The 56,739-nt window shown below is 61.3% G+C and carries 52 protein-coding genes and 1 tRNA gene (1 of these 53 only partly in view); 22 read left to right on the top strand and 31 right to left on the bottom strand.

Features of this window, described 5'->3' with window-relative positions:
• The 3 genes from lon to clpP all read right to left on the bottom strand — a co-directional run.
• Positions 1–966 carry the beginning of an endopeptidase La gene (lon, locus tag ATY78_RS27240; RefSeq protein ID WP_088685410.1) on the bottom strand. The gene continues 1,452 nt to the left of window position 1, outside the view, so the window shows 966 of its 2,418 coding nt (coding positions 1–966); it begins with the start codon at positions 964–966; its stop codon lies beyond the left edge, outside the window.
• A 405-nt stretch (positions 967–1,371) separates the two neighbouring features.
• Complete coding sequence (gene clpX / locus ATY78_RS27235; protein WP_004680013.1) at positions 1,372–2,649, bottom strand: ATP-dependent Clp protease ATP-binding subunit ClpX; 1,278 nt, start codon at positions 2,647–2,649, stop codon at positions 1,372–1,374.
• Positions 2,650–2,953: 304 nt separating this feature from the next.
• Positions 2,954–3,583, bottom strand: coding sequence for an ATP-dependent Clp endopeptidase proteolytic subunit ClpP (clpP, locus tag ATY78_RS27230; protein WP_003573944.1), 630 nt, complete (start codon positions 3,581–3,583; stop codon positions 2,954–2,956).
• 400 nt (positions 3,584–3,983) lie between these two features.
• On the opposite strand from clpP, the gene ATY78_RS27225 reads away from it, so the two are divergent.
• Together ATY78_RS27225 and ATY78_RS27220 are read left to right on the top strand one after the other, a co-directional pair.
• Positions 3,984–5,237, top strand: coding sequence for a GGDEF domain-containing protein (locus ATY78_RS27225; protein ID WP_088685521.1), 1,254 nt, complete (start codon positions 3,984–3,986; stop codon positions 5,235–5,237).
• A 222-nt stretch (positions 5,238–5,459) separates the two neighbouring features.
• Positions 5,460–6,704: a cytochrome P450 gene (locus ATY78_RS27220; RefSeq protein ID WP_088685409.1), complete on the top strand. Its 1,245-nt coding sequence runs from the start codon at positions 5,460–5,462 to the stop codon at positions 6,702–6,704.
• A 68-nt stretch (positions 6,705–6,772) separates the two neighbouring features.
• Here ATY78_RS27220 and ATY78_RS27215 read toward each other — a convergent pair whose 3' ends face one another.
• From ATY78_RS27215 to ATY78_RS27200, 4 genes are all read right to left on the bottom strand, one after another.
• The gene (locus ATY78_RS27215) at positions 6,773–8,899 is read right to left on the bottom strand and encodes a bifunctional diguanylate cyclase/phosphodiesterase (RefSeq protein WP_088685408.1); all 2,127 of its coding nucleotides are present in this window, start codon (positions 8,897–8,899) and stop codon (positions 6,773–6,775) included.
• Positions 8,900–9,132: 233 nt separating this feature from the next.
• Positions 9,133–9,474: a cupin domain-containing protein gene (locus ATY78_RS27210; RefSeq protein ID WP_088685407.1), complete on the bottom strand. Its 342-nt coding sequence runs from the start codon at positions 9,472–9,474 to the stop codon at positions 9,133–9,135.
• A gap of 24 nt (positions 9,475–9,498) precedes the next feature.
• A complete protein-coding gene (locus tag ATY78_RS27205; RefSeq protein WP_088685406.1) occupies positions 9,499–10,782 on the bottom strand; it encodes an O-acetylhomoserine aminocarboxypropyltransferase in 1,284 nt (427 codons plus the stop codon).
• Between the two features lie 116 nt (positions 10,783–10,898).
• Positions 10,899–11,327, bottom strand: coding sequence for a CoA-binding protein (locus ATY78_RS27200; protein ID WP_088685405.1), 429 nt, complete (start codon positions 11,325–11,327; stop codon positions 10,899–10,901).
• 117 nt (positions 11,328–11,444) lie between these two features.
• Between ATY78_RS27200 and ATY78_RS27195 the strand changes: the two genes are divergently transcribed.
• Positions 11,445–11,768 carry a hypothetical protein gene (locus ATY78_RS27195; protein ID WP_088685404.1) on the top strand — a complete coding sequence of 108 codons (324 nt, stop codon included), beginning with the start codon at positions 11,445–11,447 and terminating at the stop codon, positions 11,766–11,768.
• Between the two features lie 474 nt (positions 11,769–12,242).
• Complete coding sequence (locus ATY78_RS27190) at positions 12,243–13,079, top strand: EamA family transporter (protein ID WP_088685403.1); 837 nt, start codon at positions 12,243–12,245, stop codon at positions 13,077–13,079.
• Here ATY78_RS27190 and ATY78_RS27185 read toward each other — a convergent pair whose 3' ends face one another.
• Positions 13,080–13,913, bottom strand: coding sequence for an enoyl-CoA hydratase (locus tag ATY78_RS27185; RefSeq protein ID WP_088685520.1), 834 nt, complete (start codon positions 13,911–13,913; stop codon positions 13,080–13,082).
• Between the two features lie 91 nt (positions 13,914–14,004).
• Positions 14,005–14,235 carry a DUF1127 domain-containing protein gene (locus tag ATY78_RS27180; RefSeq protein WP_088685402.1) on the bottom strand — a complete coding sequence of 77 codons (231 nt, stop codon included), beginning with the start codon at positions 14,233–14,235 and terminating at the stop codon, positions 14,005–14,007.
• A gap of 73 nt (positions 14,236–14,308) precedes the next feature.
• Here ATY78_RS27180 and ATY78_RS27175 point away from each other — a divergent pair, with 73 nt between their 5' ends.
• From ATY78_RS27175 to rpsI, 3 genes are all read left to right on the top strand, one after another.
• Positions 14,309–15,208, top strand: coding sequence for a LysR family transcriptional regulator (locus ATY78_RS27175; RefSeq protein ID WP_190237537.1), 900 nt, complete (start codon positions 14,309–14,311; stop codon positions 15,206–15,208).
• Positions 15,209–15,512: 304 nt separating this feature from the next.
• Complete coding sequence (gene rplM / locus ATY78_RS27170; RefSeq protein ID WP_012483399.1) at positions 15,513–15,977, top strand: 50S ribosomal protein L13; 465 nt, start codon at positions 15,513–15,515, stop codon at positions 15,975–15,977.
• Positions 15,978–15,979: 2 nt separating this feature from the next.
• Positions 15,980–16,447, top strand: coding sequence for a 30S ribosomal protein S9 (gene rpsI / locus ATY78_RS27165; RefSeq protein WP_009995734.1), 468 nt, complete (start codon positions 15,980–15,982; stop codon positions 16,445–16,447).
• Between the two features lie 129 nt (positions 16,448–16,576).
• Here the strand turns inward: rpsI and ATY78_RS27160 are convergent, their stop codons facing one another.
• Positions 16,577–18,553 carry an acyltransferase family protein gene (locus tag ATY78_RS27160; RefSeq protein ID WP_088685401.1) on the bottom strand — a complete coding sequence of 659 codons (1,977 nt, stop codon included), beginning with the start codon at positions 18,551–18,553 and terminating at the stop codon, positions 16,577–16,579.
• A gap of 371 nt (positions 18,554–18,924) precedes the next feature.
• On the opposite strand from ATY78_RS27160, the gene speB reads away from it, so the two are divergent.
• The 3 genes from speB (at position 18,925) to ATY78_RS27145 (ending at position 21,681) form a co-directional block, all read left to right on the top strand.
• Positions 18,925–19,887, top strand: a complete 963-nt coding sequence (gene speB, locus ATY78_RS27155; protein WP_088685400.1) for an agmatinase — start codon at positions 18,925–18,927, stop codon at positions 19,885–19,887.
• A 62-nt stretch (positions 19,888–19,949) separates the two neighbouring features.
• Positions 19,950–20,882, top strand: coding sequence for an N-acetyl-gamma-glutamyl-phosphate reductase (gene argC, locus ATY78_RS27150; RefSeq protein WP_088685399.1), 933 nt, complete (start codon positions 19,950–19,952; stop codon positions 20,880–20,882).
• Between the two features lie 7 nt (positions 20,883–20,889).
• The gene (locus ATY78_RS27145) at positions 20,890–21,681 is read left to right on the top strand and encodes a sulfite exporter TauE/SafE family protein (protein ID WP_088685398.1); all 792 of its coding nucleotides are present in this window, start codon (positions 20,890–20,892) and stop codon (positions 21,679–21,681) included.
• 10 nt (positions 21,682–21,691) lie between these two features.
• Here ATY78_RS27145 and ATY78_RS27140 read toward each other — a convergent pair whose 3' ends face one another.
• Positions 21,692–22,795, bottom strand: coding sequence for a COX15/CtaA family protein (locus tag ATY78_RS27140; RefSeq protein ID WP_088685397.1), 1,104 nt, complete (start codon positions 22,793–22,795; stop codon positions 21,692–21,694).
• A 114-nt stretch (positions 22,796–22,909) separates the two neighbouring features.
• Here ATY78_RS27140 and ATY78_RS27135 point away from each other — a divergent pair, with 114 nt between their 5' ends.
• Both ATY78_RS27135 and ATY78_RS27130 read left to right on the top strand, forming a co-directional pair.
• On the top strand, positions 22,910–23,119 hold the full coding sequence (locus tag ATY78_RS27135) for a DUF2842 domain-containing protein (RefSeq protein WP_088685396.1): 210 nt from the start codon (positions 22,910–22,912) through the stop codon (positions 23,117–23,119).
• A gap of 220 nt (positions 23,120–23,339) precedes the next feature.
• Complete coding sequence (locus tag ATY78_RS27130; protein ID WP_088685395.1) at positions 23,340–24,581, top strand: GNAT family N-acetyltransferase; 1,242 nt, start codon at positions 23,340–23,342, stop codon at positions 24,579–24,581.
• Positions 24,582–24,584: 3 nt separating this feature from the next.
• On the opposite strand, the gene ATY78_RS27125 is transcribed toward ATY78_RS27130, so the two are convergent.
• Positions 24,585–26,753 (bottom strand): Wzz/FepE/Etk N-terminal domain-containing protein, encoded by a 2,169-nt coding sequence (locus ATY78_RS27125; RefSeq protein WP_088685394.1) that lies wholly within the window; start codon positions 26,751–26,753, stop codon positions 24,585–24,587.
• 190 nt (positions 26,754–26,943) lie between these two features.
• Between ATY78_RS27125 and ATY78_RS27120 the strand changes: the two genes are divergently transcribed.
• From ATY78_RS27120 to ATY78_RS27105, 4 genes are read left to right on the top strand one after another with little or no spacing between them, the layout of a single operon-like run.
• Positions 26,944–27,519, top strand: a complete 576-nt coding sequence (locus ATY78_RS27120) for a polysaccharide biosynthesis/export family protein (protein ID WP_088685393.1) — start codon at positions 26,944–26,946, stop codon at positions 27,517–27,519.
• 3 nt (positions 27,520–27,522) lie between these two features.
• A complete protein-coding gene (locus tag ATY78_RS27115) occupies positions 27,523–28,692 on the top strand; it encodes a glycosyltransferase (RefSeq protein ID WP_088685392.1) in 1,170 nt (389 codons plus the stop codon).
• Positions 28,693–28,748: 56 nt separating this feature from the next.
• Positions 28,749–30,311: an undecaprenyl-phosphate glucose phosphotransferase gene (locus ATY78_RS27110; protein WP_088685391.1), complete on the top strand. Its 1,563-nt coding sequence runs from the start codon at positions 28,749–28,751 to the stop codon at positions 30,309–30,311.
• On the top strand, positions 30,308–31,552 hold the full coding sequence (locus tag ATY78_RS27105) for an O-antigen ligase family protein (RefSeq protein ID WP_088685390.1): 1,245 nt from the start codon (positions 30,308–30,310) through the stop codon (positions 31,550–31,552). Before ATY78_RS27110 ends, ATY78_RS27105 begins: the two co-directional genes overlap by 4 nt.
• A 27-nt stretch (positions 31,553–31,579) precedes the next feature.
• Here ATY78_RS27105 and ATY78_RS27100 read toward each other — a convergent pair whose 3' ends face one another.
• From ATY78_RS27100 to ATY78_RS27090, 3 genes are all read right to left on the bottom strand, one after another.
• On the bottom strand, positions 31,580–32,413 hold the full coding sequence (locus tag ATY78_RS27100) for a carbohydrate ABC transporter permease (RefSeq protein WP_088685389.1): 834 nt from the start codon (positions 32,411–32,413) through the stop codon (positions 31,580–31,582).
• The gene (locus ATY78_RS27095; RefSeq protein WP_088685388.1) at positions 32,413–33,306 is read right to left on the bottom strand and encodes a sugar ABC transporter permease; all 894 of its coding nucleotides are present in this window, start codon (positions 33,304–33,306) and stop codon (positions 32,413–32,415) included. The genes ATY78_RS27100 and ATY78_RS27095 overlap by 1 nt, the downstream gene beginning before the upstream one ends.
• 125 nt (positions 33,307–33,431) lie before the next feature.
• Positions 33,432–34,766: an extracellular solute-binding protein gene (locus tag ATY78_RS27090; RefSeq protein WP_088685518.1), complete on the bottom strand. Its 1,335-nt coding sequence runs from the start codon at positions 34,764–34,766 to the stop codon at positions 33,432–33,434.
• Positions 34,767–34,945: 179 nt separating this feature from the next.
• Between ATY78_RS27090 and ATY78_RS27085 the strand changes: the two genes are divergently transcribed.
• The 3 genes from ATY78_RS27085 (at position 34,946) to ATY78_RS27075 (ending at position 37,487) form a co-directional block, all read left to right on the top strand.
• Positions 34,946–35,572 (top strand): GNAT family N-acetyltransferase, encoded by a 627-nt coding sequence (locus ATY78_RS27085; protein WP_088685387.1) that lies wholly within the window; start codon positions 34,946–34,948, stop codon positions 35,570–35,572.
• Positions 35,573–35,903: 331 nt separating this feature from the next.
• Positions 35,904–37,085, top strand: a complete 1,182-nt coding sequence (locus ATY78_RS27080; RefSeq protein WP_088685386.1) for an ROK family transcriptional regulator — start codon at positions 35,904–35,906, stop codon at positions 37,083–37,085.
• 108 nt (positions 37,086–37,193) lie between these two features.
• On the top strand, positions 37,194–37,487 hold the full coding sequence (locus ATY78_RS27075; protein ID WP_088685385.1) for a helix-turn-helix domain-containing protein: 294 nt from the start codon (positions 37,194–37,196) through the stop codon (positions 37,485–37,487).
• A 13-nt stretch (positions 37,488–37,500) separates the two neighbouring features.
• On the opposite strand, the gene ATY78_RS27070 is transcribed toward ATY78_RS27075, so the two are convergent.
• The 9 genes from ATY78_RS27070 to bcsN all read right to left on the bottom strand — a co-directional run bounded on the left by ATY78_RS27070 (position 37,501) and on the right by bcsN (position 48,396).
• The gene (locus ATY78_RS27070) at positions 37,501–37,713 is read right to left on the bottom strand and encodes a hypothetical protein (protein WP_088685384.1); all 213 of its coding nucleotides are present in this window, start codon (positions 37,711–37,713) and stop codon (positions 37,501–37,503) included.
• A gap of 239 nt (positions 37,714–37,952) precedes the next feature.
• Positions 37,953–38,174 (bottom strand): hypothetical protein, encoded by a 222-nt coding sequence (locus ATY78_RS27065; RefSeq protein WP_088685383.1) that lies wholly within the window; start codon positions 38,172–38,174, stop codon positions 37,953–37,955.
• Positions 38,175–38,415: 241 nt separating this feature from the next.
• Positions 38,416–38,492, bottom strand: a tRNA-Pro gene (locus tag ATY78_RS27060).
• A 97-nt stretch (positions 38,493–38,589) separates the two neighbouring features.
• Complete coding sequence (locus ATY78_RS27055; RefSeq protein ID WP_088685382.1) at positions 38,590–39,258, bottom strand: HAD family hydrolase; 669 nt, start codon at positions 39,256–39,258, stop codon at positions 38,590–38,592.
• A gap of 78 nt (positions 39,259–39,336) precedes the next feature.
• Positions 39,337–41,709, bottom strand: a complete 2,373-nt coding sequence (locus tag ATY78_RS27050; RefSeq protein WP_088685381.1) for a cellulose synthase — start codon at positions 41,707–41,709, stop codon at positions 39,337–39,339.
• On the bottom strand, positions 41,706–42,752 hold the full coding sequence (locus ATY78_RS27045; protein WP_088685380.1) for a glycosyl hydrolase family 8: 1,047 nt from the start codon (positions 42,750–42,752) through the stop codon (positions 41,706–41,708). Before ATY78_RS27045 ends, ATY78_RS27050 begins: the two co-directional genes overlap by 4 nt.
• Positions 42,749–45,169, bottom strand: coding sequence for a cellulose biosynthesis cyclic di-GMP-binding regulatory protein BcsB (locus ATY78_RS27040; RefSeq protein WP_088685379.1), 2,421 nt, complete (start codon positions 45,167–45,169; stop codon positions 42,749–42,751). The genes ATY78_RS27045 and ATY78_RS27040 overlap by 4 nt, the downstream gene beginning before the upstream one ends.
• A complete protein-coding gene (gene bcsA / locus ATY78_RS27035; RefSeq protein WP_088685517.1) occupies positions 45,166–47,358 on the bottom strand; it encodes a UDP-forming cellulose synthase catalytic subunit in 2,193 nt (730 codons plus the stop codon). The genes ATY78_RS27040 and bcsA overlap by 4 nt, the downstream gene beginning before the upstream one ends.
• 57 nt (positions 47,359–47,415) lie before the next feature.
• Positions 47,416–48,396 (bottom strand): cellulose biosynthesis protein BcsN, encoded by a 981-nt coding sequence (gene bcsN / locus ATY78_RS27030; protein ID WP_088685378.1) that lies wholly within the window; start codon positions 48,394–48,396, stop codon positions 47,416–47,418.
• Positions 48,397–48,895: 499 nt separating this feature from the next.
• Here bcsN and ATY78_RS27025 point away from each other — a divergent pair, with 499 nt between their 5' ends.
• Positions 48,896–49,213, top strand: coding sequence for a DUF1236 domain-containing protein (locus tag ATY78_RS27025; RefSeq protein WP_088685377.1), 318 nt, complete (start codon positions 48,896–48,898; stop codon positions 49,211–49,213).
• A gap of 29 nt (positions 49,214–49,242) precedes the next feature.
• Here the strand turns inward: ATY78_RS27025 and ATY78_RS27020 are convergent, their stop codons facing one another.
• A complete protein-coding gene (locus ATY78_RS27020; protein WP_088685376.1) occupies positions 49,243–50,886 on the bottom strand; it encodes a response regulator in 1,644 nt (547 codons plus the stop codon).
• Between the two features lie 167 nt (positions 50,887–51,053).
• Here ATY78_RS27020 and ATY78_RS27015 point away from each other — a divergent pair, with 167 nt between their 5' ends.
• Positions 51,054–51,401 (top strand): response regulator, encoded by a 348-nt coding sequence (locus tag ATY78_RS27015; RefSeq protein WP_088685375.1) that lies wholly within the window; start codon positions 51,054–51,056, stop codon positions 51,399–51,401.
• Positions 51,402–51,410: 9 nt separating this feature from the next.
• On the opposite strand, the gene ATY78_RS27010 is transcribed toward ATY78_RS27015, so the two are convergent.
• The 6 genes from ATY78_RS27010 to ATY78_RS26985 all read right to left on the bottom strand — a co-directional run bounded on the left by ATY78_RS27010 (position 51,411) and on the right by ATY78_RS26985 (position 55,857).
• Positions 51,411–51,953 carry a MerR family transcriptional regulator gene (locus tag ATY78_RS27010; protein WP_088685374.1) on the bottom strand — a complete coding sequence of 181 codons (543 nt, stop codon included), beginning with the start codon at positions 51,951–51,953 and terminating at the stop codon, positions 51,411–51,413.
• A gap of 150 nt (positions 51,954–52,103) precedes the next feature.
• Positions 52,104–52,442, bottom strand: coding sequence for an integration host factor subunit alpha (locus ATY78_RS27005; RefSeq protein ID WP_088685373.1), 339 nt, complete (start codon positions 52,440–52,442; stop codon positions 52,104–52,106).
• Between the two features lie 106 nt (positions 52,443–52,548).
• Positions 52,549–53,520, bottom strand: a complete 972-nt coding sequence (locus ATY78_RS27000) for a beta-ketoacyl-ACP synthase III (protein WP_088685516.1) — start codon at positions 53,518–53,520, stop codon at positions 52,549–52,551.
• Between the two features lie 20 nt (positions 53,521–53,540).
• Positions 53,541–54,587, bottom strand: coding sequence for a phosphate acyltransferase PlsX (gene plsX, locus ATY78_RS26995; protein ID WP_088685372.1), 1,047 nt, complete (start codon positions 54,585–54,587; stop codon positions 53,541–53,543).
• Between the two features lie 98 nt (positions 54,588–54,685).
• On the bottom strand, positions 54,686–55,240 hold the full coding sequence (locus tag ATY78_RS26990; RefSeq protein WP_088685371.1) for a DUF177 domain-containing protein: 555 nt from the start codon (positions 55,238–55,240) through the stop codon (positions 54,686–54,688).
• 11 nt (positions 55,241–55,251) lie between these two features.
• A complete protein-coding gene (locus ATY78_RS26985; RefSeq protein ID WP_088685370.1) occupies positions 55,252–55,857 on the bottom strand; it encodes a ubiquinol-cytochrome C chaperone family protein in 606 nt (201 codons plus the stop codon).
• 186 nt (positions 55,858–56,043) lie between these two features.
• Here ATY78_RS26985 and ATY78_RS26980 point away from each other — a divergent pair, with 186 nt between their 5' ends.
• Entirely contained in the window at positions 56,044–56,577 is a 534-nt protein-coding gene (locus ATY78_RS26980) for an outer membrane protein assembly factor BamE (RefSeq protein ID WP_088685369.1), read from the top strand.
• The last annotated feature ends 162 nt before the right edge of the window (positions 56,578–56,739 follow it).

Here is a 56,739-nt window from a genome sequence, read left to right as displayed (position 1 = left end):
GAGGATCTTCTCGGCATTGTTGAGATCGGCCTTGATCTTCGACTTCTTGCCCCACGGGATACCGAGCAGCCAGTCCAGATAGTTGCGCACGACGGTGGCTTCGGCCGACATCGGGCTCATCTGGCGCAGCTTCTTCAGCTCCGCATCGGCCTTTTCACGGGCTTCCTTGGACAGCTTGGTCTTGGAGATGCGCTCTTCCAGTTCGCTCATCTCGTCGCGGCCTTCCTCGCCGTCGCCGAGTTCCTTCTGGATCGCCTTCATCTGCTCATTGAGGTAGTATTCGCGCTGGGTCTTCTCCATCTGGCGCTTGACGCGCGAGCGGATGCGCTTTTCGACCTGCAGGACCGAAATCTCACCTTCCATGAAGCCGAGAGCCTTTTCCAAGCGAGCCTTGACGCTCGTCGTCTCCAGCATCTCCTGCTTCTCGGTGATCTTGATCGACAGATGCGAGGCAACCGTATCGGCGAGCTTGGAATAGTCGTCGATCTGGCTGGCGGCGCCGACCACTTCAGGCGAAATCTTCTTGTTGAGCTTCACGTAGCTCTCGAATTCGGAAACGACCGAGCGCGACAGCGCTTCCAGTTCGACCGGATCGTCGTGCGGCTCCTCGAGCACATGGCCGAGCGCCTCGTAGAAATCCTCGCGGCTGGTATAGGAATCGATCTCCGCGCGGGCGCGGCCTTCGACCAGAACCTTCACGGTGCCGTCAGGCAGCTTGAGCAGCTGCAACACGTTCGCGACGGTGCCGACATTGTGGATCGCCGAAGGATCCGGATCGTCGTCGCTGGCGTTGATCTGCGTCACCAGCATGATCTGCTTGTCGGACCCCATGACCTCTTCGAGCGCACGGATCGACTTTTCCCGTCCGACGAACAGCGGCACGATCATATGCGGGAAAACCACGATGTCGCGCAAGGGCAGAACAGGATATGCGGTGCTGCTCGCTACAGACGTTTTCTTCGTCATTTTATGTCCTTTCCATCGTCCCGTTGCCGGGCTCTCTGCACGGCCGCTTGGGACCGGCCGGCACTCTCACTTGGCTCTACAAGTGGAGGTTCTGACTACGCTTTTCAAGCCACGCTAACGCCCGCGTTCCCCGGATGTGACAGCTTCATTACAACGGAACGCCAACACTATGAAACGCGTGGCTGGACCGGCGCTTACCACTTCCGACCTCGCTAAAATACAAACGCCAGCAATAGGCTTACGGAATCGCTGCATCTTTGCCAAGCACCGCCCCTCGCGCAAGATCGGCAAAGGCAATTCCGGTTCCCACCGGGAAAATACTAACAGCGCCTCGCATGGTTTTTCAAATAGAAAGGGGCTCGCCTAAGGCAAGCCCCTTAAAATAATGGTGCGAAAGTCACAGCATTACGCGGAAGCGTTGGCTTTTTCTTCCTGACGATCGGCATAGATGTAGAGCGGACGAGCCGAACCGCGCACGACTTCCTCAGAGATGACGACTTCGCGCACGCCTTCCAGCGTCGGCAGTTCGAACATCGTGTCGAGCAGGATCTTTTCCATGATCGAGCGAAGGCCGCGGGCGCCGGTCTTGCGCACGATCGCCTTGCGGGCGATTTCGCGAAGCGCGTCCTCGTGGAAGGTCAGTTCCACGTCTTCCATCTCGAACAGGCGCTGATACTGCTTGATCAGCGCGTTCTTCGGCTCGGACAGGATCTGGATCAGTGCATCCTCATCGAGGTCCTCGAGCGTCGCCAGAACCGGCAGACGGCCGATGAATTCGGGGATGAGGCCGAACTTGACCAAGTCTTCCGGCTCCAGTTCGCGCAGGACTTCGCCGACGCGGCGGTCGTCCTGGGCCTTGACGGTCGCGCCGAAGCCGATCGACGTCTTCTCGCCGCGGGCGGAGATGATCTTGTCGAGGCCGGCGAAGGCGCCGCCGCAGATGAACAGGATGTTCGTCGTGTCGACCTGCAGGAATTCCTGCTGCGGATGCTTGCGGCCGCCCTGCGGCGGAACCGATGCAACCGTGCCTTCCATGATCTTCAAGAGCGCCTGCTGCACGCCCTCGCCCGAGACGTCACGGGTGATCGACGGGTTGTCGGACTTGCGCGAGATCTTGTCGACTTCGTCGATATAGACGATGCCGCGCTGCGCGCGCTCGACGTTGTAGTCGGCCGCCTGCAGGAGCTTCAGGATGATGTTTTCCACATCCTCGCCGACATAACCGGCTTCCGTCAGCGTCGTCGCATCGGCCATGGTGAAGGGAACGTCGATGATGCGGGCAAGCGTCTGGGCAAGATAGGTCTTGCCGCAGCCCGTGGGCCCAACGAGCATGATGTTCGACTTCGCCAGCTCGACTTCGCCGTTCTTGGAGGCGTGCGCCAGGCGCTTGTAATGGTTGTGAACGGCGACCGACAGGATCTTCTTCGCCTGCCGCTGGCCGATGACGTATTCGTCGAGGACCTTGATGATGTCCTGGGGCGTCGGAACGCCGTCGCGGGACTTGACCATCGAGGACTTGTTCTCCTCGCGGATGATGTCCATGCACAATTCGACGCATTCATCGCAGATGAACACGGTCGGTCCGGCAATCAGTTTCCGGACTTCGTGCTGGCTCTTTCCGCAGAACGAACAATAGAGGGTGTTCTTGCTGTCGCCGCCGTTGCTGCCGCTGACCTTGCTCATATCACTTTCCTTCCAGCACGCCGCATTTCAAGGCGAAATCGCGGTCCACTCAATCAGCTCCTGACCGGCACTCCGTATCCGGAGTCTTTGCCGAGAAGGGCTTCAGGGGGTACGAACCGGTTCCAATCAATCATGTGCTGGTTCCGGCGGCAACGAATTCCCCTTCGAATGCCGAATGCTATGTCATAAAAATTCAACATAGCATTAATAGTTACTATTAGCGTCTTCGTCGCCGGATGAAAGCCCTTGTTCAATCACAAATGGGATAGAACTGTGGCGACGAAAACACCATCCCAATTAATTACTAGGCCTGCTCGCCTTCCATCTCGAGGCGGGACGTCAGGACCTTGTCGATCACGCCCCAGCCCTGGGCTTCGTCGGCATCCATGAAATGGTCGCGATCGAGGGTCTTTTCAACTTCCTCATAGGTGCGGCCGGTGTGCTTGACATAGACCTCGTTCAGACGGCGCTTCATCTTCAGGATGTCGCGGGCGTGGCGTTCGATGTCCGAAGCCTGGCCCTGGAAGCCGCCCGAGGGCTGGTGCACCATGATGCGGGAATTCGGGGTGGCGAAGCGCATGTCCTTGTGGCCGGCCGCCAGCAGCAGCGAGCCCATGGACGCGGCCTGGCCGATGCAGAGCGTCGAAACCGCGGGCTTGATGAACTGCATCGTATCGTAGATCGCCATGCCTGCGGTCACGACGCCGCCGGGCGAATTGATGTAGAGCGCGATTTCCTTCTTTGGGTTTTCAGCCTCGAGGAAGAGAAGCTGGGCGCAGACGAGCGTCGCCATGTGGTCCTCGACGGCCCCCGTCAGGAAGATGATACGTTCCTTCAACAGGCGGGAATAGATGTCGTAGGAGCGTTCACCGCGGTTGGTCTGTTCCACGACCATCGGCACGAGGGCCATTGCGGTATCGACTGGGTTTCTCATGTGCGTCCTTTGTCAACGTCTCGCCGGCCGGCGCCGGGAATCAAAGAAAATGTCTTATCCCTACATAGAGTGTCCCTGCCCTTCTCTTCAAGACACGCATTGGGATAACGTTAAGAAGGCGGGGGCAAGGCGGCTAAGCTTCGGCTTCGGCAGCCTCTTTCTCCCAAACCCCGGACGACCGCGAGCCCCAGTCGCCCTCTCCCCCGGCTTTTCTCGGTGACAGGATGAAGAAAAGCTTACTCCATTCGACCGTGCTCACACACGTTTACCCTACGGAAAGCCTACCGGCAGATATCGGCGTAAAACCATGCCGCAGTGCAGCGGCGTTAAGGAAGTGGCGAGCTTCCTCGGCAAGGATGCAGGCCAACAGACAAGGGCCGACAGACGAGGGGTTGCTGCCGTGTTCAATATCGCTACAGGTCTCGCCATCTGGTGCTCGGAGGCCATGACGCTCGCTTTGGTGCTGTTCGTCGCCTGGCGCCACAACGTCAGGAACGAGGCCTATCTCTATTGGGGCTTCGGCTTCCTTCTGACCGGCATCGGCTTTGCGATGGTCGCGCTGCGCGGCCAGATTCCCAGCGTGCTTTCCATAGAAGCGGGCAACGCCATCGCGCTCCTCGGGCAGAGCGCCTGGGTAGCAGGCTTTCTTGCGCTCGACCGCAAGAAGATCGAATGGTGGACGCTGCTGCCGCCGACGATCTGGCTGGCAGGCGTTTTCCTGCCCTGGGTCAACGATGATTATTCCAACCGCGTCGTGCTCTACAACCTCGCCTCGGCGACGGGCGCCACGGCGCTCGCCATGGCAGTCGCCGCCGGCGACATGCGCCGCGAGCGCACCCGCGTCAAGCTGATGGGCATCTTCGTCATCCAGGGCTGCCTGTGCTTCGGCTCGGCGCTGACGATGGCGCTGATGCTGCCGAACGAGATCGAGGCGACCAATATCGGCGGCGTCTCGGCGATGGCAAGCGCCTTCCTGCTCACCATCGCCTTTGCGCTCACCTGCCGTCTGATCATGGAGCGCTCCGAACGGCACCTGCGGGCGCTGAGCCTGACCGATGCGCTGACGGGCGTGCTCAACCGCCGCGGCCTGCTCGGCTATTTCGACGCCATCCAGGAAACGGCCCATATCGAACAACGCCAGGTCGCGGTGATGCTTTTCGACCTCGACCATTTCAAGCGCGTCAACGACCGCTTCGGACATCAGTCGGGCGATGCCGTGCTCACCGCCTTCGCGCGCATGGCCCGCCAGTACATTCCGAGCAACATCTTCGGCCGCATGGGCGGCGAGGAATTCGCAGCCTTCGCCGCCGTCGCGGACCAGACCGAAGCCGAGGCGATCGCCGAAGCGATCCGCACCGAATTCTGCCGTCTTCCCGTCAGCACCGGCGAGGCGATCGTTCCGGTCACCGTCAGCATCGGCATCGCGCTCGCCTCCTCGGTCGAAGCCAATATCGACAAGCTGATCTCGGCCTCCGACCGGGCGCTCTATGCAGCCAAGGCCGCCGGCCGCAACTGCACGGTCACGTTCGGCGAAGCGGAGGCGGCAGCCCCAGCGCCCGCCACGCCGAGCAGCACCGCCGGCGAATTGGTGCCGACGGTCGACGACCAGGTCGAGGCCTTGCGGCGCATGAGCACTCTGTCGCGGGCCGGTTAACCGGAATCGATTCCTAAAGCGCTTCGCGATCTTTCAGATTCGCTCCTCGCGCTTTAGGTCCTTGTTTTACGCATGTCGTTCTCGCAAAACCGCTGCACACTTTTGCGCGACATGCTCTAGGCTTAGGCGCAAGTCTTAAAGTGATGGGCGCGTCCTGCGGGACGCGCAGCCGCTTAAGCCACCATCTTTCCGAGGTCCGGCAAATCCGCTAAGCCTCAGGGCATGACGATACCGCCCTTTCTCTCGATCGATCGCGCCAGCCGCCATGTCTCGCTGGATGCCCGTAACCCGGCCTTTTACGGCAATCCGAACGCCGTCTATGCGGCGCTTCACGCCCACTGCCCGACCTTTTACTGGCAGGAGCAGAAGCAGTGGTTCTTCACCGGCTACGACCATGTGAACGGCCTGCTGCGCGACCGCCGCTTCGGCCGGCAGATCCTGCACATCGCCAGCCGCGAGGAGCTCGGCCTTGCCGAGCCGATGCCGCATCTTGCCAGTTTCGACCTATCGGAACGTTATTCTCTGCTCGAACTCGAACCGCCGGAGCACACGCGGCTGCGCACGCTCGTCAACCGCGCCTTCGTCTCCCGCCATGTCGAAAAGATGAAACCGGAGCTCGCCGAACTCGCCAACCGCCTGATCGACGGCTTCGCCGACCAGCGCGAAGTCGAGCTGCTCTCGGCCTTCGCCGACATCATTCCGGTGACGATGATCGCCCGCATGATCGGCATCCCCGAGGAAATGGGGCCGCAGCTGCTCGCCTGGTCGCATGCTTATGTCCGCATGTACATGTTCGGCCGCACGCGCGCCCATGAGGAAGAGGCAGAGCGGGCGGCAAAGGAATTTTCCGATTACGTCAAGACGGTCATCACGGAACGCCGTGCCGCGCCGCGCGACGACCTGCTCACCCACATGATCCATACCGAGCACAAGGGCCAGTATCTGACCGAGGAGGAGCTCGTCTCGACGACGATCGTGCTACTCAATGCCGGACACGAGGCAACCGTGCACCAGATCGGCAATTCCGTGCGCACCATCCTCGACAGCGGCTGCGATCCGGCGGATCTCTTCCGGGATGAAGCCACGACGGAACGCACCGTCGAGGAAACCCTGCGCATCTGTGCCCCGGTTCACATCTTCCAGCGCTGGGCGCTGGAGCCCGCCGAAATCGACGGCGTCTCCTTCAAGCGTGGCGACAAGGTCAGCCTCATCCTCGCCGCCGCCAATCTCGATCCGGCGAAATTCACCGATCCGCTGACCTTCCGGCCCGATCGAAACGAGGCGGCAAACCTCTCCTTCGGCGCCGGCATCCATTTCTGCATCGGCGCGCCGCTGGCCCGGCTGGAGCTCAATGTCGTGCTGCCGATCCTGTTCGAGCGGCTTGCCGACCTCAAGCTGGCAAAGACGCCGGTGGTCAAGGACGTCTACCATTTCCACGGGCTGGACCGGCTGGATCTGCGGTGGTGATCAGCCTCCCCGCAGATCAGCCGTTGCGGCCGGTGATGTAGTCTTCCGTGCACCACAACCTTACGGCATTACGCCGCTTGTTCTTGAAGCTTATTGGATATGTCGAATGCCGACATCGGTTTTCCGATCAAATAGCCTTGCAGCTGGTCGCAGCCGGCCTCCCGCAAGATCGCTGCCTGGCGGATATTCTCGATGCCTTCCGCGGTGACGGGAATCTGCAGCGCGGTCGCCAAAGAGATGGTTGCCTTGAGAACATCGGCGCCGTTCGAGCCCTGGTCGAGAGCGGACACGAGCGAGCGGTCGATCTTCATCCGATCGAAACCGAACTGCCGCAATGCGCCGATGCTTGCATAGCCGCAGCCGAAGTCGTCAAGGGCGAATTTGATGCCGACCTGCTTGAGGTGATCTATCGACCGGCGGGCCTGATCCGGATTTGTCATGAGGACGCCTTCGGTGATCTCCAATGTCAGGCGCCTCGGATCGAAATCGAGTTCCTGCAGGAGCGAGATCACTTCGACGGCAAATTCCGGATTGCAGAGCTGGACCGGCGAAACGTTGACGGACAGTGCGAGACCGGGCCAGTTCTTGGCATGCTCGATCGATGTTTTCAGCATATGGCCGCCGAGCGCATCGATGAGGCCGCATCTTTCGGCAAGCGGGATGAAGATCTCCGGGCTGATATTTCCAGTCGCAGTCTTCCAGCGGGCCAGCGCTTCAAGGCCGGTGACAGCACCCGTCGTCGCGGAGACGAGAGGCTGGAAAACGGCTTCGATCGCACCATCGCCGATGGCGGTCTTCAAAAGGCTTTCCAGTTCGGCGACCCTTTGGCGCTCCCGATCCAGTTCGGGGTCGTATTCGATCGCCCGGCCCCTGCCATTTTCCTTGGCGCGATAGAGCGCCATGTCGGCTCTGCGCAGCAGCTCCAAAGGCTCGATGTCTCCGTCACGCGCAGCAGCGCCGATGCTCGCTCCAACCTCGATCGTTCGTCCGTCGATTTTGAATGGCTCGGCAAACAGCGCCAGAATGGTCTCTTCTATCTCCTGGCGCGCGGCGGTTCCGACCTGCACCAGGGCGAACTCATCGCCTCCAAGCCGAGCCACGGCAACGACTTCGGGGTGGCAGGCGATCAGCGCGTTCGAGACCATCCGGATCAGGTCATCCCCCACCGCATGCCCCCAGGCGTCGTTGACCGCCTTGAACCCATCGAGATCGATCAGATAGAGCCGAGGCGGCGAAAAATCCGTAACGACCAGCTCGTCCAGCAGGGCGAGAAGTCCATGCCTGTTCAGCAGGCCGCTCAGGCTGTCGTGGTTCGCTTCGAAAATCGCTGCTTGCGCCAATTTACGCAGGCGCCGCGCCTCGGATACGCCCGCCAGCAGAACACCGGTCAGGAACAGCACGAGGATGAGTGTAGCAGCGGCAACATAGGGATAGACCTGTCGGTACACGGCACTTCCCGGCGCTTTGCTCGGCCAAACGAGATGGCCGATCACGCCACCCTTCATGTCCGTGATCGGCGTGTTCAGCAGGCCCGGCGCGGGTGCGGCGGCAAGGTGCAGTCCCTCGAGTTCGTGTTCGTTCGAAAGCGTGCCGAGAACGTCCGAGTTGAATTCCTTGTAGAAGCTCAGCACGCTGAGCCTCGGAAGCTCGCCTTCCTCTTCATAAGGCTGAATTGCCTGTGACGCTATCAGCGCGATGCCCGTTTCGGTCTTGATGAAATTGACCACCGGCGCCTGTACGGAATCGGCGGCCGTGTCGATCTGCCGATAGAAGGCCTGGCCAAAAAAAGCACCCGGCTGGAAGGGCTTGCCCTTGGAATATGCGGAGACGATCGACGAGCGGTCGGGACCGATCACGATCGCGCCGTCATAGAGCGGGTAATCCTCGCTGGTTTTACCCCAGTTCTCATAGGCCCAATCCGCCGCGCTGGGAGATGAGATCGCTTTGTAGGCATCATCCCATACGGCGTTGTCCGTCGTTGTCGCGCTCAGGCGACTGACAAAGGCTGCGATCGCCGCGCGGGCGGCGCGATTGGCCCTGGCATCATCGATCTCGTTCGCCGACCGCGTCATCGTGGCGACGACATGGGTCATGAGGCCGGTCAGAAGCAGCGCGACGACAACGAAGCAAACGGTTGTCACAATGATGGAAGACGTCTGGGTGCGAACGTGCCTACCCGCAAGATTCGACGACATGCCAATCCCGAAAAGATGAATTGCAAGGCCATGTCTATGGTGACGGCAGGAGACATCATGTCCGCAATGCGCTGCAGATAAGGTCTACCATTTGACGATATAGGCACCATTAATAAGATCGATCAAATGCCGTCTATCCGGGAAAGAAACGGTGAGATTGCAGCAGAAACGGACCACAATCGCCGCAAACCGGGACAGGCCTGGCATCGCCGGAGCCGGTTTGCCGCCGCCGCTCAGACCTTGATCACATAGTCCTTGCGAGTCGTTTCAACGACTTCCCAGGTTCCCTTGAAGCCGGGTCTCAAGATCATCCGGTCGCCCGCCTTCAGATGAACCGGCTCACCACCGTCCTCGGTCACGATCGAATGGCCGGAAAGCAGGCTGAAATATTCCCACTCCTCATAGACGATCCGCCACTTGCCCGGGGTCGCCTCCCAGATGCCGGAATAGAGGCCTTCGGCCTCCTCCAGGCTCCAGGTGCGGAATTGCGGATCGCCGGAGATGATCCGCTCAGCCTCGGGGGCCCCGAACTCGGGTTCGACGCCATCGATGCTGAAGGGGATGAAATTTGCCATGGTTTGCCATAGACCTCTTTGATGTCAGATCTTCGAGAGCGCCTGTTCGAGATCGGCGATGATGTCCTTGACATCCTCGATGCCGACGGAGAGGCGCACCACGTCGGGCCCTGCCCCGGCTGCGATCCTCTGCTCGTCGGTCAGCTGCCGGTGCGTGGTCGAGGCCGGATGAATGACGAGTGAGCGGGTGTCGCCGATATTGGCAAGGTGGGAGAAGAGCTCCAGGCTCTCGACCAGCGTCTTGCCCGCCTCGTAGCCGCCCTGGACGCCAAAGGTGAAGACGGAGCCTGCGCCCTTCGGGGAGTAACGCTGCTGCAGGGCGTGGTTCGGATCGTCTTCGAGGCCGGCGTAATTCACCCAGGCGATCTTGCTGTGCGCCTTCAGCCATCTGGCGACGGCGATCGCATTGTCGCTGTGGCGCTGCATCCGGAGCGGCAGCGTCTCGATGCCGGTCAGGATCAGGAAGGCGTTGAAGGGCGAGATCGCCGGCCCGAGATCACGCAGGCCGAGCACGCGGGCGGCGATCGCGAAGGCGAAATTGCCGAAGGTCGCGTGCAGGACCATGCCGTTATATTCCGGCCGCGGGCTCGACAGCATCGGATAGTTGCCGGACTTCGACCAGTCGAAGGTGCCGCCGTCGACGATGAGGCCACCCATGGAATTGCCGTGGCCGCCGAGAAACTTCGTCAGCGAATGCACGACGATATCGGCGCCGTGCTCGATCGGGCGGATGAGATAGGGCGTTGCCATCGTATTGTCGACGATCAGCGGCAGGCCGTGGCGATGCGCGACCTCGGCGATCGCGGCGATATCGACGAAGGTGCCGCCGGGATTGGCCAGGCTTTCGATGAAGATGGCGCGCGTTTTCTCGTCGATCTGGCTCTCGAAGCTCGCCGGGTCGTCGGGATCGGCCCAGCGCACCTGCCAGCCGAAATTCTCGAAGGCATGGCCGAACTGGTTGATCGAACCGCCGTAGAGCCTGCGGGCGGCGACGAAATTCTCGCCCGGACGCATGATGTTGTGGAAGACGATCATCTGCGCTGCATGGCCGGAGGCAACGGCAAGGGCTGCAGTTCCCCCTTCGAGCGCTGCGACACGCTCTTCGAGCACGGCCTGCGTCGGGTTCATGATGCGGGTGTAGATGTTGCCGAAAGCCTGCAGGCCGAAGAGAGCGGCGGCATGATCGGAATCGTTGAACACGAAAGCGGTCGTCTGATAGATCGGCGTCACCCGCGCGCCGGTCGCCGGATCGGGCTGAGCGCCCGCATGGATCGCCAAAGTATTGAATCCCGGATCATTCTTGGCCATGTCGTCCTCCAGTTATCGTGACGGGCAGGATCATAGCCTGTCGCGGATGAAAGTTAATCGCGATCCGTTTCAACCCAGGGGCGTTCGGTGGAAAATCCGTCTCCGCGGACAGCAGGTCAGGCAATGAGGCGAGGATACTCGATCGCCGGGCAGCGGTTCATCACCACCTTGATGCCGGCGGCTTCCGCCTTTGCCGCAGCCGCATCGTCGCGGACGCCGAGCTGAGACCAGACGACCTTCGGCAGCGGCTCCAGCGCCAGCACCTCCTCGACGACCCCATCCAGATATTCGGAGGCGCGAAAGACGTCGACCATGTCGATCGGCACGGGAATATCGGCGAGCCGGGCATAGACGGTGCGGCCGTGGATCTGTTTGCCCGCCTGCCCCGGATTGACCGGGATGACCTCATATCCGAGCGACAGCAGATAACCCATGACGCCGTTGCTCGGCCGCGCCGGATTGGGCGAAGCGCCGGTCAGCGCGATGGTCTTTACCGAATGCAGGATGCCGGCCAGATAATCGTCCCCGTAAGCGTCGTGATTCATGTCCGCTTCTCCACTCCCGTGAGTCCCTTGGCGCCGCCTGCAGTTTTTTTCATTTCCGTGAAACCGGCCGCACGCTTTTGGCGTATATATGAAGTGGATACTCATGAGGATAATTCGATGAAAAAAATCGCTCTTGCCCTCACGCTCGTGCTCGCCGCATCGCCGGCGCTGGCGATCTCGCGCTACAATCCGCTCACCATGAGCTGCGCCAGCGTGCGCGCCGCCATCCACAATCAGGGCGCCGTCATCTTCCGCTACCAGTCTCCCCGAGGCCTGCCGCTCTACGATCGCTACGTCCGCAACAGCAATTACTGCGACGCGACCGATTATGCCGAATGGACCCATATTCCCTCGAAAGACACCCCCCGCTGCCCGGTCCTGAACTGCCAGAACATCGACAACCTTGACGGGATGCTGTTCATTCCGCATTATCAACTCTGATAGTTCCGCCGCCGAGACGGACGCAAAACTATACGCCCTTCGCGCTTGTAAAGAGGCCTGGGCTCAATCCCGTGATGCGATTTCCTGCAGTTTACACAATCATAAGCTTTAATTTTCAACTATGTCAAAGTTATAGAATAATATCTATATTTCAGCAGCATAGAATAGACGACCTCCGAAACCTCGCGCAAACTTTCCGTATTTGTTCCCGATAATATCACGATACGTTCCCGCATCCATTAGGAACATCTCATAGTTGAAAGCCTCGCCTGGATTGAACGCATGTCGCGCGCACGTAAAAATTGATCTGACGGGCCGCCTTTGATCACATATCGAAGGATGTCAATCGACATCTGAACGAGGCCGTCACCGCAGCCTTCCATTTTCGTGCAAATGCCAGTTGTCTTTTCAAGAATTTAGGTCGCCTATGGCGAGGCGTTTCCTCTTTTTCGTCCCCTTTCCGGATTTGCTCCCTTGCCTGTCGACGTCATTCTGCTCGTTCTCTTCGGCGCATTGCTGCACGCGATATGGAACGCCATCGTCAAAGCCGGCAGCGATAAATCGCTCGATGCGGCGCTGATCTCGGCCGGCGGCGCGGTTTCGGCGCTGCCATTCCTTGCCTTTCTGCCCTTGCCGCAAACCGCCGCCTGGCCGTTCATCGGCGCCTCGGCCATCCTGCAATTCGTCTATTTCCAACTGGTCGCCGCCGCCTACCGAGCCGGCGATATCGGCCTCGTCTATCCGCTGATGCGCGGCTGCGCCCCTCTGCTGATTGCGGCGATCAGCGGTTTCATCCTGCAGGAAAATCTTTCCAGCGGCGCCCTCGCCGGCATCATGACGATCTCGGCCGGCGTGCTGACGCTCGCTCTCGAAGCACGGCGCGGCAGCGGCCGTGCCGTCCTCTTCTCGCTTGCCAATGCCTGCGTTATCGCCAGCTATACCTATGTCGACGGCATTGGCGCTCGCCTTTCCGGCAACGCGGTTTCCTACACCTTATGGATGTCGTTGCTGCCGCCCGTCCTGCTGTTTTCCTGGGCGACGTCGCAACGCGGCGTTTTAGCAGTGGCTAAGCATATCCGCCGGAACTGGTGGCGAGGCCTCATCGGCGGCGCAGGCTCGATCGCTTCCTACGGGCTGGCGCTCTGGGCGATGACGAAAGCGCCGGTCGCAACCGTTGCCGCCTTGCGCGAAACCGCGATCCTCTTTGCGCTTGTGATCTCCGTCACCGTGTTCAAGGAAAAGGCCAGCATCTGGCGCTACGTCGCCGGCGTCGTCATCGCAATCGGCGGACTGGTTCTGAAATTGGCGTGATCATTCGCCCTTCCATTCCGCCTTGCGCTTGCCGAGAAAGGCGCCGATCCCTTCCTGCGCATCCTGCGTCAGCATGTTTTCGACCATCACTCTGACGGTATGATCGTAAGCTGCCTCGACCGGCAGTTCGAGCTGCCTGTAAAAGGCCTCCTTGCCGATCTTCAGGGTCAGCGGCGACTTGCTGGCGATGACGCCGGCATATTTGGAGACCACCTGCGTCAGATATTGTTTCGGCACGATGCGGTTGACGAGGCCGAAATCCTTGGCGGTCGAGGCGTCGATCGTCTCGCCGGTCAGCAGCATCTCCATCGCCTGCTTGCGATGCGCGGCACGGGAAACGGCCACCATCGGCGTCGAGCAGAAGAGGCCGATATTGACGCCCGGCGTGCAGAAGGTCGAGGTATCCGTGCAGATCGCCAGATCGCAGGAAGCAACGAGTTGGCAGCCCGCGGCCGTCGCGAGCCCATCGATCTCGGCGATGACGGGCTTCGGCAGGTGCGCGATCTTCAGCATCAGATCGGCGCAGAGCCGGAAGCTTCTTTCAAAGAAACCGACACCCTGGTCCTCGTCGGCGCGATGGGCCGTGAGTTCCTTGAGGTCATGGCCGGCGGAAAAGACATTGCCGGTCGAGGCGATGACGATCACGCGCACATCCGCATCCGCGTCAGCCGCCTCGAGCGCGGCCGTCAGCGCTTCGAGAAGCGCGACGGAAAGCACATTGGTCGGCGGGTTGTTGAGCACGAGCCGCAGCACGCCGTCCCGCAGCGAGCGGACCAGCAATCCGCTCTCTTCCATCCTGTCTGCGTCCTTCCGGAAGGATACGATTTCGGCCATGACCATGCTCCTGCGCTCGATTTTCAGACAGGTGTTCTGCCACAAGGCGGCAGCAATTTCGAGCAAGATCCGCTCTCCGGATGAACCGACGTCAAGACCAGAACCAGGACTTGGAGACCTCGGTCCTCGCCTGGCCGCGCGTCAGGCCGACATCGCGAAGTTCGTCGTCGGTCAGGTCGATAAGCGTGCGGCGGCTACGGCGCTTCTCCAGGCGATGCTCGACAGCCGCGAGAAGCCGCAGGGCTAGGCCCATGATCTTGCGGAGTTTCCGCCGGGCGGCATCGCCGGAGGCTTCAGCGATCTCGCTTGTATCCAGAGCCATCTCTTCTTCCTTTTTTCAACGGATGAAGGATGGCCTGGAAGACGCCACGAAAGAAGCTTATGGATATTATCATATGCATAAGGATTTCTTTGCCGTGCCTCTTAATCTCGATCAGCTCTCGGCCTTCGTCAACGTCGCCGATCTCGGAAGTTTTACGGCTGCGGCCGACAAGGAGGGCCTGACGCAACCGGCGGTCAGCCTGCAGGTCAAAGGTCTCGAACAGCGGCTCGGCGTCCGGCTGATCGAGCGCGTCGGACGGCGGGCGCAGCCGACAGCCGCAGGCCTCGACCTGCTCGTGCATGCAAGGCGGCTGCTCCAAGAATCGGCTGCCGCGGAAGAAGCGATGATGCCGCACAGAGATGGCGCGAGCGGCCGCGTGCGCATCGGCAGCGGCGGCACGGCGTCGATCCATCTGCTTCCCCGCGCCATCGCCGCCGCCAGGAAAAACATGCCGAACCTCGAAATCACCGTCCATATCGGCAATGCAGACGATATTCTGCGCGACCTGGAAGCCAACAGCCTCGATATCGCCGTCGTCGCGCTGCCGGCATCCGGGCGGAACTTCGAGATCGAGACATTCTACGAAGAGGAGTTGCTGGCCGTCGCTCCCGCCGGCAGTCGCATGCCGGAGGGCGGACCGGACGCCGCTTTCATGCGCGAAAAGACGCTGCTGCTTTACGAGGGCGGCAACACAAGACGCGCGATCGACACGTGGTTGACCGGCTCGGATGCGACGACCCGGCCCGCGATGGAGTTCGGCAGCATCGAGGCGATCAAGGAACTGGTGGCCGTGGGGCTCGGCTGGTCGATCCTGCCGGGGCTGGCATTGAAAAGAGACCGCGCAGGCCTCGTGGCGACGTCGTCGCTAAAGCCCAAGCTCACGCGCCGCCTCGGCATGGTTCTTCGCCGGGACAAACACCTGACGCGCGGCCTGCGCGAAATGATGAAATGCCTGCGCGGCCTCGAGGATTAGGCGGCTTTCGACCTTGGAAATAAGGGTCTCAAGCCGCCGCTAAAGCGTCAGCACGACGGCTCTCCGGCCGACAAATGTGAGGTAATATAATACCATACAGCTAACGCATTGTTTTTACTTATTCTTTTTTCAGATGGCCGGGGAAGTCGATATTGACCGGATGTCACATTCCCTTTATACACCCCGCCAGAACGCAGCCTCTCCCGGCTGCTTTCTTTTTGGCATGCCTCGGGCGTGTCAATCCAAGCAACAAAAAACGCCCTTCAAGCCCTCGGGCCAAGGGTCCTAAAAGAGAGTATTCACTATGGCAACCTTCTCTCAGAAGCCTGCAGAGGTAGAGAAGAAGTGGGTGATCATCGACGCCGAAGGGCTTGTCGTTGGCCGTCTCGCTTCCATCATCGCTATGCGCCTGCGCGGCAAGCACAAGGCAACCTTCACGCCCCACGTTGACGACGGCGACAACGTCATCGTCATCAATGCCGACAAGGTCGTTTTCACCGGCAAGAAGTATTCCGACAAGGTCTACTACTGGCACACCGGTTATGCCGGCGGCATCAAGGAACGCACCGCACGCCAGATCATCGAAGGCCGCTTCCCGGAGCGCGTCCTCGAAAAGGCCGTCGAACGCATGGTTCCGCGCGGCCCGCTCGGCCGTCGCCAGATGAAGAACCTGCGCGTCTACGCCGGCTCCAACCATCCCCATGAAGCCCAGCAGCCGGTCGCCCTCGACGTTGCCGCGCTCAACAAAAAGAACGTAAGGAGCGCCTGATAATGGCTGACCTCTCCTCCCTGAAGGATCTCGGCACGGCTTCCGAAGCTGCTGCTCCGGCACACGTCCGCAAGGTCGATTCGCTCGGCCGCTCCTACGCGACCGGCAAGCGCAAGAACGCCGTTGCCCGCGTCTGGGTCAAGCCGGGCTCCGGCAAGATCATCGTCAACGGCAAGGAATTCGCGGAATATTTCGCCCGTCCGGTGCTGCAGATGATCCTGCGTCAGCCGATCGTCGCGGCTGCCCGTGACGGCCAGTTCGACATCGTCGCCACCGTTGCCGGCGGCGGCCTTTCCGGCCAGGCCGGCGCCGTTCGCCACGGTCTCTCCAAGGCCCTCACCTACTTCGAGCCGGGCCTTCGCTCGGTGCTGAAGAAGGGCGGCTTCCTGACCCGCGACAGCCGCGTCGTCGAACGCAAGAAGTACGGCAAGGCAAAGGCCCGCCGGTCCTTCCAGTTCTCCAAGCGTTAATCGCTTCGGACAGACGAGAATTTACGAAGGCCGGGGAAACCCGGCCTTTTTGTTTGCGCGGTCACAGCATCGCGCATCTTTTCCGACGCGCAAGAGACGCCGACCGCTTCGCACCTTTACTGGATTTTTTTAGAAGCCGCCGGAAGAGAGCGCCGCCACGCCGTTTTCAGCCGCCACGTCGTCTCGCTTCAGAGCGACCAGAATTTCGTCGGCTACGGCTTCCGCCCCCGCCGGGGTGAAATGCACCTTATCGAAAATCAAGGCTTTGCCTTCCCGCGCCAGATCGCATCGCCCCGTCTCTATCCCGCAGAAGATCTTGGCCGGATCGACGCGCAGGACATGCTTGTCCTTGGGGCCATCGAGATAGGCATAGGACGGCAATGACTGCTCGATGAATTCATCCTGGGCGATGGTGATGGTCGGCGCCGGCATGCCCTTGTGCATCAGCTTGGCGACCTTGGCTGCGATCTCCGTGTCGCCGCGCGGATGAGGGTAGACGATGACCACTCGGATGCCGGCCGACGTCAAATCGCCGACGGTTTTGTCAAAAGCATCCTTCAACTTCTGTCCGACGTCTGGCGTCGCGACTTCCTCGTCCTTGAACACGTATCGGGATTGTGCGAAGAACACCTGCCAGGATGCGGCGAGAACGACGGTCTTGACCTTGCTCTTGACGAGATAGTCGATCGCGGCAGCATTGAAGGCACCGCATTCGCGCGCCTGGAGGGAGGCCATCGAAACATCGGCGACCGGCGCACAAAAGCTGTGCGTGATCTGCTCCAGGCCGATATCCATGCCGTCCAGACGCTTGGCAAGCGCGGGCGTCAGCGCCGATGCCAGGGAATCTCCGAGGATTGCGTAAGTCCGCGCGTGACCGCTATTGAATATGCAGTCCTTGATCGGCATCGCATCCCAATCCGACCCGCTCTCGATAAGACACGTCTTGCTCCACTCGCTGTCCGCGATGAAATCCTTGATCGGCTCCGGAAGTCGCCAGGGAATACCGCGCGTATCGTGGCCATAAAGCCCGAAGGCAAAGAGGGCTGCGAGCATCACCGATGCCGATACGGTCAGGCCCCGGCGGGTCGGCAGCAATCTGTGCCGGCTTCTGCGGAACGGCTGCTCGACGAAACGCCACGAGAGATAGCCGAGGACAAGAGCAACGCAGGCCAGCGCGCCCATCACGGCGAGACGGGGCGGATCGATGCTGCGAATGCGCGCAAAGGCAAAAAGCGGCTGGTGCCAGAGATAGGCGCTATAGCTGATCTTCCCGATCATGATGAAGGCGCGGGTCGAAAGCAGCGCCGCCACCCAGGTCCCCTGTCGGGCAAAGAGCAGCACGAGCATCGCGCCCACCACGGGAACCAGTGCGAGCGTGGAGGGAATGGGCGAGGTCTCGTCGAAGTAAAAGACGGAGAAGGCAATCATGCCGAAACCGAGGAGCGACAGCGGATCGCTGCCGCGTTCCTGCCCCTTCAACTGCATGAAGCTGCAGAGTGATCCGGCCAGAAACTCCCAGGCCCGCGACGGCAGGAAATAGAAATTGGCCGAGGGAAAGGCGCGTGACGCCCACTCGCTGTAGGCAAGGCTCGCAAGCGCAATCGCAACCAGGAGCGCAAAGAGCCAATTCCGCTTGCGCTTCCACATGAACATGACGAGCAGCGGGAAGACCATGTAATACTGCTCTTCGACGGCAAGGCTCCAGATATGAAGCAGCGGCACCTCTCCGGCCTCCGGCGCGAAGTAGCCGCTTTTGAACCAGAACAGGAAATTTGCGCCGGAGAGGCTGGTGGCAATCAGGCTGTCGGAGAAGGCACGAAATTCCTCCGGCATGACCCAGAGCCAGGCGAAGGGCAGACAGCACAGAATGACGAGAAACAGGGCCGGCAGGATACGGCGGGCCCGGCGCTCGTAGAATGCCGCCAGCGAAAAGGTGCCGTCGCGCATCTCCTCGAGGATGATCGACGTAATCAGAAAGCCGCTGATCACGAAGAAAACATCGACGCCGATGAAACCGCCGGAAAAGAGACTGCAACCCGCATGGAACAGAATCACGGGCATCACCGCGGCTGCCCGCAGGCCGTCAACCTCTCTTCGGTAAATCACTGTAAATATTCCTAAAATACAATGCTCTTGCTGACTGCGGAGTCATCCCCACGACTCAGGGCTTGCTTTAGGTAGCCGCAAGACTTATTGCAAGTGTGGATTTTAAAAAAATTGTGACTAAACTAGTGCTTTCATGCATCCCGTCGATGCAGGAGAGGACGGCACTCCGCGCCATGGCCGTAACGGGCGGGCCGTGATCCGAACGATTGCTTGAATTCCAGCCGCACCTCGCCTACCCCTTTCTGCGCGCGAGGGATCAGCCAACACTTTCGCGAGACTGCCGCTCGATGCCTGCGTCGAACGGTGATCTTACAACGCAGCGTCCGCATCGAACGCGACGATGGTTTTGCGAGCGAAAAAAGGAGCATGACTTGGCGAACAGATCGATTGACCACGCCTTCATGGCGACCAGCCTTACCTCCGCCGCCAGCGACCCGACCTTTGCCGGCGCGCTGTCCTTCATGCGCCGCCGCTTCACCAAGGAGCTTGCCGGCGTCGACGTCGCCGTCTGGGGCATTCCTTTCGATGCCGCGACATCGAACCGGCCGGGCACGCGCTTCGGGCCGCAGGCGATCCGGCGCGCCTCGGCGATCTTCGACAACGACGCGCAATATCCCTTCAACCGCGATCTCTTCGCCGGGATGGCCGTGATCGACTATGGCGATTGCCTGCTCGACTACGGCAACCATCAGGACACGCCCGCGGCGATCGAACGCCAGGCGAACGCCATCCTCGACAGCGGCGCCTTTCTGCTGACGCTCGGCGGCGATCACTACGTCACATGGCCGCTGCTGAAAGCCCATGCGGCAAAACATGGCCCCCTCGCCCTCGTGCAGTTCGACGCCCACCAGGACACATGGTTCGACGAAGAGCGGCGCATCGACCATGGTTCCTTCGTGGCGCGCGCCGTCCGCGAGGGCATCATCGATCCCGACCGATCGATCCAGATCGGCATCCGCACGCATGCGCCCGAGGATTGCGGCATCAATATCCTCTACGGGCATCAGGTCGAGGATATGAGCGCCGGCGACATCGCCTCTGCGATCATCTCGCATACGCGCGGCGCACCCGCCTATCTCACCTTCGATATCGATTGCCTCGATCCGGCCTTTGCGCCCGGTACCGGCACACCGGTTGCGGGCGGACCGTCGAGCGCCAAGATCCTCTCGGTGCTGCAGCGTCTGCATCAGCTCGACATACGCGGCGCCGATATCGTCGAGGTGTCGCCGCCCTACGACCACGCCGATACTACCGCCATTGCAGGGGCGACGGTGGCAATGTATATGCTGGGGCTTCATGCGGAGCGACGCGCCATCGCGACGTCACACGACTGATTTATTGATCTCCCAAACCGAATCCGGAAACCTTCAGAACCTCTTGAAAGCGCAGGTCTATCATGGCACCGAAAATCTTCATCGACGGCGAACACGGCACAACGGGTCTGCAGATCCGCACGCGCATGGCCGGCCGCCGCGATGTCGAGCTTCTGTCCATTCCCGAGGCCGAACGGCGCAATGCCGCCATGCGCGAAGACATGCTGAACGGCGCCGACATCGCCATCCTCTGCCTGCCCGACGATGCGTCGAAGGAAGCGGTTCAGATGGTTTCGGGCAACAACAACGTCCGCGTCATCGACACCTCGACGGCCTTCCGCGTCAATCCCGGCTGGGCCTATGGCTTCGCCGAAATGGACGGGGCGCAGGCCGACAGGATCAAGGCCGCCCGTTTCGTCGCCAATCCCGGCTGCTATCCCACCGGCGCGATCGGCCTCATCCGGCCGCTGCGTGCCGCCGGCATTCTGCCGGACGGCTATCCGGTGACGGTCAACGCGGTTTCCGGTTATACCGGCGGCGGCAAGCAGCTAATCGCCCAGATGGAAAATCCGGATCATCCGGATGCGATCACCGCGCCGCATTTCCTTTACGGCCTGCCGCTCACCCACAAGCATGTGCCGGAGATGACCGTGCATGGTCTGCTCGACCGCGCGCCGATCTTCTCGCCGTCGGTCGGCAAGTTCGCGCAGGGCATGATCGTGCAGGTGCCGCTCCATCTCGACGATCTCGCCGAGGGCACGACGATGGAGAGCATCCATGCCTCGCTCGTCGCCCATTTTGCCGGACAGGATATCGTCACCGTCGTGCCGCTCGCCGAAAGCAAGGCGCTGCCCCGTGTCAACGCCGTCGAGCTCGAAGGCAAGGACACGATGAAGCTCTTCGTTTTCGGCAAGGAAGGCGGTTCGCAGGTCAATCTGGTGGCCTTGCTCGACAATCTCGGCAAGGGCGCATCGGGCGCCGCGGTCCAGAACATGGACCTGATGCTCGCTTCCTGACGACATCATGACGCCGGATGCGCTTATCGCCGGCCTGCGTGCCTGGTTTGCAACCGCCCTGCCCGACCACGGCATCTACGCGCTGATGGCGTTTGCCTTCATCGCCGGACTTGCCCGCGGCTTTTCAGGTTTCGGGGCCGCGCTGATCTTCATTCCGCTCGGCGGCGCAATCGTCGGGCCGAAGCTGGTTTCACCGATCCTGCTCGTCATCGACGGCATTGCCACGCTCGGAATGATCCCGCCCGCCTGGCGCGGCGCTAACCGGCGCGAGGTCTTCGTCATGGCGGCAGGGGCTGCCCTCGGCGTGCCGGCCGGCACGGCGATGCTGGCTTTGCTCGACCCGATGCTGCTGCGCTGGAGTATCGCGGTCATCGCCATATCCCTGCTTGCGCTCCTCGTCTCCGGATGGCGCTACCACGGCGCCCCGTCCACGCCGCTCACCAGCGGCGTCGGCCTGATCGCCGGGCTTTTCAGCGGCGCCGCGCAACTCGGCGGCCCGCCCGTCGTCGCCTATTGGCTCGGTGGCAAGAGCGATTCCGCGCGTGTCAGGGCGAATGTGGTGCTCTACTTCTCGATCTCGACCGTCTTCAGCGTCATCAGCTATTATGTCGGCGGTCTGTTCGTGCCCGCCGTCTTCGCGCTCACGGTCGTCACCCTGCCGAGCTATGCGGTCGGGCTCTACGGCGGCTCGAAACTCTTCGGGCTTGCGGAAGAACGGACTTTCCGCATCGCCTGCTACGTCCTGATCGGCGCCGCCGCGATCGTCGGCATGCCGTTGCTCGACGGCCTGCTACGCTGAAGCGGCGAGCTCAATCGTGTTCCGCGATCACCGTCTCACGCGGATATTCGCCGTAAAAGCCTCGCCAGTTGGCAACAGCGAAGCCGAAAACGACAAGTGCGCCGGCCTGGTGCAGCAGGCCCCAGTGAAGCGGCACCTGCATCAGCAGCGTGGCAATGCCGATCGCCGCCTGTAGCGTCACCAGCGCGAAGAGCAGGACAGCGCGGCGAGCATGTGTGGTCCATGATGCCGCGCGCAGCGCAATCACCATATTAATGAGCGTCAGTGCGAAGAGCGTATAGGCGCCGACGCGATGGATGAACTGCACCGTTTTCGGGTTCTCGAAGGCATTGATCCAGAAGGGTTGCTGTATCAGCAGATCGGAGGGGATGACGGCCCCGTCCATCAGCGGCCAGGTATTGTAGGAAAAGCCGGCGTCGAGCCCAGCCACAAGAGCGCCGAGATAGATCTGGAACAGCGAGAAAATGGCGATCGCGGCGGCAAAGCCGCGCGAGCTTCGCGCCGGCATCGGATCGTTGGAATGCCTGGAGAGGCCGCGCATGATCCACATGCAGGAGGCGAAGATCAGGCACGCCATGACGAGATGGGTTGCCAGTCTATACTGACTGACGTCGGTGCGGACGGAAAGCCCTGACGATACCATCCACCAGCCGATGAAGCCCTGCAGGCCGCCGAGCGCCAGGATGCCCAGGAGCGGCCAGCGCAGGCGCTTCTCGATCCGCCCTGTCAGCCAGAAATAGATCAGCGGCAGGGCGAAGATCACGCCGATGCCGCGGGCGATCAGCCGGTGCGCCCATTCCCACCAGAAGATGCTCTTGAATTCCTCGACGGTCATCGAGCTGTTCAATTGCTGAAATTCGGGAATGCGCTGGTAGAGGCGGAACTCCTCCTCCCATTCGGCAACCGACAGCGGCGGGATGACGCCGTGGATCGGCTTCCATTCGGTGATCGACAGGCCGGAGTTGGTGAGCCGCGTGGCGCCTCCGACGAGCACGAGACAGAAAAGCGCCAAGAGCACGAAACCGAGCCAGAGGCGCACGGCGCGGCGATCGCGGTCCTGCTTTCGCATTTCGCTGCGGATCGCCTGTTCCGTGATGAGGTTCGCGACGGCCATGATGTCTCCTTCTATCCGGGTGTTGATTTGCCCCACCGGCTCATGCAAAACAAGCCCCGAACCTTTGCGGCATGCCGTCGCGCCGGTCGATGCGTCCAATCCAAGAGATAACCGATGCCCATCCGCCTCCGCAAATTCATCGGCACGATCCTCATCATCGTGCTCGTGCTCGGCTATGCGCTGCTGGCCAATACGATCGCGGTGGCAACGCTCGGCAACGCGCCCTGGTGGGGACACCTCCTCTATTTCTTCCTGACCGGTCTGCTTTGGGTCTTGCCGGCGATGGTGATCATCAAATGGATGGCCGGCCCCCGCCAGCGGTAAGATCACCCAGCGCGTCGCACCAAACTTGATCATGCGCAGCACTTTGACCCCCTGTTTTATGCATGTCGTTATCTCGGAACCGCTGCACAGTTCCGAGCGACATGCATTAACGGCGGAATAACCGTGATCAGCGGAAAACCTCGCCCACCACCTCCAGTTAAACCAAATATACGTCAGGCACCCCTACCTTCCGCTCAGCATTCTTGACCGGAGACCACCCGTGCAGACGCAAAAGCTCGATGTCGATGAACAAGCGTCAGACGACGCAGCGCTGGCCGAGACAGCCCTTTCGAACCTGCGCCAGCTGAGCATGAAACTCGCCATGGCCGAAATCGACATCAGCGTTTTCGAGGCAATGCAGCCGCTGGAGGACGACTGGCGAGCTCTGGAGCGCGATAATCTCCAGTCGCTGCATCAGAGCTACGACTGGTGCGCCGCCTGGGTAAGCGCCTTTCAGAGGCCGCTGGCGATCCTCAAAGGCACCCATGCCGGCCAGGCCGCTTTCATTCTGCCGGTCGAGATCGTCAAATCTCGCGGGCTTTCCGTCGCGAAGTTCATCGCCGCCGATCACAGCAACATCAATACCGGTCTGTTTTCCGAAAGCTTTGCAGACAGCGGCGGCAGCATCGACGCCGACAAGTTCGCCGGCCAGCTCCAGCAGGCGCTGAAGGGCCGGGCCGATCTGCTGCTGCTGCAGAACATTCCGCTGGAATGGCGCGGGCGGCAGACGCCGCTGACGGGGCTGCCGATGGTGCAGAACCAGAACCACGCCTACCAGCTGCCGCTGCTTTCCACCTTCGAGGAAACGCTGAAACAGCTCAACGCCAAGAGCCGGCGCAAGAAATTCCGCGTTCAGTCGAAACGTCTCGAGGCAGCTGGCGGCTTCGAATACGTCATTCCTGAAACGTCGGAAGAGCAGCATCGCCTGCTCGATACGTTCTTCCGCCTGAAGAGCGCCCGCTTTGCCAGCCTCGGCCTGCCCGACGTCTTCGCCGACAAGGAGACGCAGGCCTTTCTGCACGGCCTCATCGACAAGCGAGATGACGCCAGCCAGTATTTCGGGCTGCAGATGCACGTGCTGCGGCTCAAGGGCGAAAACGAAGGCCGTATCGCCGCGATTTCGGGTATCTCGCGCAAGGGCGATCACATCATCTGCCAGTTCGGCGCGATCGACGAAGAGCTTGTGCCGGATACGAGCCCCGGCGAATTCCTCTATTGGCAGACCATCTCGGGACTGCATGGCAAGGGCGTGGCGCTGTTCGATTTCGGCCTCGGCGATCAGACCTACAAACGTTCCTGGGCGCCGGTCGAGACGGCGCATTACGACGTAGTGCTGCCGGTCTCGCCGCTCGGCGTCGCCGCCGGCGCCGCGCATCGGCTCGTCACCCGCGGCAAGGCGCATATCAAGGCGCGGCCCAAGCTCTATAAGTTCGCCCAGGGCATAAGGGCGCGGATCAGCTGACGCTCAGGCGGCCCGGCCGAATGCCTGCTCCGACCCATCCCCGCCCGACATCAGCACGACACGCTCATAGCCTGCCGCCTGGAAGTCCGTCATCAGCGTCACGAAGATGGTCTCCTCGACCTCCGGCAGAGAGAGGATGATCTCGACGTCGCGGCTGCGCGTCAGTCGTGAAACGCCGGCGACATCGGCCGCACCGCACTCGACGACGACAAGGTCATAGGCGGCAGCGAGCGCATCGAGGAGCAGCGAAAGCCGGTCGACGCCACGCATGGCGCGGCGCACATCGCTCTGGCCCTGCGGGATCAGATGCGCGTCGGAAAAACGGTCGCCATGAATCGTGTCGCCAAAGGCGGCCTCGCCGCAAAGCAGATCCGTGACACCAAGGGCCGCCCGGTCCTCTGCCATCAGTTCTGTGGGATAACCGGAACCGGTCATGTCGATCAGAATGACGCGGCGTCCAGCATCGGCAAGCATGCGGGTCAGCGAAACCGTCGCCGTCGAACCATTGTCACCGGTCGGAGATATGGCGATCGCCAGCGGCGCGCGGCTGTCCGTAAGATAGTCCGCAACGGAGGCAATGGAGAATTCATTGTCGTCCTCCGATGCCTGTTCGGCAGCCTCCACGTCCTCGACTTCGTCATCCTCATCCGCGGCGACGGCGAGCATGCTCGGCTGGACAGGTTTTCTGGCGGCGGCAACGACAACCGGAGCGGCCTGCGGCACGTCGTTCTCGACGGCCGCTTCGTCTTCCGACTCCTTCGGCGCGGTATCGACGGCTCGGAGCGCCCGGCCGCTGAAGAGCTCGGCCAGCATGATGACGATCGCGCTCACGATCAGCGTCGCGACAGCGGCGACGACGACGATCGGCACGACCTTCGGGAAATAGGGATCGACCGGTTCGATCGCCTTGGAAACGATGCGGGCATCGGCAGGGCTCGAATTGCTGTCGGCGCGGGAAGCCGCCTCGCGGTAGCGAACCAGATAGGTTTCGAGCAACTGGCGCTGCGCATTTGCCTCACGCTCCAGCGCGTTGAGGCCGACCTCGTCTTCGCCGGCGCGGGCGCTGTTGGCCTGCACAGCGTCCTTCTGGCGCTCCAGCTCGCTCGCGCGCAGATCGGCAACCTTCGCTTCGTTTTCGATGCTCGCCAGGATCTTTTGCGTCTCCTGGCGGATTTGGCCGCGGATATCGGAGAGCTGGGCGCGCAGGCTTTTCAGCCGCGGATGATTGTTGAGAAGACTGGTCTGCAGGTCTGAGATCTGCGACTGCAGGCCGGATTCGGTCCCCTTCAGCCGCTGGATCGCCTGTGAGGACATGATGTCAGGCAGCGTGTCGGAAGCCTCGCCCGAAGACAGCGCATTACGCACCGCCTGCGCCCTCGCCTCGGCATTTGCCTTGTCTCCACGCACGCGGGTCAGCTCGGCGGAGATATCGTTCAATTGCTGTGCCGGAAAGGTGGTCGTGCCGTTCGTCTGCAAGAGCCCGTAAGTGGTGCGATATTCGGCAACCTTCTGCTCGGCCTCGCTAACCTTCCGGCGCAGGTTTTCGATTTCCGGCTCCAGCCAGCGCGTCGCCTCCGAATTGGAATCGAGCTTGGCGCCGCTCTGGATCGAGAGGTAGACCTTCGCCATGACGTTCGGGATGGCGGCGGCGAGCTTCGGATCCTTCGAAGTGAAGGTGATGCCGATGACGCGCGAACCCGGCACCTGATAGACTTGCAGCCGTTCGATGAAGGCGTCGATGACGCGCTCTTCCGGCGGGTTTTCCAGCGGGTTCTTCTTCAGGTGCAGTTTCACCAGGATACTGCTCATGGCAGAGCCATTGGCGGCGTCGTCGAATTCCGGCAGGTTATAGAGCTTCAGGTCGTTGATGACCCGCTTGAGGAGATCGGCCGATTGCAGGAGCTGCACCTGGCTGGCGATATTCAACTCGTCCATCAGCGGGCCAGCACTCGCGTCATTGGCCTGCTGGGTGCTGGCGAAGGCCGGTGCGCGGGGTTCGATGAGGAGCCGTGTTTCGCTGCGATATTGCGGCGACATGAGCTTGGCGCCGGCGAAGGCGGCACCTGCCGCCACCAGAGTAATCGCCAAAACCCTGAGGCGGCGCGCCCAAACAGCGCGGACCAGCTGGCCGAGGTCGATGTCCACATCCTGATCACGCACTACGCCGGACATGCTCTTACTCCACAACAAACGAGCCGCAAGCGTAAACGACCATGGTAACTCAACGGTTAATGGCGATCCTGCCAAGAAATGAGCGAGGTCGGCGAAGGAAACCGGGAAATTGCATGCGCCCTTTACCGGGCATTAACCCTAACGGATCGATAACGGCTTCACCAAGTTCATTTTCTGTGAGCACAAGCGGATGTCTGTCGCCCCGCCCAAGATCCTTTTGGCCCTGAGCCTTGCAGCCATGACGGCAGCATTGGGCGGCTGCACGACGTATAAGCCGGCGCCGAAGGCCTTTAACGAGGCGACGATCCAGCCCTATACGCTCGACAGCGGCGACCGTCTGCGCATCACCGTCTTCGATCAGCAGAGCCTGACCAATACCTATACGGTGGATCAGGCCGGCTATATCGCCTTCCCCCTCATCGGCCAGGTCCCTGCCCGCGGCCGGACCCTGCAGCAACTCTCCGGGCAGATCGCCCAGAAACTGCAGCAGGGCTATCTTCGCGACCCCGACGTCACCATCGACGTCGATCGCTACCGATCGATCTTCATCATGGGCGAAGTCGGCCAGCCCGGCCAGTATGCCTATGTTCCCGGTATGACGGTGCAGAACGCCATCGCGGTTGCCGGCGGTTTCTCCAGCCGCGCCAACCAGAGCATGGTCGACGTCACCCGCAAGATCAACGGAGAGGTGCTGACCGGCCGCATCAACATATCCGGGCCGATCATCGCCGGCGACACGATCTACGTCCGCGAACGGCTCTTCTGAGCGATGGCAACAGAGAAGCCGCTCCGCATCCTCCACTGCTTCAGGTCGCCGGTCGGCGGGATCTTCCGCCATGTCCGCGATCTCGTCGAAGAGCACAGCAAGGCCGGTCATGAAATCGGCATCCTCTGCGACAGCTCGACCGGCGGCGAACATGAGGACAGCCTTTTCGACGATATCCGTCCCTATCTGTCGCTCGGCCTGACACGCGTGCCGATCCGGCGCTCCGTCAGCCCGTCCGATATTGCAACGATGTGGGATACGTACAAGAAAATCAAAAGTTTGCGGCCGGATGTGCTGCACGGACACGGCGCCAAAGGCGGCGTGCTCGCGCGACTTGCCGGCTCAGCTCTGCGGGTGAACAGGTATCGCGTAGCCCGCCTCTATACCGCGCACGGCGGAAGCCTGCATTATTCGCGCTCCTCATTCACAGGACAGTTCGTCCTCAGGATGGAGCGCCTGCAGGAATATTTCACGGATGCGCTGGTCTTCATCTGCGAATACGAGCGCGACACCTATGCCCGCAAGGTGGGCAAGCCGCGAACGAAGACGAAACTGATCTACAACGGCATCGGAGAGCGTGAATTCGAGCCGATCCACACCCGGTCGGATGCCGTTCATTTCATCTATGTCGGGATGCTTCGGGACCTCAAGGGTCCCGATCTGTTTGTCGATGCCTTCGCCAAGACCGAGCGGCTGCTCGGCAGGCCGCTTTCGGCGCTGATGATCGGCGACGGGCCTGACCGCGACCGCTACCGCGAAATGATGGTCGAGCGCGGCCTCGGTAAACGTATCGGCATGCTGCCGGCGATGCGCATCCACGAAGCCTTCGCCATGGCGCAGAATCTCGTCGTCCCCTCGCGCGCCGAAGCCATGCCCTATATCGTGCTCGAAGGGCTTGGCGCCGGCAAGACGATCATCGCAAGCCGCGTCGGCGGCATTCCCGAGGTGCTCGGCAAGGACAGCCCTGCCCTTGTGGAGCCCGGCAATTCCGCCGATCTTGCCCGCGTCATGGCGGAAGCGCTGAGCACGCCCGGCTGGCACGCCCAAACAATGCCCTCGCGCGACGCAGTAAAGGCCGTGTTTTCCTCGGCGGTGATGGCGCAGGATGTCCTGAAATTGTACCATGAGCTCGTCGATCCCACTGCCGAGCAAGCAATGTCCGTCGCCTCGTAAATATTTCTTAGGGGCTTTCTGGTATTTCGCTTGCTGACAACGAGCGACAAAACCCCATGAACAAACTGGAAAAAGGCGATCAATTCGACGTAGAAGCGCTGCGCAAGCAAGTTTCCGACGTCGAGGCGCGCAGCGACGCGGCCGAGGAGAAATCCTCCGGGCCGATCGAGATCAATCCCTATGCCCGGCAGATCGCCGAACAATTCCGCGACGGCCCGCAATCGCCCGTCATCATCATCGGGCAATTGCGGCTCCTGGAATTCCTGGCGCTATTCGCCATTGCCCTGATCGCTCACTATTTCTGGCCGGGCGACGGCAGCGATACCCCGCTGATGCGCGCCGGCATGGCGGCGATCGCTTCGGCCTTGACGGTCGTCGGCCTGCAGCTTGCCGACACCTACACCATTCCCGCACTTCGGGCCAAGCTCCGGTTGATGCCGCGCATCCTCGCCTCGTGGACGATCGCGCTTATCCTGACCGTCGGCTTTTTCGCGCTCGTCCGCGGAACGACATGGGCGATGGTCGAGGCCTGTATCCCCTGGTTCGTGGTGGGCGCGCTTTTCCTGGCGGCCGAGCGTTTCCTCGTCGCTTACGGCATCCGCAACTGGGCGCGCAATGGCATCATGGAGCGGCGCGCCGTCATCGTCGGCGGCGGCGAACCGGCCAAGGAGCTGATCCGCATCCTCGAACAGCAGGCCGACAACGACATCCGCATCTGCGGCATCTTCGACGACCGCGGCGAAAAGCGTTCGCCGATCATGGTCGCCGGTTATCCGAAACTCGGCACCGTGGCCGAACTCGTCGAATTCGTGCGGCTGACGCGCATCGACATGCTGATCATCGCCCTGCCGCTTTCGGCCGAGGCGCGTATCTTCGATCTCCTGAAGAAGCTCTGGGTCCTGCCGGTCGATATCCGCCTTGCCGCCCATGCCAACCGGCTGCGTTTCAGGCCGCGCGCCTATTCTCATGTCGGCTCGGTGCCGATGCTCGACATTTTCAAGAAGCCGATCCGCGACTGGGATTCCGTCGCCAAGCGCGGCTTCGACATCTTCTTCACCATAGTCGCGCTTGCGCTGCTCTGGCCGCTGATGCTCGTGACCGCCATCGCCATCAAGGCGACCTCGGAGGGCCCTGTCTTCTTCATGCAGAAGCGCCATGGCTTCAATAACGAAGTCATCAACGTCTTCAAGTTCCGCTCGATGTACACCAACATGAGCGACCCCACAGGCAGGGCCGCCGTGACCAAGGGCGATCCGCGCGTCACCCGCGTCGGCCGTTTCATCCGCAAGACCTCGATCGACGAGCTGCCGCAGCTTTTCAACGTGCTGAAGGGCGACCTCTCCCTCGTCGGCCCGCGTCCGCATGCCGTTCTCGCCCAGGCGCGCGACCGCGCCTTCGCCGATGTCGTCGAGGGTTATTTCGCCCGCCACCGCGTCAAACCGGGTGTCACCGGCTGGGCGCAGATCAACGGCTGGCGCGGCGAAGTGGACAATGACGAGAAGATCAAGTTCCGCACGGCCTACGACCTCTACTATATCGAGAACTGGTCGCTCTGGTTCGATCTGAAGATCCTGTTCCTGACGCCGATCCGGCTGCTCAACACGGAAAATGCCTATTGAGCGCGATCGAGGCGACATATCAGCGTGTCGCCCAGCCGCAGCGGGCGACGCTGCGCCTGATCGGCTCGGCCTTCGTCGCCTTCGGCGTCTTCCTCTCGGGCTTCGTCATCGACGAGCCGGCGCCCTATGAACTCTGGATGGCGGGACTGATCGGCCTCTGGTTCATTCTCGGCCTGAAGATTTCGCGGGGCGTCGCGCCGTTGCTTGCCCTGCTCCTCACCTTCAATATCGGCGGCATGCTGTCGCTGACACAGATGAAGGACCTGGCGACCGGACCGATGTATATCGCGGTCTCGACCTTTCTGGCCCTGACGGCCGTCTTCTACGCGGCGATCATCGAGGACAGCCACAAGCGGCTGCCGCTGATCTTCAACGCCTGGGCCTTCGCCGCCGTCGCCACTTCAGCGCTCGGCGTGCTCGGCTATTTCCACGCCTTTCCGGGTTCAGAGGTCTTCACGCTCTACGACCGCGCCAAAGGCGCCTTTCAGGATCCGAACGTCTTCGGCCCCTTCCTGGTGCCGCCGTCGCTCCATCTCATCCATGGGATTCTCGTCGGCGACCTGAAGAAATCGCCATTGAAGGCCGTGGCCCTGCTGGTGATTGCGCTCGGTATCTTCCTCTCCTTTTCCCGCGCCGCCTGGGGTCTCTTTGCCCTTGGCGTGCTGCTCTTGATTTTCATCATGCTGCTGAAGGAGCGCAGCGGCGCCTTCCGCTTGAGAGTGCTGATCCTGTCGCTGGCGGCGATCATCATGCTGGTCGCATCGCTGCTGGTGGCGCTGCAGATCCCGAAGGTCGCAAACCTGTTTTCGGCACGCGCCCAGCTGGTGCAGCAATATGACGGCGAACACCTCGGCCGCTTCGAGCGCCACAGGATCGGCTTCACCATGATGATGGAGCGCCCGCTCGGCATCGGCCCCCTGGTATTCGGCACGATGTTTCCCGAGGACGAGCACAATATCTGGCTGAAATCGCTGACGACCTATGGATGGCTCGGCTTCGTCAGCTATGTCGGCATGCTGCTCTGGACGCTCACGATCGGCTTCCGCAACCTGCTGCTCGACCGGCCCTGGCAACCCTTCCTGATGATCGCCTGGATCTCCGTTCTCGGCCACGCGGCGATCGGCAACGTGATCGACATCGACCACTGGCGCCATGTCTACCTGCTCTTCGGCACGGTCTGGGGCTGCGTAGCGCTGGAAGCGCGCCACAAGCGCCGCCAAAATCTCGCCCGAGCGGCTTGAAGCCTTGCCGCCGATGGCTTGGGCTTCCTATTTCGTCGTCCCTGCCGTCAGGCCGGCGATGAACCGGCGCTGGAAAATGAGATAGGTCAGGATGAGTGGGGCAATGACGATCACCGCGCCGGCGGTCAGAACCGGCGTGTTGACGGTGTAGCGCCCCTGGAAAAACAGCATGCCGAGAGGCAGCGTCCGATAGGCGTCGTCGTTGACCAGGATGAAGGGGATCAGAAACTCGTTCCAGGTCCAGATGAACAGGAACAGCGCCAGTGTCGACATTGCCGGCACCATGAGGGGGACGACGATCTTGCGAAGGATGTAAAAGCGCCCGGCGCCATCGAGAACCGCCGCCTCGAGAATTTCCTCCGGCAGTTGCTGCATCGCGCTGGCCAGGAAGATCGTCGAGAATGGGATCGACATCGCGATCTGCGGCACGATCACGGCCGCATATGTATTGATCCATCCGAGATACCGCATTTCATAATAGAGCGGGATGATGAAGGCCTCCGCCGGCACCATCATGCCAAGCGTCAGGATGGCGAACAGCGTACGTCTGAGCGGGAAAGACAGAAAAGCGAAGGCGAAGCCCGTCAGCAGGCCGAGAAAGACGCTCGCGGCGACGACGGGTATGACGACGATGATCGAATTCCAGAAGTAAATATTGAAATGCCCGGCATTCCAAGCATCGAGGTAATTCTCGAAATGCGGATATGCCGGCAAGGCGAACGCACCCTTCAGAACGTCGGCCTTGCTCTTTATCGACGTCAGAAGCAGAAGCAGGAACGGCGTGATCGTGACGAATGCAAGAAGCCAGAGGAGAATGCGAAGAGGCAGCGTGGTCGCGGGGATATTGGACGAACGGCTCATCACGCCACCCCTTTGTTCTGCGAGCCGACAAACCGGTGAATTATATAGTTGATGATGAATGTCAGGGCCGCGCCGACAATGGCGATGGCCGCCGCCGCGCCGAACCGATTGAGCTCGAAGCCGAGCTGATACATGTAGATGTTCGGCACGAGCGTCGCATTGGCGGGGCCGCCGCGGGTCATGGTGAAGATGAGATCGAAGCTCTTGATCGACGCGATGACGGTCAGAAGCAAAACCACCCTTATCTCAGGCAATAGAAGCGGCAGCGTTATCCAGAAGAAGGTCTTTCGCGCCGAAGCGCCGTCGACCTTGGCGGCGTCGAAAAGCGACGGATCGATGCGCTGAATTCCCGTGAGGAAGATGACCATGCAGAAGCCGAAGAAATACCAGGTCGCGACGATCCCGACTGCAGGAAGCACAAAGTCGAAATCTCCCAGCCATGGAAGCGCGAACTTGCCCAGGCCTACCGCTCTCAGGAATTGATTGAAGGGGCCGAAGGCAGGATTGTAGAGCCATGCCCAGATGATGCCCAATACGGCAGTCGGCATGATATAAGGCAGGAACAGAAACGTACGCAGGGCAAGCTGTTCGCGTTGCTTCAGATTCCAGACGCAGGCGGCAAGAGCTATGCCGAGCACGAGCGGCAGGACACAATAGAAAATCATGAGCTCGGCATTGTTGCGCAAGGCAATATAAAAACGATCGTCGGAAAAGAGATCGACATAATTGCCGAGGCCAACCCACTTGGGCATGGTCAGGCCGTCCCAGCTGGTCAGGCTCAATCCCAAAGCCGCGACAATCGGGCCGAAGACGAAAGCCGCGTAAAGCAGCAATCCCGGCAACAAATAGATCCAATTGGTATGTTCGGAACCATCAAGTGGGGAGCGCTTCATCCGGTACTCCATGAAGCCAAAACTATCGTCGTTGCGCCGCAAGCCTGAGATCGCGGCGCTCGATTTTTAACCGAGGATCGGCGAGACGCAGGACGCGGACGGCCGCAACCTGCGTCTGCGCCATTTTATTTCTGACCCTTCAGATACGCCTGATAATCCTTGTCCATGGCGTCGACGAAGGCTTCGGGCGTGATCTTGCCGGACAGAAGAAGCGGCGTGTTGTCGTCGATTGTCTTCAGCATCGTCGGGCTCGACCAATCGGGATAATGGCCGAGAGCGTCGTTGGCGTTGAGCGCCTTCCACATCTCGATGCCGGAGGTGAGCAGCGGCGTGAGCTTCGGCTTTGCATCCGCCGCCAGCGATGTTGCCGGAAGATAGCCAGCATTGGCCCAGGTTTCGGCAGCCTTTTCCGAAACCATGTAGTCGATATATTCGCCGGCCAGATCCTGAGTCGCCTTTTCCTTGGCAAGGCTCGTTATCGCCCAGGCGAGGTCCACGCCGCCGACGCTCAGCGGCTTGGAAATACCTTTCGGGGCAGGAATGGCCATGAAGCCGATATCCTGATTGTGCTGCATATCACCGAAATACCAGGTCCCGGAGATCAGGAAGGCGCCTTGCCCTGATATGAAAAGCTGGACGGCGTCATCACCCGAGATGCCCTCGAAACCGGGGTAGAAATAGCCGCCCTGCGCCCACTTCTGCACGAGTTTGGCGGATTCTATGTTGCCCTTGGTGTTCCAGGAGCCGCCCTTGCCGTAAATCAGATCGTCAAGTTCGGCACGATTGCTCGCATCGATATGCGCCTGATCGATGGCGCCGATCATGTGCAGGGCCAGATGCTGCTTTGCCGAGCCCATCATGAAGGGCGCAACACCCTTTTCCTTCAGCTTGTCGAGAGCGGCCAAGAGCTCCTCGAAGGTTTGCGGCAGCGCTATGCCCGCATCATCGAGGATCTTCTTGTTGTAGTAGAGACCGACGATTTCGGCGAGGCCCGATATGCCGTAGGTCTTGCCCACGCCGAATTTTGGTCCGTCCCAGCGGTCTCGGGCAAGCACGGAATCCGATTGCCGCTTATCCCAGCTGTATTTCTTGATGTAGTCGTCGACAGGAAGGAGCAGGCCTTCCTTCACCATGGCGCCCATGTCGCCGGCGCCCTGGTTGACCTTGGTGACGACGGGGCCATCCCCTGCCGAAACAGCAAGCTTCAGCGTCAACTTCATGTCGTCGAAGGTCCGGGCGGTGCGTTTGATGGTGACGCCGGGATGAGCAGCTTCGAACTCCTTGTTCAGCTGCTCGATGACCGCGCTCTGGCCTTCATAGGTCTGATCGTCCCATACAGGCAGATCGGCAGCGCGCGCAGCGGAAAGGCCGAGGCTGACAAGCGCCGCGCCGGCAAGCGCGACAGCTGCTCTCAATTGGCATGCGGACAGTATGTTGATCGATTTCACGCTTCTTTTCATCTGTTCCACCATTTATTTGGTTTATTCTCCACTCCCCGTTCAGTCTCTGCGCCAAGCACCGGCCGAACGTTTTCTTCCCCCAGAGCTTTGCCGGACCGGCGAATCTGAGGTAATCCTCAATGCATGAGCCTCCCTCGCAACTTGGAATGACAAGACGCCACGCAGGAGGTGGCAAAGTGATGGACAGCAACTGCTTCCTTCGCCCGGCGGTTGACGCGGATAGCGAAGCCCTTTTCGAAATCTGCCTCAAAACCGCAGATGGGGGCAATGATGCCAGCGCATTTTACAGCGATCCGCATCTGCCCGGCTATATCTGGTCGGTGCCCTATCTCAAATTCGCCAAGGACTTTGCTTTTGTCCTGGTTCTCGACGGCCGCCCGGTCGGCTATGTCGTCGGCGTGCCGGATACTGCCCGGTTCGACAGGGACCTCGAAGCAAACTGGTGGCCGCTTGTTCGCCGGCAGATCGCCGGCCTCACACCCGCCCGTCCGCGCGACGCCGACGTGATAGAGCGGATTCATGCGCCGCGCAGCGGGACGCCGTGGCTTCAGGACGATTACCCCGCACATCTCCATATCAACATCCTGCCCGGACTTCAGGCGAGCGGCTGGGGACGCAGGATGATCAATACCGAGCTCGAGGCGCTGAAAAAGCATGGGGTCAGCGCCGTGCATCTCGGTGTCGATCCGAAAAACGAGCGCGCCAGAGGCTTCTACCGCCATCTTGGTTTCTCTGAGCTGGAACAGGACGGCGCCGTGGCCTTCGCAATGCGGATCGATGACCGATCCGGGCAAAGCGCCTCCTGATTTCCCTGAGTCAGGAAAAATCTTTATCTCTTTGTTTCTGCTTAATTTCGGGCACAGAACCGCCGCGCGCCTTTGCTGCGACTGCTCTATAACCAATGATGCCGCAATGCTCATGAGATGGCTCCGCAGTTGGCGGCGTGTATCCCTTGGCCAACCATGCTATAGGCCGTCCTCCATTTGTCAAGGACATAGACAAATCGTCGGTTTAATGTACTCTGATACAGCCGGAAGACGAGGTTTATGCGCCAGATCTTTCGCTCTTATCGATAATTCGACTTGATATCGTCCTGATTAAGTATGCGCTCCGAACTAATTGGAACGGGCTATCTTGATGGCAATGGCATCTTCGGTCGTACAGACTCCCATCGCGCGAAAAATTTCAACCAATGCCGTGATCCGAACCGTCCTGGCAAACGGGCCGATTTCCCGCGCCGACATTGCCAAGCTGACAGGCCTGTCGAAGCAGACGATTTCCGATGTCGTGCGCGACCTCCAGGATGATGGATGGCTGAAACCCGCCGGGCAAACAGATGGTCGCCCGGGCCGGAATGCCATCACCTACGAAATCAACGCGAGGGCCGGGCTGGCCGCCTCCATCGACCTGGGGGATACGAGGATCGCCGCGGTGATCTGCGATCTGTTGGGAAACGTGGTTGCCGAAATCAACGTGCTTACCGACCCGCGCGGCGGCACGCATCTCATCAATCAATTCAGCGATCTCCTCGCCGAGCTCGCGCTTGCCGCCGAGACCACCACCGATAGACTCCGCCTCGTCGTTCTAGGCAGCCCCGGCGTGCTCGATCCAGCCACCGGGCATATCAACGTGGCGCCGAATATCCCGGGCATCGATGCGATCGATCTGCGGCAACTCTTCAGCGACAGAATGGGTATGGCCGTGATCGTCGAAAATGATGTCAACCTCGCCGCGCAAGGAGAGAAGTGGCGGGGACACGGCGTTGAAAGCAGCAATTTCGCTTTCGTTGCGCTCGGAACAGGGATCGGCATGGGTATCATCGCCAACGGAGCTCTGTTGCGCGGGGCACGGGGCTCGGCCGGCGAAATCGCCTATCTTCCGATCGGCGGAGATGCCTTCGATCCTGGCGGGTTTACGCTTGGAACCTTTGAGTGCGCCGTCGGCAGCGAAGCGATGCTGCGCCGCTACACCGGTTTCGGCGGGCGTAACGCCTCGACCGTGACCGATCTCTTCGCCGCGTTCAACGCGGGAGAAACAAGCGCGGTTGCGGCAATCGAAGAGACAGCAAGGCTGGCGGCGGTCGCCATTGCTGCCATCGGCGCAACTCTCGATCCTGAAATGGTGATCATCGGCGGCAGCATCGGCGCCAGGCCGGAGCTCGTAGACGCCATCCGGCGTTTCCTGCCGCGTTGTACGCCCTACCCGCCGCGCATCGAGATCAGCCGCTTCGGGAACCGGGCCTCCCTCATGGGAGGCGTAGGAATCGCGGTCGAGCGCATGCATGACGATCTCTTTGGCGTAAAATTGAGAGACGTCTGAAGAGGCATGGAGAGGCGGCGGCATCAGCCAGCCTGCAGCGACCTGTGACTTCGCCGATCAACCGCCGCACCACTTGAGAAGTGTGGGAAATGCGCTAGATTTTCCATCATGATAACGGCAACGCAGATACGCGGCGCACGCGCCATGATCGGGATGAGCCTCGAAGAGCTCGCCGCCGCAAGCGGCCTGACGCCCGAGACCGTGGCGGCGCTGGAAAAGGGCGAATGGATGGGCGAGCCGCATGCGTTGCTCGACGTGCGCGCAACGCTCGAAGCGCACGGCATCATCTTTCTCTCCAGCGGCAATCAGGACGAAGGCGGCCCCGGCATCCGGTTGCGTGCACGCACATCGAGCGATGACGGCATCCGGCCGGAAAACCTTAACGCCGCCAACGACGACTGACGGAACCCAACGATCAGAGATAGGTCTTTGCGAGGTCGGCAAGCTTACCGCCGTCCCTCACGCCCTGCCTGTAGAGCTGGATGATCACCGCGCCGATCCGCTCGGCCTCCGGCGCCGTCCTGTTGAGACCACGCTCTTCGCAGACCTTGTCGAGCACCTGCGAAAGGAGATCGAGATCTTCCGAGAAAAGCGGTAAATCATGGGGGTGAATTGACGATCGCAACATCACGCCGCAGTTCCCTCCGAGGGCAAACGCATCCAACGCTTGCACCGCCAGCCGCCCTCCGCAACCGACGATGAGAGCATTATGCGCGACGGCTTGAACTTTAGCAACTGCGCAGATTTCGGTGGAACAATATTTTGTCCCATGCGTTAGCGCCGCGTTTAAAAGCACGAAGCAGCGGGTGCAGACGCAAGCGAAAAACGCTTTTCCTCTCCTGCCCCGAGCGGCACTTTACGACGAGTTTAGCCGCTGCGACCGCCGCCAGCGGCGACGAGTTGAGGATGAATGGAGCCTTCCATGATCACCTTGGCGGTGACCTCGATCACCCGCTCTTCGGCGAGTTCGGCAAGGGCCAACGCCACATCGCCCTCCGACCATCCGGCTTTGACGGCCTCTTCCGACAGAGCCTGAAACGCGCTGGCGAGGGCCTGCCTGCAAGTTAGATTCTGCTTCATATCCGCCATGCGCTCGCACTAGGCTATCTGGGACAGGGATAATGTTAATCTACACCTATTCGCAGGAATGCGAAGAGGTTTCAGCCACTCATTCAATCCAAAATTAAGTTATTCCGTCAAGAACGGCGTATAGTCTTAACAAAAGACGACAAATACCATGTCCTCGAACTAGAGGAGCCCCAAAAAGAACTACGGGATTTGCTTGCGACTGCACTCTGGGGGAGTATTTCGTCGCGTTATTTACTTTAAATGGTCGGGGCGACTGGACTTGAACCAGCGACCCCTTGACCCCCAGTCAAGTGCGCTACCGGGCTGCGCTACGCCCCGACCTGCCGAAACGGCTTGCTTCGTTTAGTTTTTCAGCGCGTGCAATGCAAGCGGAAAAAGCCTGCCTCCAAGAAAAAGAGGCACTTCGCGGCAATGGTCAGACCGCAGCCAGCATCAGCCGGCCTTCGGCGGTCTGGCGGGGCTGCCATGCCTGGTAGTTGGCGATCGAGAAATGCGGCGTTTCGAAAGGTGTGGCGTGGGTTTCGGTGATCACGGTGACATCGGCGCCGGCGGCTTCGCCGGCGAGGATGCCGGCGACCGCATCTTCGAAAACCAGGCATCTCGACGGGTCGACGCCGAGGCGGCTTGCGCCAAGCAGATAACCTTCGGGGCTGGGCTTGCCCGATTTGACCTCACCGCCGCTGACCATGACCTTCGGCATCGGGATGCCGGCAGCGGCCATGCGGCGCTTGGCGAGCTCGATCGGAGCGGAGGTGACGATCGCCCATCGGCCATCGGCGATGGCGCTCAGGAAACGAATGGCGCCCGGGATTTCGACGATGCCGGAGACATCTTCCATTTCCTCGGCGAGCAGCAGATCCGCCTCGTGAGCCGGATCGACACCAGGCAGTCCAAGCCCGCGAATGACGTCGGAGGCGCGGATGCCGTGGATGGTCTTCAGGAAGACCTCCGGCTCGAAGCCATGGCGTCTTGCCCATTCGCTCCAGACACGTTCGACGACGGCAATGGAATTCAGGAGCGTTCCATCCATATCGAAGAGGAAGGCGTCATAAGACCTGTCGAGAATGTCATGGAGAGCGGACACGGGAGTTTCCTTGCGAGCGACGAGGCCATGAAGGGCGCTCAAGCAGGCGAGTAGCGGAGAGCGGAGGCGACGTCAACGTCAGTCGTTGACGTCGGGGTGGGTCGCCTCGCGCAGATCGGCAAGGCCGCGGGCGGCATCGCGGCTGCCGGTCGCAGCGGCAGCCTGGAAGATGCGGCCCGCATCGTCGTACATTTTCAGATTGAGATAGCAATAGCCGCGCAGGACCATCAGGTCGATGCGTTCCTGCTGCAACTGGGCGCGCTGATCGAGATAGATGAGGGTTTCGCGATAACGCTTTGCGTCGAAGGCCGAAAGGGCGCGATCGGCGAGGATCGCCACCTGGAGCTCGGCGGCGCGCTGGCGGCTCTGCGGCGCCTTGGTGGCCGCGACGGCAGCGTTGCTGGAAAGACCGGCACGAAGATAGGCAAGGCTTTGGCCATAGGCTGCGTCCTCGCGAACCTTGCGCACAGGACTCTGCAATGCCGCCTCGAAGGCGGAGATTGCTTCCATCGGCCGATTGAGTTCCATCAGGCACCAGCCGCGCGACAGCGCGTCGTTCGGGCTCAGCTGCCCGGCATCGACGGTCGTCGAGCAGCCGCGCGTTTGGCGCGGACCACGCTCGACGGTCACCGTCTGCATTGCGGGCCTTGCCGCGCGAACGGCCGCGTCCGGCTCCAGCTGTGGAACGGTACGGCGCTCGGCCGGAAGCGGCTCGACCGCGGCAGGGCGCTCCGGCGGCTGCGTCGACGGCTGAGGAGCCGGTTGCTGCGGAGTGACCTCAACCTTTTCCGGCGATGGCATGACGGCATTCGGCGCCAGCGAAGAGGTGTCCTCGAGATTGGCGATCCGGGCCGAGCGGCCAGCCCAGGCATTCTGAATATCGCTCACGCCTTTGCGGTCGCCCAGCTGTTCGCGGGTGATGACGAGGCCGTAGGCGGAGGGTTCGTCATCGGGTTTCCAGGCAAGCGCCGTCTCGAACCAGCGGGCAGCGGTCTGGAACTGGTTGAGGGAGCGGGCGTACCAGCCGAACTGCTGCGCCGTCGGCGCGTATTTCCGGGCGATGGTTTCCGCAGCGATACGGTGCAGCACGTCTTCGGGCAGATCGGCCGGCGGCTGCAACGCCATCAGGTTGGCGGTGGCGGCCAGATAGGTCGATGTCGCATCGTCGGAATCGGCCCGCCAACGGAACATCACGTCTTCGGCCTCCTCAGGCGCCTTGCGGGCGATCAACGCCAGCGCCAGCCCCTGCGAAGCGGCGGCCGAATCCTCCTTGGCGCGGCCGGCGCGGAACCACTTTTCGGCATCGGCATCATTGTTGCGGCGGAGCTGATACCAGCCGAGCAGCAGCGCATCGGAGGCAAGTCCCTGGGTTTCGGCGAGTTTTTCAAGACGGGCGATATAATCGGGCGCAATAGCGAGCTTCGGATCTTCATTGCCTTCGGCCACGAAGCGCCGCGCAAGGTTGTCGCGGATCGCGTCGAATTCCCTGCTGCCGTCGTTCGCAGGCTTCTCCAGCGAAAGCAGCGCCTGCATCGGCTGGTAGCCAAGCAGCGTCGAGGCCTTTTCGACCGTCGCTCGCCGCTCGGCGGGATCGGCGCAGTTCTTCAATATATAGGTGTAGGCATCCTGTCCGCGCTGCGCCCTTTCCGTATGTATGAAGGCTTCGGCGACGCGCCAGAGAACGTCGACTTCGCTGCACGTCAGCAGGCTCGGCGTTGCGGCAGCGATATCGACCACCGTCGCATATTGCTTGAGGTCCGAGGCGTTGACGAGACGGGCACGGGCTTCGACGACGCCGAGGCGGTCGAGCAGGTCGGCCGGCGGCTGCCATCCGGCATCCTCCGCCTGACGGTCGGCGATCGCCTTGCGCACCTCGGCATAGCGGCCGTCGGAATAAAGCCGCCACATGGCCTCGAGCCGCTTGTCGCCATTCTGCGGCACGGCGAGCGGATCGGCCGGAGGAACCCAGTCCGGATAGAGCGCCTGAAGCCGGGAGATTTCGGCCTGCAGGCGCACCTTGTCGCCGCGGCTGGCGAAATAGCGGAGCGCGCTTTCATCGACGGCGGGCTGCGGCTGTGCCGCGGGCTGTTGCGGCGCCGGCGTCGCCGAGACGATAGGAGGCGCAACCGGCGTCGGCTCGGCGGTCGTCTGTGGCGCAACGGGTTGCGGTGCCGCAGGCTGCGGCGTAGCCGTTTCCGCCTCGGGTGCGACCGGTGCCGGCGGCGGAGAGGTAATCGCCTCGATCTTATCGGCAACGTTCTGCACGTTGAATTCTGAATTGCCGACCGGGGCTTCGGCCGGCTTGATGCGGCCCATCATCATCAGCTCCGGCGCCGGCTTGGCGTCAGGCCCAAGGCCGAACTTTTCCTGCAACGCGCCGCGATCCTTCAGCCCGGTGACGAGTGTCGCCACCACCGCTGCTGCCGAAATCGCCACGAGAGAAGACTTCACAGACACTCCGGATGCTTCTCCCCAATATAGGCCAGCCCCAGTAGTTGAAGCGTAGACGGATAATAGAGTGCGGGCGCAAATTGCAGGGCCGAAGCCGGCAGCTTGGTCCCATCGACTACACAGGCCACAACATCGTTAACAATTCGATAACCGGGGTCCGACAGCACGGCCTTCGGCCGGCCGGTGGTCAGATCGATGGTGGCGGGAAGGCCGTTCTGTGACATGCCCTGCTGCAGACGGGTCAGCAGCGCCTTGTCGGCGACGCCGCCGCGCACGAGATAAAGCGGGATTCGGAGAGCGTTATAGGCGAATTCGGCATCGAAGCCCTGCGCCGGTCGGGGCTGGCCGTGCAGGCTCACCCACTCGGCCGGAAGCTTGCGCGGGCCGAACTGCATGGTACTCAACAACGATACGCCGTCTTCGGACAGTTTTTTCCAATCATCCGACGGAGCAAGCGCGGCCATCACGGGGATCGCCTCAAAGATCCAGTAGGACGGGTTGACGACGGGACCGTCGTCGCGATCGGCGGCGGTAAAGCCTTCGCTCCCCGGCATCAAAAGCGTCCGGCCGCCCGTCCGAACCACGGTTTCTGAAAGCAGCGACTGCGCCATGCGGGAAGCGGCGAGGATATAGTCGTCGCGTTTCCACGCCGTACCGGCGAGTGCCAGCGCATAGGCGATCAGCATGTCGCCGTCGGAGGCATTGTTGGTGTCGGTGACATGCGGTTTGACGTTCGGATCCCACTTCCACACGGCCAGGCCATCGTCGCGCAGCAGCAGTTCCGTACGGGTAAAATACCAGATCTGTTCGAAATCGGCCGGGCTTGCCGAGAGGTAGGCGAGCAGCATGCCGTAGCCCTGCCCTTCGCTGTGGCTGATGTTGCCGTTGCCGTTATCGACGATGCGGCCGGACGCATCGAGAAACTTCGCCTTATAGGCGGACCATGCCCCTGCATTGATCATCGCCTGCTGCGCGGCCGTGGACGAGCCCACGGGTGTAAGCGCGACCGTTGCCGCAAACATGAGCGTGGTCCATCCTCTCATTTCGACCGGCCCAGACTTTTGAGCATGCTGGACGTGGCGATGCCGATCAGCAGCACGAAGACGACCAGCAGGAAGGCATAGGAGAGAATATTCGTCGACAGCCAATTGGCGGCGATCAGGCGGTAATTGCGGATAGACCAGGGCGTGGACGGCACGAAATCGAAGCGAGTGACGGGCACGGTGTCGATCTTGCCTGTCTTGCCCGAATAGGCGGTGATGTGGCCTGACATCTGCGGCCAGTTCAGTTGCTCGGTCACGGCCTCGAGCCCTTCGCGCAAATCCTTCGCCGACGGCGCCGTCACCACGGTCCATGAGCCGCCGCCCGCGGGGCTGGCGCCCTGAGCGACCAGAAGCGTGGCGGCGTTGGACGGCGTAAAAATCTCCTCGGCGCCGGGAACGAACTGCAGTGAACTGCGGGAAATATCGAAATTGCGCCACAGCCATTCGCGGAAGGCGGTGATCCGGCTGCGCAATACGCCGCCGCTGACCTTGGAATTCCACTGTTCGAAGGCGGCGCCGGTATCGACGACGTCCGTTTGCGTATCGACGACGGGACGCCACGAGGCCTGGCTGGTGGTGGAGATATTCGCCTGCGTCAGCACGGTCGCCGGCATCTGCGAGATCGAACCGATGAAGATCGCATCGCGATCGCCGATCGTATTCGGCGAGGCGACGGTTTCAAGGGGGATCGGATGGCCTGCCATGATCGCCATCTGGCCAAGCAGCGTCGCCGCGGCCGAAAGCGTATCGGGATCGACACGGTCGATGAAGAGCGGCACAGGCTCCGTAGAGCGCCCATAGGGATAGGCGGTGCCGGCCATCGCGGCAAGGTTCGGACGCTGGCCGACGCGCGCAAAATCCGGAATATGCAGCTCGGTCGTATCGAACAGGGCAAAGCGCGGATTGGCGCCAGCCGCCGTTCCCGGCGCACAGGCCGCATCGTCCTTGGTCATCAGGATCGCCTCGATCGCCACCGAATTGAGGCCGGGCTTGAAGTGACGCATCGTCATGCGGATCGGCAGATGACGGAGAATGCCGCCTGATGTCGTGGTGATCGGCACGGTGGAGGCGATGTTGTCGTTGACGTAGATATCGATATGGCTGCCCGGCAGGACGCTATCGGTATAGGCGGCGTCGAGCAGCACCTTCGCCTCGCCGTAAGCATTGGCATAAAAATCGGCCGGGACGGCAATGTTAAAGCTGGTTCGGAGCCGCCGCCCTGAAAATTCGGTGGTCTTCACGCCGAGTTGCGACAGGGCAACGCTCGTATCGGAAAAGACGAGCGGCGCATTCGGCGCGCTCCAGCGCTCGGTGGTCAGCGCATCGCGGCGAATATCCGGGGATCTGTCCGTCGGGGCGACGATGGTATCGATCGCCGAAGAAACCGCCTGCCAGGAGGGGCCGCTGATCAGGAGCACCGGCGAGCCGCTGCGCGGATCAGTGACGAAAGTGGCGAGTGCCGCGCTTGCGGCCTCGGGCGGCAGGCCGGGAAAGAGCGGCCGCAGCTCTGCCGCAGTGCCGACGAGCACGCTGAGCTTGCCTGGGCCGGCGGCCGGAAGCGAGTCGGTGGCGAAGGCGAAGACCTGGTTCGGCATGCTGCTCAGCACCGACAGGCCCTGCGCCAGCCGCAGCAGAGGCTTGGTGGTTCCCGGCTGTTCCAGAGCCGGGACAACGATGTCGAACTCCGTCTTGCCGGCGCTGTCGACGCCGATGGCGCGGATCGCGTCCGCGCTCGATAGCTGGGCGGCATCCTTGCCGGCGAAGCTCAGATAGGTTCCGGCCGGATCGATGTTCGACCACAGCTCATAAGTGGACTGAATGCTGCAATCGGTGCGGTGGCGCTGAACGGCTTCAAAGGTCACGAGGTTGGCACCCGGCTGCAGCAAACCGGAGGGAATTTCGAACGTGACCGCCGTTGACCCATCCGGCGAACCGACACGCTGTTGGCCGATCGGGCGGTTGTTGAGATAGATGGTCAGCGTCGACGCCTCGGGCGCCACCACGATCGCATTCTGATAGGCGAAGGTGAAGCTTGCCTTGGCCGCCGCCTGCTCCGGCGTCAGATAGACGGACCACGACCGGCGGTCATATTCCCCGGCGAGGCTCAGCTTCGAGAAGGGCAAGACATAGCGGCGAACATCGCCCGAGCGTGCTGGCGAAGCGGGATTTGCCGCCGCGGCGGGCTGTGGCGCCGTCTGCGGCTGAGCGGCAATCGCTGGAGGAACGGCAGCCGGAGCCGCGGGCGCGACGGAAATGGGCGGCGTGACGGGAACCGGCGCCGGGGCCGCAGGCGTCAATCTCGGGGCAGCGGAGGCGCCGGGCGGCCGCTCGCCGGACATATCGAAGGGTGCCGTCTGCGCCTGGGCGAAGGCGGAAGCATTCAGCAAAAGGAGCGACGCGGCGACGATTTTTCTCATCCGGCGTTGACCTTTGCCGTCTGCTGCTGGGCTTCCTTTTCCGGCCGCATGCTGCGGAAGAGATAGATCAAGCCGCGGCTCGTCTGGTAGAACGACAGGCCAAGGAACCAGATCGTGCCGCGGATGATGCCGGGATTGCGGCGGCGCGAGGCCTGGAACTGGGTCCACTGGTCGGAATTGGCAAACATCAGGTCGGCGATCAGGCGATGGTCGAGCGCGCTTTTCGGCACGTACTGGCAGCCGACATTGGAGATGTCGCCGGACGGCTCGATGTTGCGGACGATGAGCGGCAGGGTTTCCAGATCCGCGCCGCTATAGGGCCGGAAGCGAATTTCGCCGAGGGCGCCGACCAGCATCTCATCGAGATGCTTGTTGAAAATATGAAGCCTGGCGCCGTGGACAGAGACGTCCTCGATCGAGGCCGCGTACCATTTGCCGTTTGCGCCGAATTCGCAGCGCCGGTTGACGCGAACGCGGCGGGACAAGGCGCGCTCGCCGCGCTCGGATACGACACCAAGGGCGCAGCCTGCCATGATCAGGTTGATGATGTTCCAGCCGCCGACGACGAGCGTGACGTCGGCCTTATAGGGCTCGGCATAGATCCTGTAGATGGTGATGACGAGCGCGACGATCTGCACCGCGAAGATGACGAAGAACGGACGACTGATCTCCGACAGCCGGCTGACGGAGATCGATTCGTCCTTGGCGGTGACCTTGAAGGTCGGCTTGCGCGGATTGAGCATCACCGAGACGACGGCCGGCAGCAGATGCACGGTCTGCACGTATTCGTACAGCTCGGAAATCCATGGCCAACGGAACGACCCGTAGAGATAGTTCTGCATCATCAGGTTCACGAGCATGTAGGCCAGCGTATAGGCGAGGAACTCGCCGCCGGAGGCCGTGAAGATTTCCAGATCGAAAAACAGATAGAAGAGCGGCGCAAACAGAAAGATCGTGCGCGGGAACGGGAAGAGCCAGAAAAGCGTCGAGGACATGTAGCAAAGACGCTGCGGGATCGACAGCCCGCGCTTCAGAAGCGGGAACCGGAAGCGCAGGATCTGCATCATGCCCTGCGCCCAGCGGCTGCGCTGGCCGATGAAGCTGGCGAAGGTCGCCGGCTGCAGACCGGCGATCAGAGGCTTGTCGACATAAATACTGTTCCAGCCGCTGCCGTGCAGCGCCAATGCGGTCTCACAATCCTCGGTGATGCTGATGCCGGAAAAGCCGTTCTGGGATTCGAGCGCCCTGCGGCTCAAAACCGCGGCCGAGCCGCAGAAGAAGGCGGCGTTCCATTTATCGAGGCCGCGCTGGATGATGCCGTAGAACATTTCGTTTTCGCTGGGCATCCTGTCGAAGGTTCGCAGGTTGCGCTCCAGCGGATCGGGATTGATGAAGAAGTGCGGGGTCTGGACGAGGAAGAGCTTCGGATCGTCTTCGAAATAGCCGACCGTCTCGAGCAGGAAATCGCGGGCCGGCGCGTGGTCCGCGTCGAACACGGCAATGAGCTCGCCGGTCGAATGTTTCATGCCGTTGTTGAGATTGCCGGCCTTGGCGTGCTCGTTGCGATCACGCGTGAGGTAGTGGACGTCGAGATCCTCACAGAGCTGCTTCAGCTCGGCATGGCGGGCCGCCGCCGCCTGGGCCTCCAGCAGCTTGCCGGAATTGCGCTTCTGCAGGGTACCGCCATCGTCGAGCAGCCAGACATGCAGCTTGTCGGCCGGATAATCCATGGCCTTTGCGGCGGCCAGCGTGTTGCCGAGAAGCCCGGCATCCTCGTTATAGGATGGCACGAAGACGTCGACATGGGGCAGCCGCCCGGGATTGGCGGCGCGCGAGGGGCGCGAGGGCAACGGCGTGGCAACGATGAAGAGGCTGAGCGCCAGCATCGCAACGCTGTACATTTCGGCAAGATAGAGCAGCAGACCGGGAATGAAGTTCTCCGGCTGGTTCAAAGGCGGAAGCGTGTTGGTGGTGCGCCAGTAGACATAACGCAGCACGATCGACGTGCCGAAGGCGAGCGCCACGAGGCGCCATGTCCCCTCGCCCTTCAGAATCTTGATCAGCGCCATGATGGTCACGACCGTGATGCTGGTGATGAGCTGGGTCTGCAGATTGACCGGCAGCGTGATCAGCACGATTATGCAGAGCGAAACCACGGCCCATATGATGACACTGCGGGCTTTGCGCATCGACGTTCCTTCGAAATTGCTCAACCGGGGCACCATCCGGCGCTCCGGACATGCTCATTATTTCCGGCAGGCGGCCGTCATGGCCGCATCGCCTATGCAGTCCGGCGACGGCACGGTGACGCCGATCGCCCTTGCGGATTGTTGAACTGGCGCTTCCGCCGGTATCGGCTTTGCGCTCGTCTGCGGCGCCTCGCCCGGCAGCGGCACGCGCGGACCTATGGGTGCCGGCAGCGGCGCAATATTCTGAGACGGTTGCGAAGCCGGGGCGCTGCGAACAGGGGCTGTCCGCGGCCGGCTGGCAATGGCGGGCGCCGGCTCGTAGCCGATCGGCATCGGGCTGGCGCGATAACCGCCTTCGTCGGGGTAGATCGGCTGACCGGTGCTGCCCAGCGCCGCGTCGGCGGGCGACGGATTGCCATAAGGGTTCCAGATCTCGCCGTCGAAAGTGCCGGTAACGGTGTAGCCGTAGACGATGCCGAGCAGCTGACGCTCACTTGCCCTCGCGTCGCAAAGACGCAAACGCAGCTGGATCATGCCGAAATTGCGCGCCTGGGTATTGGCGGACGCGCTCGAACGGATCTGCTGCCAGGCATAGATGCACGTGTCGCCGGCGCGGCTTCGGCCGGAGGCATAGCCAAAGGGCCCGTAACTGTTCTGCAGAAAGGTCGCCGACGTTCCCATCGGCACGCCGGGAACCGAGCGGGCCACTTCACGGGCAATACCGCTCTCGTTGATCATGCTGAAACCCGCGTTGCCGGTGCCGCGATTGGCTCCGGAAGCGCCGAGGAATTGCGCCTTCAGAAAGTTCTGGCCGGGCACGGAGGATGAGGTGAACAGCGAGATCGTCTGCTCGACACCGTTGCCGCGCTTGCGTTCAACGACGCTGACGATCGACGGCCCGCCCGGCGGCGGCAAGACAAGCGCCTTTTCAGGCGCAACGGTCTCCGGCCCGGAAGGTTGGCGCACACCGCCTGTCGATGTGCAGCCGGCCATTATACCCGCCACGGCCACTAGCGATATCATTTTCCGCAAGTGCATAAATCGAGCCGCCGCAATCGTTTTTCCAGATATCCATTCGCAAGCCGAAACGCGAAGGATCTTCGAATCAACGACCAGCCGGCCGTTTACCGGACATAAGCTGCCAACATGGTTAACGAAGAGTAACGAACCGGCCCTTGGCGTCACCGGATAGACTCATGCTGGACGTTGTTCGGACAACTCAACCGTATGATGCGTGAATTGATTCGCCAACAACTTAATCGTTCTCTTCTACCCTTTGTCGGTGCGGGAATGGTCGGAATAGGAGCGTCTAAAGCGCGTCGCGATCTTTCAGATTCGCTCTTCGCGCTTTAGGTCTTTGTTTTACGCATGTCGTTAACGCAATACCGCTGCACACTTTTGCGCGACACGCTCTATCCGACCCCAATTTCGGGGCAATCCGTCACGACGCCGATACGCAGAGCGAAAAAGCCGAAGTGGGAACCATGCCGCATGGCCGGCGTTGCCTTGATATCTGGGGTAGGAAAAGGAGACACCCATGCGCAAGACCATGCTGGCTGCGGCCGCCATGCTGACCATCTGCTCCTCCGCTTTTGCACAGAGCAGCGTCATCGTTACCGATCCGGCACCGACGAGCTCAACTGTCGTATTGCCCGGCGAGGTGCGCACTTATGTGATGGAGCAAGACACGCCGTCCGTCGTCTATGACGGTGACGTCGTGGTCGGCACGACGCTGCCTGATACGGTTGAAATCCATACCGTGCCCAATATCGACGGCTACGCCTATACCGTCGTCAACGACCGGCGCGTCATCGTCGAGCCGCAGACGCATCGCGTGATTCAGGTTCTGGAATAACGCGATCGGAAGGCTGCGGACGTGCGGCCTCACGTCCGCTCGTCTTCCGTTCTTGCCGGCACATTCAAGATATCCCTGATCTTATGGGCCAGCTGCTCCAGGCTGAAAGGCTTGGCGAGCAGGGAAACTCCATGATCGAGCACGCCATTGTGGACGATGGCGTTGCGAGTGTAGCCCGTCGTATAGAGGATCCGGATGCTCGGCCATCTTTCCTGGACGACGTCGGCAAGCTGGCGCCCGCTCATCTCAGGCATGACGATGTCGGTGAAGACCAAATCCACCGCCGCATTTTCCTCGAGAAGGAGAAGCGCCTCAGTGCCGCTCGCCGCCTGCAATACGCTGTAACCCAGCTCATGCAGGCTGTCTGCGGTCATGGTGCGGACGTGTTCATCGTCCTCCACCACCAGAATCGTGTCTTTGGCGCTGCCTTGAGGGATCGGATGAGCGCCGACGCTTGACCGGGCATCGGCCACGCCGACATGCCGGGGAAGATAGATCTTCACCGTCGTGCCTCTGTCGATCTCGGAATAGATCTTGATGTGGCCCCTGCTCTGCTTGATATAGCCATATACCTGGCTAAGGCCGAGGCCGGTCCCTTTGCCGGGTCCCTTGGTCGTGTAGAACGGGTCGAAGGCGCGCTCGATCACATCAGGCGACATGCCGGTGCCGGTGTCGGTGATGCTGACCATCACGTATTGGCCGGCGTCGACCTCCGAATGCATGCGCGCATATCGCTCGTCGAGTTCGGCGTTGGCTGTCTCGATGGTCAGATGACCGCCGCCCGGCATGGCGTCGCGGGCGTTGACGGCAAGGTTCAGCATGGCGTTCTCAAGCTGGCTGAGATCGGCAAAACTCGGCCAAAGACCACCGGCAAGCACTGTCTCGATGCGGATATGCTCGCCGAGCGTTCGCCGCAGCAGCTCGGACATGCCGCCGACCAGCTTGTTGACATCGATCACCTCCGGGGCGAGCGGCTGCTGGCGCGAGAAAGCGAGAAGACGCGCGGTCAGCACCGCTGCCCGCTGCGCACCGTCTCGGGCATTCTGGAGGGAGTTCAGCAGGCGCGGATCTTCGTTTCCGGTCATGCGCCGCTGGGCGAGATCGAGATTGCCGATGATGATCGCCAGCATGTTGTTGAAATCATGGGCGACGCCGCCCGTCAGCTGACCGATCGTCTCCATCTTCTGCAGCTGGCGCACCTGCGCTTGAGCGGCGGCATTCTCTTCCATTTCATGCCTGAGTTCGCCAGTGCGCTGAGCCACCGTCTCTTCCAGGCGTTCGTTGAAGCTGTTGAGTTCGTCGCGAAGGCGGCTCTGCCTCGCATGGGCGACGATGATCATCTCCATCAGGCCGACGATGATCACGGCATTGATGAAATAAGTGGAAAGACCGACCCATTGCCCGGCAGTGACCGGCCAGAAGGCATCGTGCGGCTCGACGAAGAACTGCTGGACGATGAAACCGGCGAGCATGGCCGCAACAAGGCCCGGGCCCGCGCCGCCGATGAAGCTCGCGAACAATATCGCCGGAAGGAAGCTCAGGAAAGGAAACCCGGAGAGATAATCGCTGGCGGCAAGCCTCAGAAGAAACGTCAGCCCAACGGCGGCAAAAGCCAGCGGATATGTAAATGCCGGCCTTTGACGCAACCAGTCCGTGGCACTCAGCAAATCCATCCCAGACCTCTTCCCTCCGCTTCGACACGGCATTCCAGCTTTTGCACATCGAATTTCACCCGGCAATATGCAGTTTCTCGCACTGCCGGACACGACGTCTTGACGAGCCGCCCAAGCGGTCCACATAAATCCCCATCCCCTGCAAGGGAAATGGGTGGGCGGGAATCATGAAAGACATATTCATCGTCGAGGACGATGCTCTGATCGCCATGTTGCTCGAGGATATGCTCGGCGATCTCGGCTACCGGGTCTGCGCGAGCGCCCCCGATCTCGAACGGGCGCTGGCAACCGCCAGGGATTCGGAGTTCGACGCCGCCATCCTCGACGTCTCGCTTGCCGGCCACAGTTCGCTGCCGGTCGCAAAATTGCTCGACGAACGCGGCAAGCCCTATCTCTATGCAACGGGATATGGCAGCGCCCCGGAGGGCAGCAGCGCAGGCACGCTTCCCATACTGCGCAAACCCTTCCAGCTCAGCGAGCTCGAAGAGGCGATGAAACGGCTGGCCGAAGTTTGAATTGTCCGATCAGCGCACTTGATCGAGCAGACGCTTGCATTCCAAGAGATCGTAAAGCGCCTCCTGCAACAGCGCCCGGTCTTCCTTGCCGACGCTCGATTTGCCGATCGAAACTTCCGGCTGGTCATCCTCTCCGGCGACGAAGTTGAAGAAGCGGCGGGTGATCGGCGGCTTGGCGCGTCCGACGATCTGGTCCTCCTCGGCCATTCCGACACGAGGTTCGCCGATGCCCGCCTCCTGCACGCCTGAGGCAAGCGCCTCGACGCTGGCGAGATCGCCATGGCCGACGGAGACGACGAACTTGTTGCCATTGGTCTTCAGAAGTTTCTGCACGCCCTTGATCGTATAGCCGTGATCATAAAGGAGATGGCGGATACCCTTGAGGAGATCCACATCCTCCGGCCGATAATAGCGACGGCCGCCGCCGCGCTTCATCGGCTTTATCTGGGGAAATCGCGTCTCCCAGAAGCGCAGCACATGCTGCGGCAGATCAAGATCGTCTGCGACTTCGCTGATGGTGCGAAAGGCATCGGGGCTCTTGTCCAACGTCATACTGCTACGCGACCTCGCGGCTCGATCCAACGGCGACTCATCATATTTCAAAGGTTTGGCGCCAACAATTCAAGTCATGTCTTGACGTTGCGCACAGGCAAGGATGGCGCGAGGGGAAAAAACGTCGTCGGGAAAAAGGGGACGTCGATATCAGGAAGCCGGGTTTTGCGGCTTCAGCTTGACCTTGCGGGCGATGTGCGCCTTGAGGATACGCGTCTTCAGCACGTTCGACGCCTTGAAGGTCATGACCCGGCGGGGAGAAATCGGAACCTCCTCGCCGGTCTTCGGGTTGCGGCCGATGCGCTCGTTCTTGTCGCGCACCTGGAAGGTCGCGAAGGAGGAAAGCTTGACGGTTTCGCCACGCACGATGGCGTTGCAGATTTCATCAATGACGGTTTCCACAAGTTCGGCGGATTCGGTCCGGGAAAGACCGACCTTTCGGAAAACGGATTCCGCCAGGTCTGCTCGCGTCACTGTTTTTCCGGTCATGGTTTCCCCGCCCATTACAAAATATTTTGTGAAAGCAAACGAAGAGTATTTGTCTTGCGCCTTACGGTCAAGCTCTTGTTCGCCGCCAGTTTTTTAGGATTCACGCTTACCAGCGCAGCAGAACCGCGCCCCAGGTGAAGCCGCCACCCATCGCTTCGAGCATCACGAGGTCGCCCTTCTTGATGCGGCCGTCGCCGGCGGCGGTCGCAAGCGCGAGCGGGATCGAGGCGGCCGACGTATTGCCGTGCAGATCGACTGTGACGACGACCTTCTCCGAGGCGATGTTCAGCTTCTTCGCGGACCCGTCGATGATGCGTCGGTTGGCCTGGTGCGGCACCAGCCAATCGAGGTCTTCGGCGGTGGTGCCGGTCGAATCGAAAGCGGCCTGAATGACATCGGTGATCATGCCGACGGCGTATTTGAATACCTCGCGGCCCTCCATGCGCAGCTTGCCGACGGTTCCCGTGCTCGACGGTCCGCCATCGACATAGAGCTTGTCCTTATGCGAACCGTCTGAGCGCAGATGCGCGGTCAGCACACCGCGATCGGCGGACGTCCCCTCGCCTTCGGCGGCTTCGAGCACGATCGCGCCGGCCCCGTCACCGAAAAGCACGCATGTCGTGCGGTCGTTCCAGTCGAGGATGCGCGAAAAAGTCTCGGCGCCGATGACGAGAACACGCTTTGCAAGGCCCCCGCGGATATAGGCGTCCGCTGTCGTGACGGCGTAGACGAAACCGGTGCAGACGGCCTGGACGTCGAAGGCGAAGCCGTGGCTCATGCCGAGACGGTTCTGGATATTGACCGAGGTCGCCGGAAAGGTGTTGTCGGGCGTCGAGGTGGCGCAGATGACCAGATCGATATCGGCGGGCGTCAGGCCGCCATTGGCAAGGGCTGCGCGTGCGGCTGCCTCGCCGAGCGAAGCCGTCGTTTCGTCATCGCCGGCGACGTAACGCTGGCGGATGCCGGTGCGCTGGACGATCCATTCGTCCGACGTATCGACGATGGCCTCCATGTCGCGATTGGTCATCACGCGCTTAGGAAGTGCGGCTCCGAACCCGCGAACCACTGAACGGATCATATTCGATTGAACCCCATAGCTCATGCCGCTTCCGGGCCCATGGGAGGCAGCCGCTTGGCATGATATTTCTTAAGATCGTTTTCTATTTTCTGATTGAGGCCGTTCTTAGCCATGTCGTAGCCGACCTCGATGGCCGCGGCTATGCCCTCGGCGTTCGCCCCGCCATGGCTCTTGATGACGATGCCGTTCAGGCCGAGAAACACGCCGCCATTGACCTTGCTCGGATCGAGCTTCTCACGCAGCATGTCGAAGGCGCTCTTGGCGAAGAGGTAGCCGATGCGGGCGAGCAGCGTGCGCGACATGGCGGCGCGCAGATATTCGGCAATCTGCTTGGCGGTGCCTTCGGCGGTCTTCAGCGCAATGTTGCCGGAAAACCCTTCGGTGACGACGACGTCGACCGTGCCTTTGCCGAGATCGTTACCCTCGACGAAGCCGGAATATTCGAGCGAATCGATATTCGCCTCGCGCAACAGCCGGCCGGCCTCCTTGACCTCTTCCTGGCCCTTCACCTCTTCGACACCAACGTTCAGCAGGCCGATCGTCGGACGTTCGATCTCGAAAAGCGCGCGCGCCATGGCGCCGCCCATCAGGGCGAAATCCATCAACTGCTGCGCATCGGCGCCGATCGTCGCACCGACATCGAGCACGATGCTCTCGCCTTTCAGCGTCGGCCAGATCGCCGCGATCGCCGGGCGCTCGATGTTGGCCATGGTGCGAAGACAGAACTTCGCCATCGCCATCAGCGCGCCGGTATTGCCGGCCGAAACCGCGACATCGGCATCTCCGGTCTTCACCGCCTCGATCGAACGCCACATGGTAGAGATATAGCGGCCGCGGCGCAGCGCCTGGCTCGGCTTCTCCTCCATGCTGACTGCAAGCTCGCAATCGTGAAAGACCGATTTTTCCTTGAGTTTCGGGAACTTGGCGAAAACCGGTTCGCATTGTTCCTTGAGGCCGTAGAAAACGAAGGAAATGTCCGGATGCCTTTCCAGCGCCTTGGCGGCGCCGGGGATGACAACCTGGGGACCAAAGTCGCCACCCATGAGGTCGAGAGATATTCTGATCACGCGTCCCTGATCCTTCTTTTCGCCGAGGGCGAAATTTCGGCCAAAATACCGGTTTTGGCGTCGCTTACAACTGAATTATGTCAAATGCCAGAGGTGCTTCAGTCCTTTTTCCAGTCCTTGAGGACCGCGAAAGCGGAGGGCTTTTTGTCGTTCTCGCCGCTATCCTCGATATGGCCCTGGAACTCGACGCCCTGCTTGCGCGGATAGGGATCGATCGCGAGTGCGGCGAATTCGGCAACGACCTCGCCGGCATCGATCGTGTCGCCGACGAAGGTCTCCGGCAGATCGGGACCATCGGGATCGAGCAGCATCTCGCCGGCGTCGTTGCCGGGCTGGCGGGCAAGCTTGGAGCCCTCCGGCACGAAAATCTGCTCGAAACTCTCGTCGATGGCGGCTTCGACCGGCTCCAGCGTGACGACGCAGGACTGAACGATCTTCGCCCGTACGCGACCCTTGACGCGCACGCCGTCGCGTTTCCAGCGGGCGATCTGCAGATCGGCCCTGAGTTCGTCGACGGAGACGACGCTCCAGCTCTCGGCGAGCGCCTTCAGTTCGCTGGCATCGGCCTCGATATGAACCTCGACGGGATTGGCCGAGATATGGCCGACCTTGACGTGATAGGAGAAGGGAACATCGTCCCGATCGTTCTTCATCGTTTCCTCCTTCAGGCAACCGGTGGGCGGGCAACCGGCGGAAGCGTTGCCGAACCGGTGGCGATCAGCTCTTCCGGAACGGCGGACAGATGGGATTCCGCGGCCATCATCCAGTCGGCGAGGCCGGACATGTCGGCCGGTGCCGAGCTTTCGGGGTAGATATTGCGCGTGAGCGCAAGAGCGAGCGCTTCGGCATCGCCGGCATCCATCGCCTTCGAATAGGCTTCGAGCCGGCCGTAAAACATGCCCGCGAGTTTCTTCATGCGTTTCGGCACGCTGTTATCGCCGATGCCGAGCTCGCGGATCGAATAGTCGATGTCCTGGAAGAAGGCGTCGACGATCTCCTGGGCGATCTCCTGGCCGCTGGTGGTGGAACCGCGTGTGCGGCGAAAAAACAGAATCATGGCGATCGACAGCATTTCGAAACGGCCCATGACCGTGTCCGGCACATTGAGCCGCTCGTAAAGATCCGGCATGCGCGCGGCGGCCGTCAGCGCCGCATATTGCCGGTCGACGATTGCCTGATTGTTGTTTTTCTTACGGAACAGCCCGAAGATCATTGTTTTTTCCGGAAATGCCTCATTCTTCACGCCGGCTGGCGTCTGGCCTTGTTGCATGATTTCGAAAGCTGGTTTACCGAAGCAGGCGCGAATTGCAATGCCGATCGTGGCTGGTTTCGGGACGGCGCCTTCGAGGCGTCGGTGAAACGAATTCGGGACATTCGACCCGGAATGGCCACAATGGTTTTGCAGGAGGAAGCGTGTAAGGCCCGAAATGGCTGCTATCGACACTCAAGGGAGTAGATGTCGTTGAAGAAACGGTATTTCAAGTCTGACATGAAATTCTTCAGCAGCGCGGCCATTGCCTTCATAATCGCCTCCACCTCAGCTCTTTCCGGCTGCCAGACCAGCACCGTGCTCAACGGGGGCTACGTCGTCGATCAGCAGTCGCTGAACCTGGTTCCCGAAGGTTCGAGCCGCGAGCAGGTGTTGCTCTCGCTCGGCACGCCGTCGACGACGGCGACCTTCGACGGCGAAGTCTTTTATTACATCTCGCAGCGGCGCACGCGCGCCGTCGCCTTCCAGAAGCTGAAGGTCGTCGAGCAGAGCGTTCTGGCCGTCTATTTCGACAAGGACGGCGTCGTCACCCGCCGCGCCAACTATACGCTGCAGGACGGCAAGGTGTTCGACACGATCTCACGCGTCACCCCGACCGGCGGCAAGGAACTCACCTTCCTGCAGCAGATGCTTTCCGGCGGCAGCGCTGCGAGTGCTGCCCGCAGCCTGTTCGGCGGCGGCGCCGGCGGCACGCCGCAAAATCCGAGCAGCCTGCGTTAAGCCAATACGCCTCATTATGAAAAACCCGCCGGATCTGAACTGACCCCCGAAAGTTGGACACCCAACTTCGGGGGTTTTGCATGTCCAAATACAGCACGTCGTTCAAGCAGAGTGTTGTGGAGTTTTACAGCGGCGGCAAGCGTAGCGTGCGTGAGGTGAGTG

The sequence above is a fragment of the Rhizobium sp. R635 genome (assembly GCF_002211285.1).
Classification (GTDB): Bacteria; Pseudomonadota; Alphaproteobacteria; order Rhizobiales; family Rhizobiaceae; genus Rhizobium.
This window is presented reverse-complemented; position numbering and strand designations above follow the sequence as displayed.

What these genes read in the sequence shown, in the direction of transcription:
- clpX (WP_004680013.1), bottom strand. Translation starts at nt 2,649, where the DNA reads ATGAGCAAGGTCAGCGGCAGCAACGGCGGCGACAGCAAGAACACCCTC.
- clpP (WP_003573944.1), bottom strand. Translation starts at nt 3,583, where the DNA reads ATGAGAAACCCAGTCGATACCGCAATGGCCCTCGTGCCGATGGTCGTG.
- ATY78_RS27220 (WP_088685409.1), top strand. Translation starts at nt 5,460, where the DNA reads ATGACGATACCGCCCTTTCTCTCGATCGATCGCGCCAGCCGCCATGTC.
- ATY78_RS27215 (WP_088685408.1), bottom strand. Translation starts at nt 8,899, where the DNA reads ATGTCGTCGAATCTTGCGGGTAGGCACGTTCGCACCCAGACGTCTTCC.
- ATY78_RS27210 (WP_088685407.1), bottom strand. Translation starts at nt 9,474, where the DNA reads ATGGCAAATTTCATCCCCTTCAGCATCGATGGCGTCGAACCCGAGTTC.
- ATY78_RS27205 (WP_088685406.1), bottom strand. Translation starts at nt 10,782, where the DNA reads ATGGCCAAGAATGATCCGGGATTCAATACTTTGGCGATCCATGCGGGC.
- ATY78_RS27200 (WP_088685405.1), bottom strand. Translation starts at nt 11,327, where the DNA reads ATGAATCACGACGCTTACGGGGACGATTATCTGGCCGGCATCCTGCAT.
- ATY78_RS27195 (WP_088685404.1), top strand. Translation starts at nt 11,445, where the DNA reads ATGAAAAAAATCGCTCTTGCCCTCACGCTCGTGCTCGCCGCATCGCCG.
- ATY78_RS27185 (WP_088685520.1), bottom strand. Translation starts at nt 13,913, where the DNA reads ATGGCCGAAATCGTATCCTTCCGGAAGGACGCAGACAGGATGGAAGAG.
- ATY78_RS27180 (WP_088685402.1), bottom strand. Translation starts at nt 14,235, where the DNA reads ATGGCTCTGGATACAAGCGAGATCGCTGAAGCCTCCGGCGATGCCGCC.
- ATY78_RS27175 (WP_190237537.1), top strand. Translation starts at nt 14,309, where the DNA reads ATGCATAAGGATTTCTTTGCCGTGCCTCTTAATCTCGATCAGCTCTCG.
- rplM (WP_012483399.1), top strand. Translation starts at nt 15,513, where the DNA reads ATGGCAACCTTCTCTCAGAAGCCTGCAGAGGTAGAGAAGAAGTGGGTG.
- rpsI (WP_009995734.1), top strand. Translation starts at nt 15,980, where the DNA reads ATGGCTGACCTCTCCTCCCTGAAGGATCTCGGCACGGCTTCCGAAGCT.
- argC (WP_088685399.1), top strand. Translation starts at nt 19,950, where the DNA reads ATGGCACCGAAAATCTTCATCGACGGCGAACACGGCACAACGGGTCTG.
- ATY78_RS27145 (WP_088685398.1), top strand. Translation starts at nt 20,890, where the DNA reads ATGACGCCGGATGCGCTTATCGCCGGCCTGCGTGCCTGGTTTGCAACC.
- ATY78_RS27140 (WP_088685397.1), bottom strand. Translation starts at nt 22,795, where the DNA reads ATGGCCGTCGCGAACCTCATCACGGAACAGGCGATCCGCAGCGAAATG.
- ATY78_RS27135 (WP_088685396.1), top strand. Translation starts at nt 22,910, where the DNA reads ATGCCCATCCGCCTCCGCAAATTCATCGGCACGATCCTCATCATCGTG.
- ATY78_RS27125 (WP_088685394.1), bottom strand. Translation starts at nt 26,753, where the DNA reads ATGTCCGGCGTAGTGCGTGATCAGGATGTGGACATCGACCTCGGCCAG.
- ATY78_RS27120 (WP_088685393.1), top strand. Translation starts at nt 26,944, where the DNA reads ATGTCTGTCGCCCCGCCCAAGATCCTTTTGGCCCTGAGCCTTGCAGCC.
- ATY78_RS27115 (WP_088685392.1), top strand. Translation starts at nt 27,523, where the DNA reads ATGGCAACAGAGAAGCCGCTCCGCATCCTCCACTGCTTCAGGTCGCCG.
- ATY78_RS27110 (WP_088685391.1), top strand. Translation starts at nt 28,749, where the DNA reads ATGAACAAACTGGAAAAAGGCGATCAATTCGACGTAGAAGCGCTGCGC.
- ATY78_RS27100 (WP_088685389.1), bottom strand. Translation starts at nt 32,413, where the DNA reads ATGAGCCGTTCGTCCAATATCCCCGCGACCACGCTGCCTCTTCGCATT.
- ATY78_RS27095 (WP_088685388.1), bottom strand. Translation starts at nt 33,306, where the DNA reads ATGAAGCGCTCCCCACTTGATGGTTCCGAACATACCAATTGGATCTAT.
- ATY78_RS27090 (WP_088685518.1), bottom strand. Translation starts at nt 34,766, where the DNA reads ATGAAAAGAAGCGTGAAATCGATCAACATACTGTCCGCATGCCAATTG.
- ATY78_RS27085 (WP_088685387.1), top strand. Translation starts at nt 34,946, where the DNA reads ATGGACAGCAACTGCTTCCTTCGCCCGGCGGTTGACGCGGATAGCGAA.
- ATY78_RS27080 (WP_088685386.1), top strand. Translation starts at nt 35,904, where the DNA reads ATGGCAATGGCATCTTCGGTCGTACAGACTCCCATCGCGCGAAAAATT.
- ATY78_RS27075 (WP_088685385.1), top strand. Translation starts at nt 37,194, where the DNA reads ATGATAACGGCAACGCAGATACGCGGCGCACGCGCCATGATCGGGATG.
- ATY78_RS27070 (WP_088685384.1), bottom strand. Translation starts at nt 37,713, where the DNA reads ATGTTGCGATCGTCAATTCACCCCCATGATTTACCGCTTTTCTCGGAA.
- ATY78_RS27065 (WP_088685383.1), bottom strand. Translation starts at nt 38,174, where the DNA reads ATGGCGGATATGAAGCAGAATCTAACTTGCAGGCAGGCCCTCGCCAGC.
- ATY78_RS27045 (WP_088685380.1), bottom strand. Translation starts at nt 42,752, where the DNA reads ATGAGAGGATGGACCACGCTCATGTTTGCGGCAACGGTCGCGCTTACA.
- ATY78_RS27040 (WP_088685379.1), bottom strand. Translation starts at nt 45,169, where the DNA reads ATGAGAAAAATCGTCGCCGCGTCGCTCCTTTTGCTGAATGCTTCCGCC.
- bcsA (WP_088685517.1), bottom strand. Translation starts at nt 47,358, where the DNA reads ATGCGCAAAGCCCGCAGTGTCATCATATGGGCCGTGGTTTCGCTCTGC.
- bcsN (WP_088685378.1), bottom strand. Translation starts at nt 48,396, where the DNA reads ATGCACTTGCGGAAAATGATATCGCTAGTGGCCGTGGCGGGTATAATG.
- ATY78_RS27025 (WP_088685377.1), top strand. Translation starts at nt 48,896, where the DNA reads ATGCGCAAGACCATGCTGGCTGCGGCCGCCATGCTGACCATCTGCTCC.
- ATY78_RS27020 (WP_088685376.1), bottom strand. Translation starts at nt 50,886, where the DNA reads ATGGATTTGCTGAGTGCCACGGACTGGTTGCGTCAAAGGCCGGCATTT.
- ATY78_RS27015 (WP_088685375.1), top strand. Translation starts at nt 51,054, where the DNA reads ATGAAAGACATATTCATCGTCGAGGACGATGCTCTGATCGCCATGTTG.
- ATY78_RS27010 (WP_088685374.1), bottom strand. Translation starts at nt 51,953, where the DNA reads ATGACGTTGGACAAGAGCCCCGATGCCTTTCGCACCATCAGCGAAGTC.
- ATY78_RS27005 (WP_088685373.1), bottom strand. Translation starts at nt 52,442, where the DNA reads ATGACCGGAAAAACAGTGACGCGAGCAGACCTGGCGGAATCCGTTTTC.
- ATY78_RS27000 (WP_088685516.1), bottom strand. Translation starts at nt 53,520, where the DNA reads ATGATCCGTTCAGTGGTTCGCGGGTTCGGAGCCGCACTTCCTAAGCGC.
- ATY78_RS26990 (WP_088685371.1), bottom strand. Translation starts at nt 55,240, where the DNA reads ATGAAGAACGATCGGGACGATGTTCCCTTCTCCTATCACGTCAAGGTC.
- ATY78_RS26985 (WP_088685370.1), bottom strand. Translation starts at nt 55,857, where the DNA reads ATGCAACAAGGCCAGACGCCAGCCGGCGTGAAGAATGAGGCATTTCCG.
- ATY78_RS26980 (WP_088685369.1), top strand. Translation starts at nt 56,044, where the DNA reads ATGTCGTTGAAGAAACGGTATTTCAAGTCTGACATGAAATTCTTCAGC.